This is a genomic window from uncultured Nostoc sp. (assembly GCF_964245445.1).
Lineage (GTDB): Bacteria > Cyanobacteriota > Cyanobacteriia > Cyanobacteriales > Nostocaceae > Nostoc.
Genome location: NZ_CAXTNE010000028.1, coordinates 1 through 44716 on the forward strand (window position 1 = coordinate 1; position 44716 = coordinate 44716).

Consider the following 44716-nt stretch of genomic DNA (forward strand, 5'->3'; position numbering starts at 1 on the left):
GCCCCTCTGCCTCTTCTCGTGCTCAATGCCCCATGCCCAATGCCCTATACTTTATGGAGAAATCGCAATGGTAACTATTAGAAAGAAATTCACAAACGAACCTTTGCCTGAGTTTATTGAACGCCTGCAAACAGGACAGGCATTACTTTCCGATAGTCCAGAAAATGTGGTGGAAGTAGTTGGTATTCTCAAAAGCTATGGCGTAGTTATAGATGCCTATTCAATAAATCTGAATTATATTGCCGAACATCAGTTTTTAGTATTTTTCCCATTTTTTAAATACTTTAATGGAGAAGTATCTTTTCAGAAATTACTTCGTCACTGGTGGCACGATCGCATTAATTTTGAATATGCCGAGTATTGCATGAAAGGCATGATGTGGCACGGTGGCGGCGGTTTAGATACATATTTAGATACAAAAGAATTTCAAGAAAAAGCACAAGCTGTCATCACAGCTAAATTTAAAAATAATCCTTTAATTTTAGGCATTAACCAACTGTTTCCAGACTTTTTGACCGAACAGTTACGCGTTTCTGCTTACTACACTGGTTTAGGTCAATTTTGGCGAGTCATGGCTGATATTTTCCTCAGCTTATCAGACCGCTACGACAAAGGCGAAATCAAATCAATTCCCCAAATTGTAGACCATATTAAAGCAGGGTTAGTGGAAAATGCATCCAAGCCAATTACCTACACTGTCAAAGTTCGGGAAAAACTCTATGAAATCATTCCTAAAGACGTTGGTTTGACTTTCTTAGCAGACACAGCAATACCTTATGTAGAAGCAGTTTTCTTTAGGGGAACACCTTTCCAGGGCACAGTTTCATACAACGCTCAAGCTTATCAAATATCCCCAGATCAAAGTCGATTCCAGTATGGCGCATTATACGCCGATCCTTTACCCATCGGCGGTGCAGGTATTCCTCCTACCTTGTTGATGCAAGATATGCGTCATTATCTTCCAGAGTACTTGCATGAAATTTATCGTCGCAGTCTTCGGGGTGAAGATGATTTGCGAGTGCAAATTTGTATGACTTTCCAAAAATCGATGTTTTGCGTGACCACAGCAGCGATTTTAGGACTAGCGCCTTATCCAATAGATACTAAAGATCCATCCGAGGAAAAAGCGAATCGAGTTTATTTCGCAAAGTGGATGAGTCGCTTAGAAACTTCCCGGTTGCTGGATGTGAATAAATAGGTAAAGATTAGACTTCTGGTTCGATGCCTAGCGATCGCAATTGGGCAGTTAAGCGATCGGCTCTTTGGCGTTCCTGTTCAGATATTTGGCGTTCTTGCTCGGCTCTTTCTTCGCCCGTCAACAACAAATTACCTTGTAAATCCCACCAGCGTAGCCAAGGTAATTCCATATTGTAATATTGTCCCTGCCAAATTCCTAACTCAACCTCTAAAGGATGTATGGGATAATGTCCCCGTTCATTTGCGGTTAATAACTGATATTGTCCACCAATTAATTCATAAACTTCCACGCTGGCTTTATTCACTTCATAAATGCCGTAGAAGGGAGGACGAATCACCTGCTCATAAATCCAAAATTTTCCTTTCCACGGAGTTTTATCTCGCTCCTCACTACCATTGCCAGAGACAAATTCCAAGGCAATCAATGGGGCAATAAACTCTCGCCAGAGTACATAAGACCTGCGCGTTTGTCCATCCAGAGTAGGTGGTACATTCCCTACATAAAACCAGTCTGGTACTTCTGCGCCTTTTTCTGGGGGGTCAGTTATCCGCCAGTAGATACCGCTATCTTGACCAATACAGTATTGCCCATCAGGATGACGTTTTTGCAATATCGGTTTAATCGAGTCCGTTAGGAGAATGCTTTGGGGATGTTCCTGAAAGTTTTTCACGAATGTACCGTCAGATTCAGGAAGCTGTGTATGGTCTGGGAACGGGGTGAGGGCGGTGGATGGATCGGTTGCAGAGGTCATAAAGCTACCTTTGCAGGAGTAAGGGTTGTTTTTTAGTTTAGCAAGCGTAGACGATCGCTTTTTATGATTAGGCTTTAAAATTATTGGATTTTTGGCCCGATGTACCCAATGATGATTTTGCCAAGCCCTAATTCTGTAGAAAAATGAAGCCGCCAAGCCCCTGCACCAGTCATTCTTAGGTGTAAACTGAATATACGATACACATCATCAGGACACTTAAAGGTTAGCTTATCCTCTAAACTTTGAAGCCTAGAGTCACTTTCTGGAGTAACTTTACTGGCAACAAGGTCTAAATCAAAATCTCCATCTCTCCAAGTTTTACAACAGTTTTCTAGTTCAAACAACTTTCTGACAATTTGTCGTAACATAGGGCTACCATTGCCAAGGCTTTGTATTTGTTGACCGACACTTTCACAAAAGCTGAGAGAGGGAAATAAATCTTTTTTACGTTGCCATAAATTGCAACCATCACGAACCCCTGTTTTCAGCCGTTCCTGTATCCAAGAAAGATTTTCCTTTACGTTTTGTATGGTACTAGCATGAGTAACTGTGACTGTCTCTAAATTCAAATTATCATATTCAAGCCAAGTATATTCCAGTGAAATGCTATTAAATTCCCATTTTTGATCTGAGTTTATGCTTAATGCTAACGATTCAAGTAGATAGGCAATTCCCAAGCCTTCGCTTTTTTCTCCTTCATAGAGAAAATCTGAGAGGATATTTTTATTTTCAATATCTGAATCTTGAATATCTTCGAGATAAGGTGTCTTTGCTGCTGTCAGAATAAATCGTATATCGTCTCTATTTACAGTTTTATCTACTAACCAGTTAGATAACGAGTAATTATCTGCTAATACAGTATTGTAAAACTCATGATTAGTGCGAATTATTGGCTTAACACCTAGCTCTGCTGCTTCACGTGCGGTCAGAATTAATTCTGACATTCTTTGTTTAGCCATATTAATATCATTAGCAGCAGATCGCAAAGATAACTCATTCAATACCATTTCCAAGTCCATCTGCTACGCATCCCTTGGCTTAAGTAAAGTTATTAAATCTTTTTCCCATTCATCAAAAAATCCATCAGGCCAATAATCAATTCTGCCATTACGATCAATTTTTGGTGATATTACCTCTGTCAAAGCTTGTCCTTGTTTTTCTTGTTGCTGAAAGTAATGCAACTGGACATAATGTGGGGGAATAATACCGCCATGAACAGCAAGACGAATTCCGTTTAAAACATGATCGCTATGAGTTTCTATCACCACTTGAACACCACAACTAGCAGCCAGTGCTAACAATTCACCCATTTTTGCCTGTCCTCTGGGATGAAGATGAGCCTCTGGGTTTTCAACTAGAATTAGTGTATCAAGAGGAGATGAAAGTATAGCTACAATAATTGATAAAGTGTAAGTAATTCCAAAACCAACATTGGTTGCACGGTAACGATTACTATCTCCATAAAAATATTTTATAGTCACCAAACCCATTGCTGAGTTAGCTTCTATTTTAATACGTATACCAGGACTAACCTCTCTCATCCATGCTTCCACTTGATCTATCAGATTCATTGATTTTGCTTGTGGATAGCTGAGATTGGCGATGGGAATTGATTCATCTCCATAAATATAAAGAAAATGGGCTGTATATTCTCCTTTAGTACCAATTTGTCTAAGTCGTCTGACTTGATAATCAGACATTTCATTAAATGAACGTGGGCCGATACGTTCTGCTTGAAGGTAGTGAAAATATTTACTAAAAATATTTGATTTATAGATTTCATAGTCATTTGGTTCTAAAATCACATTTAATACATCTTCTTGTTTTTTTTCTGGGTTGTAATTAAAATCCCATATAGCTTCATACTTTTCACAAATAATCTCAAAGCTTATATGGTTATCTTTAGCACTCTCATGTAGGGCATCTTGTGCCGTACCAATATTTACTAAGTCACCGTTTAGCGCCAAGCCAGTTTTTGGCAATAAACCCTGTTGATATGATTGACGTAGTAGTAGTAGTGATTGAAGTACAGAAGATTTACCAGTGCTATTGAGACCAGAAATTAATGTTAAAGGTCTAAACTCAAGGAACTGATTATCAAAACGTTTGAAGTTGATCAGGCGAAGAAAACGAATCATTAAAGCACTTCATGAATTATTTTTTCTATAGTACTAAATCTATACTGTACTTTCTCAGCAGCCTGAGATATAGATTCTAAAAAATCTTTATCATTGTCTATATATGTCTTAAATTTATCAATCAATTTTTGTTTTCTCTCTGTTAAAATTTGTATTTTATCATCACTTAATTTACTCAGAAGTACTGACCAAGATTCAAATAGAGCTTTATTTATAGGAAACTGTCTTTTCTGAGAATTAGATATTTTCCGAAATGCATCTTTGCCAAAGATGTTCCAGTTAGCTATAATTGTTTTTTGGAAATTATTTTCAATGTTATTTAGCTCTGTTTCAGAGAGTTTATTTGTCTTAGATAGTGCTTTACTTAAAAAAGTATCTCTGTTGTCGGCATAATCTTTATAAGAAGTCAAAGTAAAGGCTAAGAAACCTAGTATAAATTCCCGATCATCCATACGCATTATCCGCTTATCTCCAAGTTTAACTACCTGTTGAAATTTTGGATATGCAGCAAGTTTAGTTAAAAACTTTGTTCCCTTTCCAGGATTAAGAGCATGGCGTAATTCTTGAGGAGATAAAGCAAGCCCTCCTGTATTAATGCGTTTGAAAATGTTATATTTAATTTCTGGAGGTGTGCCTTTTTCGATCAAATATACTGTTAGTTGAGTTTCTTCAAGGCGGCGTTGGTATCTGCGATCAATTTGATCGTAGGTTTTACCTTCTAAATTTGTAAGATATTCTAATCCAGATAGTTTGAGTTTTTTATCGAGAATAAAACGCTTTAGTGCAAATAGACGCTGTAATCCATCGACTACTAACCATTTATCTTCATTAGTAGCATCTATATAAAATGCTGGTATGGGGATGCGGATAATAATAGATTCTATAAGCCTGCTTTGGGCATCTTCTTTCCATATATCCGCATGACGTTGGAAATCAGGTGCTAAATCAAGGGCTTCTTCATTGATTCTTTTAAGCAATAACTCTATTGTTGGTTCCCTAGTTACAATGTTAATTTTATCAGGGTCATACTGGAAAGTAACTTTTTCCTCTTGTTCTTCTTCTAAAGTTTCTTCATCAGCTAATTCTGCATTGTAGTTACTTAAATCTGTCACAGCGCTTACTCCTTAGTATTAACACTTGTTTGTTCACTCAGTTATTAGTGATGCTTGGTGTTACTACATCACCAAATGGAGCTTTTTAACTGGCATATTTCAATGCTACTATCTTTCAAAATGATAGAGACGCGAAATTTTGCGCCTCTACGTGTCTAGTTTATTACTTGTTTATCTTATCTAAGCAAATAGAAAATTAGCGCGATCGCCTCCGGTAACATCAGAGCGATCGCACCTTAAAGCTAAAAACCTATACTTCTGGTTCAATACCAAGCGATGTCTAACGACAAGCCACTTCGTGTCTACGCAATTGAGCAGTTAAGCGATCGGCTCTTTCTCTTTCCTGTTCAGCTCGTTGAGATTCCTGTTCGGCTCTTTCCTCACCAGTCAACAACAAATTACCCTGCAAATCCCACCAACGCAACCAGGGTAATTGGGCGTTTTGATAAACTCCATGCCATAAACCTAACTCAACTCCCAAGCGCGTAATCGAATAATGTCCGCGCTCATTTGTTGCTAATAACTGATATTGTCCACCAATTAATTTATAAACTTCTACACTGGCTTTATTCACTTCATAAATGCCATAATAAGCCGGATGAATTACTTGCTCATAAATCCAAAATTTGCCCTGCCAAGGGGTTTTATCTCGTTCTTCACTACCATCCCCAGAAACAAATTCCAAGGCAATCATAGGGGCAATAAATTCTCGCCAGAGTACATAAGACCTCCGCGTTTGTCCATTGAGCAAGGGCGGTACATTTCCTACATAAAACCAATCTGGTGCTTCTGCTCCTCGTTCTGGCGGGTCTGTCAAGCGCCAGTAAATACCTAAGTCTTGACCTATACAATATTGGTCTTCAGGATGTAATTGTTTCAGAACAGGTGTAATCGAGTCAGTGAGTAAGATGCTTTGGGGATGCTCTTGCCAATTTTTCACGAAAGTACCGTCAGACTCTGGTAGCTGCGTATGGTCTGGGAACGGGGTGAGGGCGGTGGATGGATCGGTTGCAGAGGTCATAAGCAATTCAAAATTCAAAATTCAGAATGAAAAAAGAGTTTTTTAGAGATAGTGAATTGTTGAGCTATGAGGAGCCTCATTCCCGACTAATCTCAAAGTACACGCAGTAAGCTGGGAATGCTTTCGATCGCTGACAAATTCTGAATTTCTGCCAAAGCTTGCCTAAAATTGCCTTCCCGTACATCATGGGTAACAACCACAATCTCTGCTAGTTCCCCTTGAAAGCCAGTTTGGACAATTGACTCTAAGCTGACGCCATAGTTACCAAAGCAAGTCCCCAATTTTCCGATAACTCCCGGTTGGTCATTCGTGAGGAAACGAGCGTAAAACCGAGTTATCAATTCTGCCATCGGCGCAATTTGGCAATATTCCTGATGTCCACAAGCTAATAATGGATTTGCAACTGCTGTATTGGTTTTGAGGACAGCAACTAGATTTAAAATATCTGATGTCACAGCACTGGCGGTTGCACCAGCACCAGCACCGGGGCCAAAAAACATTACTTGCCCAATGGGTTCTCCTTCCACAAGAATGGCATTGTAAACGCCGTTGATACTAGCCAAAGGGTGGGCTTGGGGCACTAATGTAGGGTGAACTCTCACAGAGAGAGGAGATGAGGGAGTATCACGTTTAGCGATCGCTAACAATTTAATCACAAATCCCAATTTTTCGGCGTAGGCAATATCTGTCTTGCTGATTTGCCGAATCCCTTCGGTATAAACATCTTGTAGGTTGATGCGTCCACTAAAGCCTAATGATGCCAGAATAGCAATTTTATCTGCTGCGTCTAAGCCATCGACATCAGCTGTAGGGTCAGCCTCAGCATAACCCAAGCGTTGGGCATCAGCTAAGACATCATTGAAGTTGCTGCCTTCTGTTTGCATCCGCGTCAGGATGTAGTTAGTTGTACCGTTCACGATCCCAGTTACGGTATGAATACGGTTAACACTTAAAGACTGCTTTAGGGGTTGAATCACCGGAATACCACCACCCACAGCAGCTTCTAACATGACGTATACGCCAGCTTGATTGGCAGTTGTGAAAATTTCTGCCCCAAAGCGGGCGATCGCTGCTTTATTGGCAGTGACTACATGCTTACCATTACTTAAGGCTTTGAGGATTAGCGATCGCGCCGGCTCCAGTCCGCCCATCACCTCGACAACTATATCTACCACCGGATCGTTGACAATTGATTCTAAATCTGTAGTTAAGACTTCCGTAGACAATTCTACTGCACGGGGTTTGTCAAGCGATCGCACTCCCACCCGATAAATTTCTATCTCTTGCAACAATGGGTGACGCCCAGCGCTATCTTGCAACAACTGCACTGTTCCCGTTCCCACGGTGCCTAATCCCAGTATTCCTAGTTTCACACCCATTTTGCACCCAATTTCACCAATAACAATTGTAGGTAGAGCGTTTGCCCTACCTACTGATTATCCTGCTTCCTTCGTCATTTGTCCTTCGCCCTTCGTCCTTTGTCTAAAACTAATACTCCGACTTACCTTGGCTTTGCTCGGCACAAGTCGCTCAGTACAAGTGACTAATGACCAATGACTAATGACTAATTTAGTATGTTTCTACGTGCCAGCGACCGGCTTTTTTGATTTGCTTCTGGTAATCACTCCAGGTCACGCCTTCCTTAGCAGCAGCAGCACTTAAGGCTGCATCGATACCTTCTTCCATACCGCGCAAACCGCAGATGTAGGTGTGAGTTTTTTCATTTTTAATCAACTGCCACAATTCATCAGCATGTTCTGCTACGCGGTCTTGAATATACATTCTACCGCCTTGGGGATTTTTCTGTTCGCGGCTGATAGCAGCAGTGAGGCGGAAGTTATCAGGATATTTTTGTTGAATTTCTTCCAGTTCTTCCTTATATAAGAGGTTTGGAGTTGTTGGTACGCCAAATATTAACCAAGAGAATCCTTTAAATTGGTATTCTGGGTTAGCTGCTCTTTCCCCATCTTTAAACTGACGCCACAGATAAGCCCGCATCGGCGCAATACCTGTTCCGGTTGCCATCATGATGACATTAGCATCAGGGTCATTGGGTAACAACATTTCCTTACCCACAGGCCCTGTAATTTTTACCTCTTCCCCTGGCTTGAGGAAACACAGGTGCGTAGAGCAAACCCCGTAGACTGTTTCGCTAGTTTCTGGGTGCTTGTACTCCAACTGGCGGACACACAGTGATACTGTCTTGTCATCTACATCATCGCCATGACGAGTTGAGGCGATGGAATATAGTCTAAGTTTTTCCGGCTTGCCGTTCTTGTCCAATCCCGGTGGAATAATCCCAATACTTTGACCTTCTATATACTTTAAATCACTACCAGATAGGTCAAATTTAAGGTGTTGAACAATACCAATACCGCTTTCTTTGACTAGCGGTTCATTAGATATTACCTTGCCAATAAACGGAGCATTGGGACGGTAAGTGTTAACAGGAACGTCACCGTGGTCTTTTTTGGCTTTCGCTTGAGTCATGGTGTTGCCTTTCTTGTCCTTGTTCTCTTCAGCACTATGAGCATTCACAGGTGTGGCTTTACCATTCCCTTCACTGTTAGCAGTTTCCCCAGATGTAGCTAACTCGCTGACTTCGCTTGTAGCATTCCCAAGTGAGGCTTTACCATTAACTGGCTGTAGCGCAGTTACAGGTTGGATGCTAACAATTGTGCCGCCTAGACGAGTGATACGTCGCATTTCTTCATTCATCCGGTTGTAAGGCACTCTGATGAACACACTGCCACTTTTCCGAATTGGGTAGTTAGTTTGATCAGTTTCTTCGCTTTGACGCAAACCCACCACTTCATAAAGGAAGATGCGGCTACCTAATTCTGTGTTGGCAGCACCCTCAACAGCACCTTGATTGTACATTCGTTCTACCACTCCGATAATTTACTTAACCGTTTTTCAAAAAAAAACTATTCCCCTACCTTGCCAGCTTTAGTTTACCGGATTTTCGTTTCACAAAACTGGCCATGTAGGAAAAACGGCATCATTAAATTAATGCCTTGCTAAGTACACTCACCAAAGACATGCAGGCATAGCAAAAAACACACCTGTTCACCTTCTAAGGTAAAGGATAAGTCTTGTGGAGAATGTTAATAATGAGTCAATTTAATCTTTTTTTCGTTAACTACCACCCCCATCAGGGAGATAGTTTTTTACTTTATTACCCAACGAGCAACTTAAAAGGGCAGATATTGTAGGAAGCTTGATTCGATTATTAGTGGAAGCTACTGCTGAGTTGACTTCCAAAAATTGCGGTTGCGCTTGCCTACTCCAAGAGTTTAAATCGCAAATGCCAATTTGGGAAGGTTTTCTTCTGATTGGTTTTACTTGTTTAAATCTACTATCTCGGAATATTGTTAGCTATATTCATGACCTGTCTATGGATAATGACATGACTCTGACAACTCAAGCTACAAACATAACGACCATAGAGAACCGTGATTTTAGCAACTGTAATCAGTTTCACTTGATGTGAAAAATCTGTCAACCCGTATCAGTACTTTGCCATAACGTCAACGCTTCTATCTGAGCAATATCTATAAATTTACAGCCAATAATTTGACTAATGCAAGTTCTTTGCTCATTCGTTGGATAGATTTTTGCTTTGAATATATTTAAGTATTGTCGAGCAGGAATTACAATTTAGGAATATCAAAAAATTCGCGGCAATAATAAATTATACCTTCTAATCTTGTTTATAGTCACAAGTGGCAGACTGATAAAGGCGCAACGCTGATGGGCGGTGCTGATCCCCATTTTTAAATTAACAACTAAATCAACAAAAAAATGATTCATGAACTACCCTAATTCTTCTTGACAGCAATCTTGTATGGGATACCCCCTTCTGTTAAAATCAAATATACCACTAGGATTAAATACTTACCGGCACCAAAATTCAGGCTAGTCCGACGAGTAGCAACTTAATTACTTTTGTTGCTTACTTGCTTGGTGTCTTATAGATGTGCTAGGTAGCAAGAACGCAGGATAAACCAAAGGGGTAACTCCTGGCTTCAGAATCTGCTGTGTGAAAAAATATTGAGACAATTTTAGTATTTTAGAGGAGATTTATGACAAATAAGCCGGAACGCGTGGTACTGATTGGAGTAGCCGGAGACTCTGGCTGCGGGAAATCTACGTTTTTGCGTCGTTTGATAGATTTGTTTGGTGAAGATTTAATGACAGTCATTTGCTTGGATGACTATCATTCCCTAGATCGCAAACAGCGTAAAGAAACGGGGATAACGGCACTAGACCCTAGAGCAAACAATTTTGACCTGATGTATGAGCAGATTAAAGCGCTCAAAAGTGGTCAAGCGATTGATAAGCCGATTTATAACCACGAAACTGGCTTGCTCGATCCGCCAGAGCGGATAGAGTCGAATCACATTATAGTTGTTGAAGGGCTGCATCCTTTATATGATGAGCGGGTGCGATCGCTAATCGACTTCAGTGTATATTTTGACATTAGCGATGAAGTTAAAATTGCCTGGAAAATCCAGCGAGATATGGCTGAACGTGGCCATCGCTACGAAGATGTCTTAGCGCAAATCAATTCCCGCAAACCTGACTTTGATAAGTTTATTGAACCACAAAGAGAATTTGCTGATGTGGTTCTCCAAGTATTACCCACCAACTTGATCAAAAACGACACGGAGCGCAGAGTCCTGCGGGTACGTATGCTCCAGCGCGAAGGTAAGGAAGGCTTTGATCCAACCTACCTGTTTGATGAAGGGTCAACAATTAATTGGACTCCTTGTGGACGCAAGCTGACCTGTTCCTACCCTGGTATGCAACTGTACTACGGTTCAGATGTTTACTATGGTCGCTATGTCTCAGTACTAGAGGTCGATGGTCAATTTGACAACTTGGAAGAAGTAATTTATATCGAAACCCATCTCAGCAATACATCCACTAAATATCAGGGTGAATTGACTCACTTGTTACTCCAGCACCGCGAGTATCCAGGTTCCAATAATGGTACTGGTTTCTTCCAAGTGCTTACAGGATTGAAAATGCGTGCTGCTTATGAGCGCTTAACAGCTTCGGAAGCAAAGTTAGCGGTTCAGGTTTAAAAGCAGCAGTGTTTGTGTCAAAGTTTGTGGGGGCGCTTCTGAGTGTCCCCTTTTTTTGTCTTATTAAATACTTTTAACCACAAAATAATTAGCATAAATTGATCTTCTTTACAGATACTTACCTGATAACTAGTGGTTTTTATCGATATTAATAAGATACTAACTACTGAAGTATAAATATTGTTATGATTTCATAAATTAATGTGAGTTCGACTGCTTATATGGTGTTCACCTAACGAGCCGAATCAAAAGACCTTTAAAAGGTTTTACTACCCAAAACCATGTCTCTTTGAGTCAGAGAGAGGCAGACTTGAACTAAAGTTCAAGTTAGGCAGAGGTTAATCTAACTCACGTTAAATTAGGTAGTTGAACTAAATACTACATTTAGTTCAGCTAAAAAGCTCAAGTCAGGAGGAATTTCCTTTGTCTCGTCGATATCTATTTACCTCGGAGTCAGTCACCGAAGGTCATCCAGATAAAATCTGCGATCAGATTTCTGATAGCATTTTGGATGCTTTACTGACACAAGACCCCAGCAGCCGTGTTGCAGCTGAAGTAGTAGTTAATACTGGTTTGGTGCTAATCACTGGTGAAATAACCACCAAAGCCAATGTGAATTTCGTCAATCTCGCCCGTCAGAAAATTGCCGAAATTGGCTATACCAATGCCGATAATGGTTTTTCTGCTAACAGCACCAGCGTTCTGCTGGCTTTAGACGAACAATCACCCGATATCGCCCAAGGCGTTAATACCGCCCAAGAAACCCGCGAACAAGATAGTGATGAACAATTTGACAAAATTGGCGCGGGCGATCAAGGTATAATGTTCGGTTTTGCCAGTAACGAAACACCAGAACTGATGCCCTTACCCATCAGTCTCGCTCACCGTATTGCTCGCCGATTGGCAGCAGTCCGCAAAACAGGTGAATTATCATACCTGCGTCCTGACGGTAAAACCCAAGTAACTGTGGTCTACGAAGATGGACGCCCAGTCGGTATTGATACTATTCTAATTTCCACCCAGCATACAGCCAGTATTGGGGAAATTACGGATGAGACGGCGGTACAAGCCAAAATTAAACAAGACCTCTGGTCAGCAGTGGTCGAACCTGTTTTTGGTGACATTGAAATTAAGCCTAATCAAGAAACACGTTTTTTAGTTAACCCCACTGGCAAATTTGTCGTTGGTGGCCCTCAGGGAGACTCTGGTCTGACAGGACGGAAAATAATTGTTGACACCTACGGTGGTTATTCACGGCATGGTGGCGGCGCTTTTTCTGGTAAAGACCCTACGAAGGTAGACCGCTCTGCTGCTTATGCTGCTCGTTATGTGGCAAAAAATATTGTCGCTGCTGGGTTGGCAGAAAAAGTTGAAATTCAGCTATCCTATGCCATTGGCGTAGCGCGACCAACAAGCATTCTGGTTGATACCTTTGGCACCGGTAAAGTGGATGAAGAAACCTTACTGGAATTAATCAACCAGCACTTTGAACTCCGTCCGGCGGGGATTATTCATGCCTTCAACTTACGTAACTTACCAAGTGAACGAGGCGGACGTTTTTATCAGGACGTCGCGGCTTATGGTCATTTTGGGCGGGCTGATTTAGAGTTGCCTTGGGAACAGACCGATAAAGCCGAATTGTTGAAGCAAGCAGCAAACGAGTTGCTTTCGGCAGTAGTTGCTCAAGCACTAACTTAGACTTAGACGCTACTGCAAAAACTTAGCATATTTATTTGAGGGTATTGGCAAGTTGTTAAGTTGCCTATGCCCTCGTTTTTTAGTAGCCACAAGAATATTAAAAGGGATTGGGGGATCTGTAACGACTAATTGCGCTAACTGATCGCAATTTGCAAACTATAGTAAAAGTTCCTTGAGGGTGTTAAGCTGTCGCGCAGAGATTGATGACAACTATTTTGAGAGGAAATTATACAAGAGTCTGTGATTTATCAAGATATCCTTCAAAAAGAAAGACAGCAGGAAACACTAGCACTGATAAAATGCGAACAATTGTAGAAATTAACGAGAAAATCAGCCGCCAACGTGCGGTAGTGTTGACAACTGAAGAATTAAAAGCACGAGTTGTAGAAATCGGTGTTACTAAAGCTGCTAAAGAAGTTGATGTAATTACCACTGGTACATTTGAGCCAATGGAATCAAGTGGTGCAATTATCAATCTCGGACACACTGACCCCCCGATAAAAATTCGTCGGTGCTGGTTAGATGGCGTTCCAGCATACTCTGGGTTTGGGGCAGTAGATTTATATTTGGGTGCGAGTTCTGCTGTGGAGACGACGGACGGGGAAGAAGTTAGAGAACGTGGCGGCGGTCATGTAATCGAAGATTTGATCGCTGGTAAACCTATACACGTAAAAGCGCAAGGACAAGTAACAGATTGTTATCCCAGAGCAAGTTTTGAAACTACAATTACCAATGAAACGATTAATCAGTTTTATTTATTCAATCCGCGCAATCTTTATCAAAATTTTATTGTTGGGGTAAATGGTGGCGATCGCCCCCTCTTCACCTATCTCGGCCCTTTACAACCGCGTTTAGGGAATGCCGTTTACTCTAACCCCGGTGCTATTTCCCCCTTACTCAACGATCCCGATTTACAACTCGTTGGTATAGGTACTCGAATTTTTTTAGGCGGTGGTATTGGCTATGTCGCTTGGGAAGGCACTCAGCACTTTCCTTTACAAAAGCGTTTAGCTAATCGTACACCGATTGGGCCTTCCGCCACTTTAGCTTTAATTGGTGATGCCAAGCAAATGGATGCTCATTGGGTTCGGGGGTGTTACTTCAAAAGCTATGGCCCCTCATTGATGTTAGGCGTTGGTGTACCACTACCTGTATTAAATGAACAAGTAGTTGAACACTGTGCCGTCCAAGATCAAGACTTAGTAGCCCCAATAGTAGATTTTTCTATTCCCCGGCGCGTCCGTCCCACCTTTGGTTTGGTGAGTTACGCCCAACTCAAATCTGGGCGGATCACCATTGAGGGCAAAGCTGTACGCTCTGCCCCCTTAGCGAGTTTGTTTTTTTCTAGGCAAGTCGCCCTAGAGCTGAAAAAGTGGATCGAAGCAGGTACGTTTACCCTGACAGAACCAGTTTCTCCAATTCCGATGGAGCGATCTTTTCTACCCCAAGACCGTAGGACGGATTTTTAATGTTGGGGAGTGGGGAGTGGGGAGTGGAAAAAATTAGTTGAACCCTAATATTTAATTTAATCCCTAATCCTTAATCCCCAGTACCCAATCCCCAATCCCTAATCCCCTATTCCCTACTCTTGAGTTGGTTTCGGTCGCTTGATGGGCTTAGGAGCGGGCGTTTTTGGTATAGGTTTTGACACCACAGAGGTGTCACCGCCTGCGCCTGTTTTCTTGATAGGACGTGGGATTTCACCACTGCGTCTGGGGGGAAATGGTTTTCTACCACCAGCACCACCACCGCCAGCACGAGGGCCACCTTTGAATGGTGGTTTACGTTTTTTGGGCAAGTCAGCGATCGCCTCAGCTTTTTCTACTATCAAAACGTCAGCTTCTCGCTTGGCTTGGAAGTCCCAGAACTTTCCTACTGCTTTGGTGGTCAGCACGCCCCTCAATTTCAATTTAAAATACTTGGGTTTCTCAGTTGGTTTGCGTGCAGCCTGCCTAATTTTGACTACCAAGCTCTTAGCGTCAAAAGATTGGTATACTACCTCACCACGAACAGAAAAACCACCATCTGCAACTTCTGATGAGGGAATTACGGGAATTGTACTTAGTTCAGAGTTTTCGGATAAGCCATCATCGGGAATCTGTAACTCTTGCAACTCCAAGTCTGACTCGTCTTCATCTGTTGAGTTTTTTGCCAGATTTTCTGGCTCCCAAACTCCGACGATTTGGATGTGCAAGGTATCATTCTCTTGTCTTGTACGTGGATATACTACCCACAAGTGTTCTTTTTCTAAGTCTAGATGATTCTTGACTAAGCTCATAATCCGGCCTAGGAGGACGGCATTAAGTTCTACACCATCTGTGGTCAGCAGCGTACCTTGAGTAAATTGTTCGCTGCTAGCATGATAGCGACCCCTAACTAACCCGATCGCTCGATATTGCATCGGCTCACTGGGAGGCGGAATCGGTTGCTGTCGATTGATTAAGTTCCCATTTGAGTCAGTCTCAATGGGGTTAACAGGCGGATTTTCAGGTTTAGAGGACTTGGCTGCTATATGAACATTAGCAGCTGACCCTATGTTAGTTGGGCCCTGGTTAGAGGCAGAAGAATTGGAAGATTCAGGCAACGGCATCAGGTCGGAATTCATAAAAACTCCTTGCGGCACAGACACATCCCATTGTGGGATTTTACAAAGGCAGCTGGAAAGAGCATTTGTGCGACTGATGAAAGTATATTTGCTTTTCACAAAGTCACACTAGGGTACTCTATAACAATACTAAAGGCGCTAAATTGAGTGTATAAACACTAAATGTGTAATTTAGCGCCTTTACACTAGTTTCGGAAGCATATCATAGCTACAATTCTGACGGCTCCTCCTAAAGTCATCACTTACTTTAGCAGTGTAAATAGTTAATTGTTATAAAATTCACAGGCAATTGGCGGTATTCCGCAAAGTTTTGGAAATTTTTAACTTTAGGATTTGTGTAAATGATAATGTCATTAAAATTTAGGAGAAAGACAAAACTGTGTCTCAACCGCGCAATCGTTGGATAGTTCAAATCGTCTTGGCGCTGGCAATTCTTGCTTTTGTGGGTGTTTCAGTGATTCCCATAATTGGAGCATTTAATAATACGCCACCCTCAAACCAGAATACCGCTAGCACCAGAGGGACTTTGACCTCTGCTGACCAAAAATCAAAACTGGAAGACGAAGTACGGGGTTATGAACTGGTTTTGCAAAGAGAACCAGAAAATCAGACTGCACTCAAGGGATTATTGCAGGCGCGGCTACAATTACTAAGTCAAAAAGAAAAAAGTGAGGTTAAACCAGCTGATATTCAAGTTGTGATTGAACCTTTAGAAAAGTTAGCCAAGCTGAATCCCGAACAGTCAGAATATTCAGTGCTACTGGCTCAAGCCAAACAACAAATTGGCGATCGCGAAGGAGCCGCTCAAGCTTATCGCTCGATTTTGGAGACAAAACCAGGCGATTTGAAGGCTTTGCAAGGAATGGTGGCTTTGTTAATCAGTCAGCAACGCCCGGAAGCAGCCATTGGTTTGCTGCAAGAAACCCTCTCTAAAGCAGCCCAAGCAAATACAATTCAGGCTGGAAGTGTAGATACAGTAGCCGTGCAGGTGCTCTTAGGTTCTGTTCACGCTTCCCAGAAACGCTACGCTCAAGCTAGCTCTGTATATGACCAAGCAATTAAGAAAGATCCCAAGGATTTTCGCCCCGTTGTCGCCAAAGCAATGCTCTTGAAACAACAGGGCAAAGACGCAGATGCAAAACTTTTGTTTGATAGCGCCGCAGCTTTAGCACCTGCTCAGTACAAAGATGAAATTAAGAATGCAGCAACGGCTTCCCCCCTCCCTAATCCTGCTGCATCTCCCGCGCCTCCATTGAAAAATACGCCTAAATAATGGGGAGTAGGGAGTGGGGAATAGGGACAAAGAAGAATTAAGTCTCTTGTTTGTCTTGTCATCCCCTCATGCTCCCTCAATGGCAGCAATAACACCAAACACCAAAAACAGGCATCCGCCAATTAAGGTGAGTTGACGCTCAGAAATTCGTCCGGCAATCATTTTACCGCCGATAACTGCGATCGCAGCACAAATGCCATGTCCTAAAATTGCACCTATTGTGACTCCAATAGGATTATTACCTGCGGCTAGAGCAATGGTGGCAATTTGAGTGCGATCGCCCCACTCTGCCATGAATGTCAACACAAAGGCTTCTATGACAATTGCTAACGAAGTCTTTTGCTTTGGTAGCTCCAAATCTGCTTTTTTCACCGCAGCTTCGGCCTCTTCTATAACTTCTGTATCACAAGCCGCAGGAGACATCTTACTAGCGTCATATAACAGCTTGATACCAAAGGCAATAAATAAAGCTATTTCGGCGTAATGAATATAACTTTTTGGCAACAAAGATACCGCTTGTCCAAATAGCACCGAAAGGATTGTCATCGCGGCTAAAGCTGCTGTCACACCTGTAAACACCAGCCGCCGCGAGTGGTGCATTGCCAAAATTACAGCAATAAAAAACGTTTTATCGCCTAGTTCTGAAACTGTAATTAATAATAAAGCTGCGGTAAAAGCTGTTAACACTCTCTCAAGCTCCTGAAAAATCGTTTACCGATGTGAAGCTTGATGAGAACCAAAAGACCTCACCAAGTTTACACTTTTCGGTGTGAACTTAGTGAAGGTCTCGCTTTCAAATATTGATTACTTGCCATCTGAACCAGGCTCATCGCCAGTATGTTGATTCAGATGTACTGGCTTTTATGTTTTTTGCCAGCAGCTACTCCCCTTCTATGCGCGTCAATTATACATTTGTTACAGGTAGAAGTCAAGAGTAGGGAATGGAGAGGTATAACTGTACAGAGAACGAAGCGCACATAAGCCTAATTCAGTGTTTACTGAGGTAAAAACTCATCATTTGTGACTTCTGGTAGCTGATATGGATACACCAGAGGAAAGGATTCTACTGACAAACCAGTTTCAGCTTGGGAGCAACGCGATTTTGTGAGGTGCTAAAAATTAGGGGTATAAATGACCTGTTTAATAGTGCGATCGCAGCGAAATCCCTGTTTTTATTGAGAATCTAGCTATGTAACTGAGAATTAAACACCGATCTCACTTTTTCGCGTTGCTCCCTTTCAGCTTTTGCTTGCTTAACTGCTTGTGCATAACACTCTACAAAGACGCTCTCAAGATAGGATTTGAGACTAGGCGAATCATCTAGAGCTTCTTTGACACGTCTACGATGTTCAATAATGCTTCCTTCCCAGCTACCGCTTCTCTTTTCAGGCTGAAATTGCCATTTGAGCAAATGCACCAGAATTACAATCAGATTACTCTTGAGGCTCCGACGCTCACTCCTTCCCATGTCGGCAATTTCTTCGATGAGGTTTTCCCAGTCCACGTTCGCGTAGTCGTGACTTTGCAATTTTTTCACAGTCGTTTCTATCCATTGCAAGTAATCCGTGTCATATAGCGTTTGGGAATGCGCTTTTAGGGAAGACATGGCAGTTTCCATCGGAAATGGTTAGATAATTTCTCGCATATCTTTACGATTAACATTGGTGCGTTAACAGAGTGTAACGCACCTTACGGTTTCTAAGAATTGGAAGGTATTACTTTTCTCAGAGGTGTAGTCTCGCGTTCTAGTATGTAAATTTTGCGATGTTCTGTTGGTTCATCAGCATTGAGTTTTATGAAGTAAAAATCAAATTATTGCGTCCTGTTCGGTCATGCCAGTCCAACCAATTTGGCGCTTAGTTCCCACATGCGATCGCCTTTTTCATCATCGCGGGCTTGAGGAGAGACTTTTTGAACAAAGGACTTGCCATCTTTCTTCTGGCGATTTCCCCAACTCCAGTAAGCACCGGATTGATTATATTCAGGATCGGCAACTACCGCAGCAACCCGTTCTCCCGCCAAATCCTGAGACACATATCCCCCAGTAATGTATTTCTGGAATAATGGGAAGATTTTCTGAAATAGGGGATAGTGATTTCTAAATAGTGGCGTTTCTGCAACACATCCCGGATAGAGAGAACTGAAGGCAATACCGGTTGACTCGTGATAGCGCCGATGCAGTTCCCGCATAGTCAGCACGTTGCAAACCTTGCTGTCCTTGTAAGCTTTGACGGGTTCAAACTTCTTGCCATCAATCATCGAGATTGGCTCTTTAAATCCTTGTGCAAAGCCTTGCAAATCGCCCAAGTCAGGACGCGGCGGAATCTTCCCACCCAGTTCGTCTGGATTGTGAGTGACAGTTCCCAAAATCACGAGCCTTGGCTCTGAAGATGACTTCTTTAGATCCTCAAGCATTAGGTTGCACAAAAGGAAATGTCCAAGATGATTCGTGGCAACGCTCAACTCGTAGCCTTCTGGGCTTCGCAGTGGCTCTTTTAACAAAGGCATATAAATTGCGGCGTTGCACACCAAAGCGTCTAGGGAGTGACCGCTTGCTCGGAAGTTATTCACAAATTGTCGAACGCTTTCCATTGAACCGAGATCGATATGCATGATGATGTAGCTGCCTTGGTGGGGGATTCCCAAAGATTGGGCTGCAAGTTGAGCCTTCGCTATATCCCTACATGCCATGACTACGTACCATCCCCTTTCAGCAAGAGCCTTGGCAGCGTACAAACCGACCCCTGAAGAGGCACCTGTGATTATAACCGTTGGCTTGTGATGTTGTTCCATTGTGTTCAGCCTCCATTGACTGTCTCTAGGATCTCACACCAGTGAGCCACCATTGTCACCAGCTTTTTCAATGCTGGATTAGGCTGAACTAACCTGTACTCCAAATAAATACTCTTGATTTTTTGCTCTCGTTTTGAGAGATTATAGAAGTAATTGATTTTTCATTGAAAATATATGGCAAAAAAGCTAGAAAGAAATGCATTTAATTGCAATTCGCAACCTTCGCACTGATACCGCTCAGTATCCCGATGTCAAGAAACAGATTGACAACTGGTATGCAACTGTGAAGAAAACGGAATGGCAGAACCTAGAGGACGTTCGTAAGATTTACAAGGATGCTGAAGCAGTTGGAAACTTCACTGTTTTCAATATCAAAGGTAATGATTATCGCTTAATTGTCGGTATTGATTATGAAGACCTGGTAGTTTATTACAAATACTTTCTTACACATACTGAATACGATAAAGGCAAATGGAAAGATGACTTTTACTTTTGACGAAATTGCTTATGGCAATCTGTTAGCTGAAGTTGCTCCCAAGCTAATTGAGACGGAAGACGAATATGAACGTGTGTTAACGGTGGTAGAGCGTCTAACTTTTGCGAAAAATCGCACTCCAGAGCAGCGAGTTTTACATAAATTGCTGGTGAAGCTGATTGAAGTATATGAAGCACAGAACTACCCGATGGATTTATCTGTGCCTCATGAGATACTTCAACACATCATGGAAGCAAGTGGAACCCGTCAAGCTGACTTGGTAGGTATTATTGGATCGAGCGGTGTGGTGTCTGAGGTTGTTAATGGTAAGCGTTCGATTAGCAAGGCACAAGCCAAAATGCTTGGTGATTACTTTAAGGTTTCACCTAACCTATTTATCTAAGCCTCAATTTAAAATATAGGCGATCGCTTCTCACTCAGTTCGATTGAGTTTCTCTAAGAGGAGAGCTTCTACCTCGCTCTCAGGATTGTCTAGATCAAAAGGATAAGGGTGTTGTGTAACAGAGTCACAACGACTCATCAAAACTTGCAACGCAGCCCGAAACGCTTCTTCCTCATTTCTATGTTCTGAAAGATATCGTTTCAGTTCAGTATTGGTCATCTGGTTTAGGTTCTGCATCATACAACAAGTTTCCAATTCCCATATTGATCAATTATGATTGCAATCTCATCGTTCAAACCAGCTTGAATATAAAGCGTCTTCAACTTTTGGTCGTAGCGGAAAACCTGAATAGACTGATACAGATTAGAAAGTAACTGACAAAGGAATATCGCTGTATCCGATTGCTTCTGTGTTGGCATGATGTGGCTGCTGCCATCTTAATGTATATGCGTTACAACTATAATGTAAAAAAAGCATAATATATACGATGCCAGTTATCAGAATACCCGATCCTATTTACAAGAGGCTCCAAGCGATCGCCGTACCTTTTGAGGATACACCTATCACTGTTATTGAGAAGTTACTGAATGAATATGAGGCACATCACCAGTCTCAGCAAATTTCTGAAACTGAAAACGATAGAGTTATTGAACCTGGGGTAAGCAATTTGCAGCATACCAGAGTGCTTCGAGCCATTATGGGTGGTGAGGAAATTCATCGACCGAACTGGAACAAAATCGTCGATGCAGCACACGAACTTGCTATTCGACAGGGAGTTTCTGTAGACGAACTTATGAAGCTAACCCTTGCTCATGTTGTTAAGGGTGAAAAAATTAACTCTGGTTTTCATTACCTGCCGGAGGTAAACATTTCAATACAAGGTGTAGATTCAAATCTTGCTTGGCGTAACACTTTGCACTTAATGAAGAATTTGAAAATGCCAATTGAAATACACTTCGAGTGGCGCGACAAAGAGGGAGCAGCACATCCCGGTGAGAAAGGTCAGCTAATTTGGAAGTTTAAGTAGCATGTGAGAGTCACAACTGTGAAAAAATTACTATATATATCTATATTATATATATTACATTTATATTTATAAATATTTATGATAAAAAAACTAGCAGATGACGAGCTACAACCAAGAGTAGAACAGCTACAATCCTTATATAGACTTTGCCATCAACTTACAAATGTGATGTTCCAGCCAATTCACATCGTGCGATTAGATGAACGATCGCTCAATATATTTATATTAGCTGGGCAAGATGAAGAAATAGAGCTAGAAATTAAGCCAGATGGTAGTATAGAACTATGAATCAGGTAAACTATACAGCAATGAGCGACCAAGAGCTAAAGAGTTACTTTCTTACCCACAAGGATGATAAGGAAGCCTTTTATGCTTACATGGATAGACGAAAATCTCGTCATCGTGATGCTGCAATACAATTAAATGATCCGGCTTGGGAAGAAAAGATAATAGCTGTGATTCAGAAACAATTAAGTTCTGATTGATAACTTAATCATTTCATATTTTTAATCGAGGTGGACAAAATTTTTGTAGTCCCCTCGATTTCTCACATAAATTTACTTTTGGCTAATACTTACGCTCTTTTGGCTCAAACATAGTAATCGCCACCGGTCGATATTGAATATCAATTCCCGCAGGTGAATAGTAAGCCATTGTATGTTTGAGGAAGTTAGCATCATCTCGCTCGGAATAATCTTCGCGGAAATGAGCGCCACGACTTTCCTGGCGATTTAGCGCTGATGCCAAAATAGTCTGTCCCACTACTATCAAACTTCGCAATTCCAAAGCTTCCACAAGTTCCGTATTCCAGCAACTTCCTTTGTCATCTAAATAAATTTGTGGATATTGCTGTTGAATTTCTTCTAGTTTCTGTAATCCTTCACTCATTAAGGCCTCAGTACGGAAAACGCCGCAGTAATCAGTCATACAATCCTGGAAGGCTTGACGAACTTGGTTAATGCGATACTGTCCTGGTTGGTCTAGCAAAGCTTGGATTTGTTGCTGGGCTTCTGTTACATATCGTTGCTCATCCACAGAGGGCAACTTACGTTTTTGGATAAATTGCGCGATCGCAGCTCCAGTCCGCTTTCCATAAACTACACACTCCAGCAGTGAATTACTCCCCAAGCGATTTGCACCATGTACGGAAACACAGGATGTTTCGCCCGCAGCAAAGAAAGCATCAACCAAACCATCGCCACTACTGCGGACTTGCCCATCAATATTAACTGGGATACCACCCATGCAATAGTGAATTGTCGGACGGACTGGCATAGGTTGAGTTACCGCGTCAACACCTACCAAACGGTGTGCTTCTTCCCAACAGAAGGGGACGCGACTCATAATTTTTTCTTTGCCCAGATGGCGTAAATCCAGATAGACAAAAGGGCCACCAGCACTACCATTAAGATGAACACCACGACCGGCGCGAATCTCGTAAGCGATCGCTCGTGAGGTAATATCACGAGGAGCCAGTTCCATGCGACTGGGTGCATAGTTCGCCATAAAGCGATCGCCTTCGGAGTTGATCAGATACGCCCCTTCTCCCCGTACCGCTTCCGAAATCAGCACGCCTACCGGATATAAGCCAGTGGGATGAAATTGGACAAATTCCATATCTTCGAGGGGCAAACCTGCGATCGCAGTCATTGCCAAACCATCACCCGAAGAAGCGTAATCATTAGAGGTGGTGTTATAAACGCGACCATAGCCTCCTGTGGCAAACATCACCGCTTTGGCTCGCACCACTTCGATATGTCCATCCAAAAGATGGAACATTACCACACCCTTCGCCTCATTTTCTTCCAAAATGAGACGCATCACATACCACTCTTCATAAACTTGCACCCCATAACGCCGCAAGTTATTAACCAATTCGTGCAAAATCGCGTGACCGGTCTTATCAGCAGCGTAGCAAGTGCGGTTGTGGGAATGTCCGCCAAAAGCTCGTTGGGCAATACGTCCATCGGGTAAGCGAGAAAACAAAACGCCCATGTGTTCCAAGTCAATCACCACATCTGGCGCTTCTTGAGCGAGAATTGCCACAGCATCTTGATCTGCCAAGTAATCAGAACCCTTGACAGTATCAAAAGCATGTGCTTCCCAAGTATCTTCTGAATCAACATTTTTCAACGATGCAGCCATACCACCTTGAGCCGCCACCGAGTGTGATCGAATTGGGTGGGTTTTGGCAACCACAGCAATATTTAAATTAGGGTCAGTGCGGGCAATTTCTACAGCAGCCCGACATCCCGCCAATCCACCCCCGACAATAATTACATCATGTTCCAGCATAATTAGCCCCTGATTGCAAACCACTGCTGTTCTATTGTAGAGACGTGATTAATCAGGTAGTGCGTTGCATCTCTACAAAAAAATCCCTGTTTATAAACAGGGATTTTATTACAAATTTTGAAATTAGGAGGGAAAAGTTAAAAATGAAGAGTTAGGTCTTCACTCATAACTCCTGTAGAGACGCGATTAATCGCGTCTCTACTCCTAACTCCTAACTCTTCAGCTAGTCGCTTGTACAGGTTGTTGCTGAGACACATTACCTGGTATGGGTTCCATTTTGGTTTCAGGCCCTACAGGAGTGACTTCAATATGATTTAACAAGGTAGTGACAAACGCAAACAACAAGAAAGGTAGCGATAGCAGAACGACAAGACCAGCTGTTGCTAAAGCGTACACGGGCCGCTTGGCACCCATAAGCGCCAAGGCTGATGCCAAACTTAGGGTAATTGTAATCAACCAAACAATTATTTGACCGTAGATATCACCGAAAGTCAGGGTACAGACAAACCGATATTTTTGAGTATTATTTCCGCTCATCACATTTGCCTCAAGTCTCTCCTAATAGGTTCTACGTTAGAACTATGTTTGCCTTGTAGACAATTTCTAAATATTTTTGCAAGCTTCGTAATATAACTTCACAATCAACTTGTTTTGTTACAAAGCGTAATTTATAGTACAGCATGACGGAAATACACCAACTATACGTTACGGGAAGCCCTTCTTTTGTAGTTGTCACTACCTGAAATACACTACGAAATAATTTAACTGTTAGGTTTGTCACCCGCCTAGAACTAAAGTTCAAGGCTAATAGTTAAAGTCTACTTCAGTAAACTAAAAGTTTTTAGGTATATCTTACTCATAAAGAGATAAATTTTGCTATTAGCAAGTAACTGAAGTGCCTTGCGGGATATGACTTTTAGGTTAAGTTGACACTATGCACTGTGTTGCGCGAGTTTCCCACGTTCTACTCCTTTGGAGAACCCGCAGGGTAGTAGGTGGCGTTGTATTATGCCGTAGCCTAACGCACCTTACCAGATTGAAGCCAATGTGCTTAACAGTTAGCACAAAGACTAAGGAGCTAGGTGTTGATATAGGCTAAGTTTTTTGTTAAAAGTTTTCGCAATCATAATTAACTCCTTAACAAATGGACTCTTTGCCTAAAGCAAAAATAATTTTTGTCATCTGCCAAATTCCAGATATTTAGAATATGATATTTAATTTTTTGATAGTAAATATTAACTAGACAAATCCAGTAAAGTCAGAATGGAAAAACTAATTTTTTGATGTTAAATTTTGAGTATTGCCCGAATTTGTTGACTTTAATCAACAAAACCATTTATTTTTCGTGGCAATATTGTTTTAGGAGTGAACGTGAATACTATTTTTTTTCGTAAAGGTGTTTTTTGGTTACCAAGTATAGCTGCTCTTACAGTCCTGAGTAGTGGCTTATCTGCAAGTGCCCAGACAGTTGACAAGGTGAATAGTCAAACATTAACCGACCCTTCCGCAACCGTAGCGTCTCCTAACGAGTTTAGTACAGAACTAAACACTGTAAGCCAAAATCTCTCTACAGAAACAATTGAAACATTTACAGCAACAAATTTAGCTAAGGTACAGCAGTCCCCAAACCCTGCGCCTGCGATACAGGAAAACGCCAATGTAACGTCTACACCCATTCCAGGCACAGTGGCAACCTCATCTGCAACGCTTACCTCTGAGTTTGTGCAACCGACTTCTCAAACTAGTTCTCAACCATCTGCTACCAAAGTAGCGCAATCAGATATTAATTTAGGTAGAACTACTCGTGGTGGTAGCAGCTATATTGGCGTCGCTGCTAACATTGGTTTAAGTGGTGATGAAACGTCTTTGGGTGACGGTAACTTCGCGGTAGTCAGCAAAATTGGACTGACAAATGCTATATCGGTGCGACCCTCAGCCGTATTTGGGGACAATACTACAATTTTACTTCCTGTCACCTATGATTTTACCTTCAAGTCAGCAGATGCTTTTAGCGAACCGTTAGCGATCGCACCTTACGTTGGAGTGGGTGCAGCTTACAAAACTGGTGATGATTCGCAATTAGCCTTTTTAGTATCTGGTGGCATTGATGTGCCTCTAACTCCTCAATTCACTGCAACGGCTGCTGTAAATGCCGGGTTTTTTGATGAAACTGATATAGGCTTATTATTAGGAGTTGGTTACAACTTTACTGGCTTTTAAAAGTTAGGAGTTAGGGAGTTAGAAGTTATGATTTAGTAATATTTCATTCATAACTCATAACTCCTAACTTTCTATTTGGGGGTAACTTTATCAATTACCTTGATTTGGCCATCGTCTCCTACTGTCCAAACATCGTAAACACCGACGACATCGCCGTTAGCATCAACATCTACGTTGCCACTGGCTCCTTGGTAGTTAATCTTTTTACCATCTTTAAGTAACTTCAATCCCTCGCAGACATCGGTCACTTCCGTGCCAGGCCCATCAGCTACTTCACGGATTTTGCTGGCTATACCAACACCTGTATTTTGTTTAGCAGCTTGTGCAGCCAACGTCAATAAAGCAGCCGCATCCCAAGTTTGAGGAGCGTATTCTCCTGGCGCACCACCCTTTTTATCCTTCCACAGCTTGTTGAAAGCTTCTAGAGCTTTACCATTGGAACCGGGTACTGTACCGATCGCTCCAGTTAAAATAAATTTATTATCATCTTTGCCAACTTGTTCGGGAAAAGTAGGTGATTTAACTCCGTCTGTAAGTAAAATTTGCACTCCTTTTGTCACACCTTGCTGATAGGCAGCTTTCAAGAACAGACTACCAGTTTCCGCATACAGTACAGCCAGGACTGCATCTGGTTTACCAGCAAAAGCAGCAGCCGCTTCTGTATCAAATGTCTGGGCTTTCGGATCGTAGCGGACAGGCTTATCTTTATTAACGATGGTTCCACCCAATTTTTCAAAAGTTTGCACAAATGCCTTTTCAAAGCCAACGCCATAGTCGTTATTAATCACAACTGTAGAAACTCGCTTGAAACCTTTTTTATTGGCAAGTTGGGCTAAAGCTAGTGCTTGGTAGGTATCGGGGGGAGCAGTACGCGCCCAAAAGCCTTTATAGTCGCCTTTTTGGGCCTTTTCAGTAAAGACAGGACTAGTACTACCAGGGGAAACTAGCATGACTTTATTCGGTGTGGCAATGGAGACTGCTGCACTAGAAACGCTACTAGCAAAGGAGCCGACTACACCTGCCACTTTATCTAAAGTTGCTAGTTTGGTCATACCGGCTGCACCCGCTCTGGGGTCGGTTTGGTCGTCTACTTGCACTAAGGTAACTGGTTCACCATTCACCCCACCGCAGGCGTTGACGGTATCGACGAGTAAAGGGACGGAACCTAGCATCTGCTGTCCAACAGAAGCTAAGTCGCCTGTTGTCGGTAGTAGGGAACCAATTTTTAGCCCTTGAGCAGTGCTTGTAGTAGTTGAGTTTGCTGCTGGGGTAGCGGTACTTCTGGTGTTAGCTGTGCCGTTGGGGGTACTATTATCACTACAAGCCCCAACTAGGAACCCAATTGCTAGGGTAGCTATACTGAAGGTTAAGGCGGCGCTAATTTTTCTCATAAGTAACTTTGACTCCTCAGATATTTAGGAGCCTAAAAGTAAGATTCAAACTAGATTTTTAAATTAGCTGTATCTTATCAGGACTCCAAAAGATAAATCATATCATCCATCTTTGGGAGTAGAAATATTTACACTAGATTAGTATTATTGTTCCACACAGAAAATACTCTGTGTATCAAAGGCTGGAAAACGGAGAGGGAGGGATTCGAACCCTCGGTACGGAGTTGCCTGCCGTACAACAGATTAGCAATCTGCCGCTTTCGACCACTCAGCCACCTCTCCATGACTCACGAATATCAATGTTATCAGATTTGTTTGGGGGAGTCAATAGTCATTTGTCATTGGTCATTGGTCATTAGTCATTAGTCATTGGTTATTTATAAAACACTAAGGACTAAGGACTAATTTTTTAAAGGACTTGTGAGCGCATCCAAGCTAAGGGCAAAGTGCGTAACTTTTTCCACTGGGGAACGTAAGCCCGCTGACTGAACACATCATAATCGTTGCGTTCAATCACCTCCAAAATCTGACCATATAACATTGATGCTGACCACACAGGCCAACGGGCATCGGATGCTAAATAAGTAATTCCCTGGTCGGATGTGCTATAGAATTGGCGGGCCCGGTCAATTTGAAAGCGCATCAGCGCCCGCCAACGATCGTCTACCACACCTTTAAAGAAGTCTTGCTCAGTGTAGTTGAATTTTGCCAAGTCTTCAAGAGGAATGTAGATTCGTCCCCGTTTGGCATCTTCTCCCACATCCCGCAGGATGTTGGTGAGTTGATTGGCAATTCCCAGAGCGATCGCTTCTTCTATGGGAACATAAGGTTGTTTGTTCTGCTGCCACGGAGCGGTGTATATGGTGCTATCTACACCCATAACTGCTGTTGACATTAAGCCAACAGTGCCAGCAACGCGGTAACAGTAGAGGTATAAGTCCTCAAAGGTTTCATAACGGCTGCGATATAAGTCCATGCGCTGACCGGCAATCATATCCCGAAAGGGCTGAATGTCCATCGGAAAGCGCTGGAGGGTATCAACTAAAGCGACATCGTAATTTTCTAATGGCTGTCCCGCAAAAATCGATTCCAGCTGCTGTTCCCATAGGTCTAGGGTTTCTGGCGTGGTAATAGCAGATGCGGGGCCATCTACCAATTCATCTGTACGGCGACACCAAGCGTAAATTGACCAAATAGATTGACGTTTTACCGGACTCATGAGCAAAGTACCCAGGTAAAAAGTCTTGGCATACTTTGCTGTGAGATGCCGACAAAGTTTGTATGACTCGTCTACAGAGACCAGCGTTTTCATGCGCGGGGGGGAATCAGGCAGTTGCAGCATTCGTTGCGGGCGGTCGGGTGAGCGTTTGCAGGTTTGAGGAATTTGCTACCGGGAGAGCCTCAGAAATGGCCTGCGCTGTCAGCTTACCAGAAAGTACGCCACCTTCCATACTGCCTAAGTAGCGTTGCATGGTATAACTTCCGGCGAGATAGAAGTTGGCAATGGGCGTAACTTGTGCGGGGCGGTACTGTTGACGACCAGGGGTCGCTTTGTAAACTGAACGCGGCGTTTTCACCACATGAGATTTCAGCAATGTTGCTGGATTGTCTCCCCCAAAGTGGTCGGGGAAAAGTTTTTCCAACTCAGCAATCGTTGCAGCCACAATCTCCTCATCAGATTTGGCAATCCAATCTTTTGCCGGAGCTAGAACTAATTCCAGCATTGAGCGATTGGGGTTGGCGTATTCACGGCAGGTATTGCTCATATCAGCATAAACGCTTAGGAGGGGCGATCGCGAAAAAAGCAAGTGATCAATTTCTGTAAGTTTCCGGTCAAACCACAGATGCAGGTTAATCACTGGTACTCCTTCCAAACCGTCTAGCTTCTTGAAAAACTCCATAAGTTTCCAAGGTTTAGGCAACATGACCTTTAAAGGATCAACCGACATGGCAGATACATACGAATCTGCTGTGATAACTTCATCTTCTGCCCCATTTAAGCCTCGAATCAAGTATCCTTTCACCGTGCCATCGGCATTGAGTAAAATCTCTTTCAATGGGGCATTCAACCGCACTTCTCCACCGCGTTCTGTGATGTAATCCACAATCGGGCTACATAAACGTTCTGTGGGAGAACCATCCAAAAATGCAATCTTGGAGCCATATCGTTCTTGCAAAAAGCGATTCAGTGCAGTTAACAGAATCGTTGCCGAAACTTCGTCAGGATTGATAAAGGTGAGTGCTTTACATGCGGCGATAAAAACGTCACTAGTTACCCGCTCGTCAACACCTTGCCTTTTCAACCACTCTAAGAAGCTATACTTGTCCATCTCTTCAACATACTTCTGACCCCTAACTACTGCTGGAAGTAAGCCAACTGCAAACCGAATCTTCTGCTCCCAAGTCAACATGTCTTTGTTGCGAAGAATCGATGCAATCACATTGAAAGGAGATGGAATATCTGGAACATCAAAACGTGAGAGTGTCCCAGGCTTATCTGGTTGATTGAAAATCAACGTATGATCTTTCCACTGGAGTCTGTCTTCAATGCCCAACTCCTTGAGCAATTGGAGCATATTCGGATATGCCCCAAAGAAGGCGTGTAACCCGGTTTCGTACCAGTCGCCGTCAGAGTCTTTCCACGCCGCAACAAGACCACCCAATACGTCCCGGCTTTCCAAGACAATGGGAGTGTGACCTGCGTCCGTGAGATATTTCGCGCAGGAAAGTCCTGCTAGACCAGCACCCGCGATCGCTACTCGCATTTAACCCTAATGCCCTTCAATATTTCTTAATGGTTTTGTCGATTCTCATTATACGTTGCAAACCGTAACATTTGGCAGTTATTGTGCGATCGCTTTCCCAAAAAACTTTTGCCAAAGGGAATTTTACCTACACTTACCTGTCCAACAAAATTGCCAATACCATTGTTGGTAATAGGTTTTAGCAAGCATTTAATCTAGATTTACACACAGTAAATTTGGTGAAACAAAAGTAATTTTTTTGAATGAAAATAAGTAGTCTAAAACGTGGTCTTAAACTAGTTGATTTCTTTGGGAATCTGTGTATCTGCTCTGATAAAATATCTCGGACAGTGGTGAAAGACTACCAGTTGATTTCTAGGATACTTTTGCTCGGCAAACACCCAATTTGTGTAAAATTAAAGACTAAATATATATCTCATTAAGTATTTTTGCTGTGACCTAGAAATCGTATTTGATTTTTGAAATTATTTACGTGGTGCGCGTTCGCCAACGCGAACGCGAGTAGCGTGTCGCAGACAAGCCTCTCTGCAAAGAGAAGCGTCTCGCACAGAAGCGTAGCGCAAGCGCGATAGGCGGGAATTAGGCTTTTCGAGTTGTACCGAGCTTTTTCAGAAATCAAATATTAGTCCTACACCAAAGTTAAAATTGTAGAAACTAAAGAGTAAACTCATTACCACATAAGTTACCTAAATGCATTTCAGTAGAGAAGATGCTCGGAAGTCGTGCTGCATTCCATAGTCAGTTCGGGCAAATTCTATTTGTAATATTAAACGGTCTTTGTGAGTAGGAGTAATTCCTTTATGAAAACAAAGCGGATCTTCCACAAATCCAAAACCTGTATTGCCACAAATCTTTACTAAAAATTCAGAACCATAATAATCGATTATTTCTTCATCTGTCTCTCGTTTGCGTAGCCAAAGATGTGACAGCTTTTTCTTATTGTGACTACCACGAACACAGATATGAGGGCCGCTTTGATCATCTACATCAGTTAAATAAAAGAAAAACTTTAGAAACTGATAATCGTCTATATCGTAATGAAACAATTGAGCAGCTTGACTTTTTTCATAATACGTTGTTTTGGCTGAAAAACTCCACCACATCATATTTCCTTGATGTACTGCTTGAGTATTTAAATATCTAGCAGCTATTGCCAATAACTTTGGATCATTTTGAAGTTTTCTTATAGCAGGGCAAAGCCCAGATGTATTAAAATAACTAGCGATGATAATATTTTTTCCTGACTTGATTTGAGCTTGTTCCTTTTGATGATAAAAGAAACCCATATTTGTTTTTCGATTGCCATAACAAACTGTTGAATGAGCAAATTCGACTATTTCTTTAACAATATCTTGGGGTAAATTAATTCCCAAATATAATCCGTCAGTTTTGAGGGTGTTCACAACGTCGTCAACATTCACATCTGGAAAACAACTATTGCTTTCATTGATAATTGATGAATATAGTTTATTTGAGTGGGGAAAAAGAAATATCATTATAGCTCGCCCAGTTTTAAATCGGGCAATTTTACGCATTAAAAGCCATCTCGGATTTTTAGTCAATCCTTTATAATTTTCATAACAAATATTATAAAATTTGGAAAAAATTTTATCTAGAAAGTTATTGAATAAACTTATAGACATAAGTCTCCTAAGATTCAGATGGTAGGATGCATTCACAGAGCGACTCCAAAGGAGTACCGCAAAAATCCTTTTGCGGAAAAACTAATCTATACTTACGTAAGTAATATCATGTAATTTGGCTCTAAATTGTGAAATAATGAATAATATTTGCGGAGATAATATTTACTGTTTCTTTTGATAAGTCAGTCTTTTTTAAAGAGTTACTGAGAGGTTCAAAGGTATTGAACATAAAGTATTGTTCAACAAGTAGGAAAGCAAACAGAAAATTCTTTACCTTCTGCTTATTAAAAGTTCCTACTCCCCATAAAGGTGTAGAATCAGGGCTTATGTCTTCATAGGTTGAATATCCTAGTTGTTTGCTATACAAGTATAGGTAAAAGATTATGCCAATATCGCAGGAGCTAAAGTGCTTTGGACATCACCTGATTCTAGGTATTTCTGGCACGAGATTAAGCGATGATGATAAACGTGCCCTCAATGAATTGAGACCGATTGGGGTAATCTTTTTCGCCAAGAACTTTTTGGATGCCACCTCATATCAGATTTGGCTAGAAAGCTTCAAAGATTTAAACAATCAGATACGAGAATATACTGAACGTGATTCGATGTTTATGACTCTGGATCATGAAGGAGGTCGTGTGATTCGTACACCACTGCCGATTACGCGGTTTCCTCATGCGTTGTTGCTGCGATCGCACGCCCACGAAGTAGCAAAAGCCACAGCAGTAGAACTAAAATCACTAGGAATAAATTTATCCTGGGCACCTGTAGCAGATGTTTTTTCCCATCCCCACAACCCCGTCATTGGATCTCGTGCCTTTGGTAACACTCCCGAAATTGCTGCAAAAAATGCTCGTGAGTACTACCTTGGACTTCAAGAGTCAGGAATTTTGGGATGCGCCAAACACTTCCCTGGACATGGAGATACCAGCAAAGACTCTCACATTGAGCTACCAATACTGAATTTAACTTTAGAAGACCTGCGACTTCGAGAACTTATACCTTTTAGAGCTTTAATCGAAGTACAGATTCCTTTAATCATGACTGCCCACATTTTATTTCCTAAGATAGATGCTGATGTACCAGCAACGCTTTCCCAGGCTATTCTCAAAACCATACTTAGAGAAGAACTTGCCTTTGAGGGAGTAGTTGTATCTGACGACCTAGATATGAAAGCCATCTCAGATATGTTTATTAAAGCTGGTACTGTAGCGCGGTCATTTCATGCAGGCTGCGACTTGTTTATTGTCTCGCGTAATATTAATTCATCATCTATTGAAAGAACTTATCAGATTGCTGAAGATTTCGTCGATTCCCTCAGTAAGGGTAGCTTGGATGAATCAGTAGTGGAAGCAGCCAAAGAAAGAATCGATAAACTACTGGCAGTAACACCGCAATATCCCGTAAATGCTCTGGACAAAGATATATTATTGCAACATGCTCAACTAGCGATCGCTAGTTCCTATTCATAATGGGTGGTATAGGAGTCGAACCTATTTCTGCGGGTTAAAAGCTCGCTGCACAGCCGTTATGCCAACCACCCTAGTTAATTTAAATAAGAAATGAGCAAGTGCGATCGTATTACATCGCAAATGTTGTAATACCAACGCTACATATAAATCCACCGGGGAGGTACTGCCCCTCCTATTTCTGTGTTATCAGCACAGCGCCTCGCTTTTCGGCTTCAGGTGGTAAAAGAGGAAGATGGAGGAATCGAACCCCTACAGTTGCCCGTACTCCAAGGTTCAAGCTTGGTTGCCGACCATTCAGCAGCATCTTCCATTGAGGGGTATCTGACGGGACTTGAACCCGCTATGACTGGTTCCACAAACCAGCGCCTCGACCACTTTTGCCTCAGACACCATCAGTGGAATCAATGGGAATTGAACCCATAACCTCCTGCTTGCAAAGCAGGCGCTCTATCCATTTGAGCTATGACCCCATCAAATAAGTAAAAAGAGCAAAGTAAAAACTAAAAAGAAAGAGAAATAATTAAATTCGTTCTTTTGACTTTTGACTTGTTTAGGCGGGAGTGGTAGGATTTGAACCCACAACTTTCGAGGTAGAAGCTCGAAGCTCTATTCCATTGAGCTACACTCCCAATACTTGGTAGTCCTGGCAGGAATTGAACCTGCAACCCTTTGCTTGTAGGACAACTGCTCTACCGTTGAGCTACAGGACTACGCAAGCGAGTGGAGGGACTTGAACCCACGCACTGAGTATGGCGCACTCAGATGCTACCGATTACATCACACCCGCATCAAGCTGGTAACAGGAATTGAACCTGCAACCTACTGATTACAAATCAGTTGCTCTGCCAATTGAGCTACACCAGCACTAATTTTGGTGACGGGGGCAGGAATTGCACCTGCTGATATGAGGCTTATGAGACCTCCAAGCCACTCTTGCTTCATCCCCGCATAATCACCGATACCCCTGACAGGATTTGAACCTGCAAAATCTGGACTCTGATTCCAGCACGTATGCCAGTTCCGTCACAGGGGCATATCGGGATGGCAGGACTCGAACCTGCGACTCCATGCTCCCAAAGCATGGCTTCTCGCCACTGAATTACATCCCGTTGGTACTCCTGGTGGGAGTCGAACCCACAACGAAACAGATTTTAAGTCTGCCACCTCTTCCAATTGGGCTACAGGAGCAAATTTTGGTACTCTTGGTGGGAATCGAACCCACAACATACCGTTTTTGAGACGGCAGCCTCTTCCAATTGGGCTACAAGAGCAAAGTTTGGCAGCCCCACCAGGACTTGAACCTGGAATCTTCGCCTTCAAAGGGCGCTATGTTGCCAATTACACCACAGGGCTTTATTGCCAGGGCAGGGTTTGAACCTGCAACCTCATCGTTCAGAGCGATGCGACTTACCAATTCGTCCACCCGGCAATGAATGGCTGCCTCAGTAGGACTCGAACCTACAACCGCGCGGTTAACAGCCGCTTGCTCTACCATTGAGCTATAAGGCAACGAAGCCCCCCAAATCGGAATCGAACCGACGACCTCCTGTTTTTCAAACAGGCGCTAACTACCAACTGAGCTACCGGGGGATAGGAGAAAAGATCGTGTAACGAGAGCGGAGGGATTTGAACCCTCAAGTCCTCAGTTTCGTAGACTGAGATGTTATCCGATTACACCACACTCTCAAAGCGGAGAGAACAGGATTTGAACCTGCGACGGGTAAACTACCCGTTTCCTCTTAGCAGGAGGACGCTTTGGGCCACTCAGCCACCTCTCCATAGTGGGTCGAGCAGGATTTGTAGCTTGGTTCCCGTTCGCGGAGCGTCCCGTTGGCGCAGCCTCTCGTAGAGAAGGGAAGGGTACCTGCGTGCAAAAAAGAACAGTTTTACAGACTATCGCCTTCAGCTAGACTCGGCCACCGACCCATAATCATTCCCTCGACGAGAATTGAACTCGCATCTGTGCTTTGAAAGAGCACTGACTTAACCATTCGTCCACGAGGGCATAAATTACCGAATTTTAGATTTTAGATTTTGGATTAAATTTTTTAATCTAAAATTGTCTGACACAGGGACTAGGATTTGAACCTAGAACATCGGATTTGGAGTCACGAGGTGTTGCCGTTACACCATCCCTGCATTTGGTGGCAGCGGCGGGATTTGCACCCGCATATAACAGGGTATGAACCTGGGGCTTTGCTGATTAAGCTACGCTGCGATCGCACCAGAGGCTGAGGTGAGATTTGAACTCACGATATCGGTTTTGCAGACCGACGCCTTCGACCACTTGGCTACTCAGCCATTTGGGAGCCTCGACAGAAGTTGCACCAGCTTGAGATGCACAGCGACTTATCTAGTCGTCCACAAGGCTAGACGGGAGCAACGAGAATTGAACTCGTAACCTATCGCTCGACAGGCGATCGCTCTAGCCATTTGAGCTATACTCCCATATTTGATATCTGTGCCTAGTATTTAGGCTTATAGACACAGATTTTTAGTGAACTTGCCCATTTATTATTTAGTTTTCAAGGTTCAGAAAAATTACTTTGAACTGTTAGAAGCTGTTAGGAAAACAACCGAAACTCTAGGTAGCAAGCCTGTTGTGTATTACGGATGTATTCTGTGGTTTTGCTGAGTGCAAACTTAAAACTTTTTTGGTTGATTGCTTCTACTTCCAATGGTTTGCAAGTAGGAACAGCTTTGTTGACTGGGGACTTTGGTTTATTCCAACGCCTGTCCTTTAGTTGTATGTAGAACATGACTTTGACCTTTGAGAAGCTTTGTCTTTCGCTTCACTACATTTATACTACAAAACACTACAAGAGGTGTCAAGGGGTTTCAGAAAAAATTTTTTAAATTGTCTAGAAAAGCTTCTGTATTTAGGTTTGAACTTAATTAACGCTTCTGAAATGTCAAACTACAGTTATGCTTGGGTAAATCTTTAAAAGCCTGACGTGACAGAGAACTCCTTCAAGCGACAACAGATAATTAGTTTTGTCGCGATCGCCTCTACGATTACAGCTTGTAGTATCTCCCCACAATTGGGGTTGAACAAGCCTTTAAGCAAAATCCGTATTGCACAAGTTCAAGCTCATCCAGCAAAGGGCCAAATTAATGCCCAATTACCGCCAGCCAAAGTAGAAAACCCTACCTTTACAGTCCCAGTTAAATTTCAGGGAAAAACAGTTTATCAGGTGCATCCTAGGAATAACGAGAAGGTTATTGCTCTAGGGATTGATGATGGGCCCTGGCCGAAGACAACCCTAGAAATGCTGGATATCCTGAAGCAAAATGATGTTAAGGTGACATTCTTTTGGGTAGGACAAGCTTTGCAAGCAAATCCTGACCTAGCAAAGCAAGAGGTAGCCCAGAGACATGCCATTGGCAACCATACTTGGCATCATTGGTATCGGCGAATGGATGAAGCCACAGCCAAGAGTGAAATTGATCGCACAGCTGACCTGATATACAAAACTACAGGAGTGAAAACTGCCCTGTTTCGTCCCCCTGGAGGCTTTTTAAACAACGGACTAGCCGCTTACGCTAAAAGCCAGAAAGATGCTGTCATTATGTGGTCGCTAACTTCAGCCGATACTGATCCTCACGCCAAACCGCAAGCATTTGTAAATAATGTCTTGAAAGGCGCGAAACCAGGTTCTATTGTTTTGATGCATGACGGTGGTGGCGATCGCCAAAGAACTGTAGAAGCTTTACCACAAATCATTAGTGGACTCAAACAGCAAGGTTACCGATTTGTGACAATTCCCGAATTGTTACAAATGGCGCAATAAATGGGGAGAAATTTTCCTCCCCGAATTTTAGATTTTAAATTTTGGATTTTAGATTGAATAATCCAAAATCCAAAATTGAGTCACCCTACTATTTTGTTTATTCGCTCATGACAGAAGCACAAGCTTGAGCTTCCTGCCAAAGTTTATGCAAAAAGAACTCAGCGCGATCGCTCATAGTGGTGAAAAACACACCTACAGCATCCTTAGAACTATCTAATAGCCAAGAACCCCGCAGAGTGACTTCCATATATTCGGCATCGCAGGCACAGAGGGCAATGATTTCTCTGTCATCTCTTTTTACCTCAGCCTTAAGCACTTCTACTCCTGGCAAATCAACAGGAAGCAAAAAGGAAGCGGTACTCGGTTCAATACATAAACTTTGCCCAACTCGCAGGGCTAAAATCACTCGCTGCGCTACCCATTCTTCTAACGACAGAGTGAGACATTCCAAATAAAAGCTGCTTTCAGTGTAAGTTAATTTCAGCATTCCTTATGCTCTCCTGTTATTCCAGGCTTCCTTGCATATCTATCCAAAACTGTTCGGCAAAAGAAATCGCGGGGTGGATTGGCGCTTTTGGTTTGGTACACAGTTGCATACCAGCCTCAAACAGGGTGCGATCGCCTTTACGGGAGTTACATCTCTCACAAGCTGTGACTACGTTATCCCAAGTGTGAGAACCGCCTCTTGATCGCGGCATCACATGATCTAGCGTTAGATGTTTGCCGCCACCGCAGTATTGGCAAGTGTGATGATCTCGTCGCAACACTTCCCGCCGATTCACTGGCGGAACTTTCCACATCCGCTCATTAGAAGTAATTGTTAAGCGAATGTGTTTTGGCACATCAATTACCAAGTTAGGTGAGTGAACTCGCCATCCGCCTTCTGTGGTAAAACCTAGCGGTTGAGCTTTGTCTGTTAGTAACAGCACAATCGCCCGCTTGATATTGATCCGACACAGTGGCAAGTAATTTTGAGAAAACACCACCACAGATTGCTCTAACACTTGCATTGCGTTCGCGCCGCGCATTGAAGATATCGTCACAGCTTAACTCCTTATAAAAAAACCCCCGCTTCAAGTTTTCGGTGAAGCGGGGGTTAGAATTGACCGGAAAATTTTCTGGTCTCATATTGGTACAGTATTCCTTTGTCTGTACCCCCCCGTTTCTTCATCTAGTTCTGGTTTTGCAATCAGCGCACTAATGCTGAGATGTCTAAAATCATAATTACCCTCTGTGATTTGCCCATGATTTCGGCTACCATCGCCCATTAATAAATACTCCACTTCCATAGCAGCCGATTCCCAACCAGTTCGGCAATTGGTGGCGCAAAAAATTGAAGTAGAGATGGGGTAAATGGATTTCACAGAAAATTTCACCTATTGAATATCGCTTTAAACATACTACACTTGTATTACTATCTTGTCTATACCTTTAAGGAGAAATAGTGATGCATACGATCGCTCGCACCCCAACCACCGATATGGAAGTTACCAGCATCCGCCTAGAGCGGGAACTGAAAGATAAGCTTAAAGAAATAGCTGGCAATCAAGGATATCAAGCTTTGATCCGAGATATCCTTTGGAATTATGTCCAGCAAAAATCAGGTGAATGGAAGCCTCGATTTTCGCGAACCGACATTCGAGCTAGCATCGCTGCCACAGCTCAACAAGAAGAACGCTGTGTACTCACAGGTCAACTAATTCAACCCCAAGAACCAATGTTGTTAGGGCTGACCAGGAATGGGGATATGGTTCCTCTGAGTGTCGAGAGTTTGGCTGGATAGTCTTATATTCAGGCAATGCAGCTCAGTTATTTTTACTAAGTAATTGAGCTGCATTCAACTTAGCTTTATTTTCTCCTATTAGTAAAGCTTATTGTTAAGAATTTTAACTTATGTACTCCATTGCTGCTACAAGGTAACTCTGTTTGATGCTCTGGCTTATTTATATTTTGATTGAGAGCAACATAAGATCAAAGCCTAGCTAGTTAAATGGACTAAAATAAAAACAAAATTTTACAAAATTATTAAAATAAATTCAGTGTTATTACGGGCGTTTTTGGGAGATTTTCCCAGAGATTCCAGAGAAATTACGGTTTATGTATACTTATAGACAGGATATTCTAAGTCAAAGTTAGTTAATTATCTCAATATAAATAAGATAAAGCAGCCAAAAATAATCAGGCTGGGACATTTTAGAATATCCTAAGTATCTCACTACCTATGTAGCAATTTGCTTAATATAACGCGAACTTGGCCATCTCGCATAGAAAAGGGCTATAACAGGTGAGAGAAAGTATTCATACAAGAATTGTCAATTATCAAGGTGGAGCAACACAACTAACGGTGAAGAATATGCCAATCGGTTGGGTGCAAAAACAATGGAGTTATTATCCGAGGGCGTGCCAAGAATGAAAAAGCCTTTATCGTCGCCGCCACATTATGTAGATGATATAGATCGACTACAACCTTACCAAGTCAAGCTGATGCAGCATCAGGAAGAACCTGCCCACAAGTTGGTAGAAAAGATTAACCAAATCATTGCCAATAGCTCCGCTATGGCCTTGATGCTGCAAGATATTGCCAAATTGCTAGGAGTTGTTTTTCAAGTAGATTGCTGCTGCTTGGTTTCAATAACGGGTGAGGCATCCGACGTAGCGACTACTAGTAATTGGTGTGCTGATGAGTATCTAGCGTTACCACACCCAGAAGAAATGTTTTCGATGGAACAGTTGCTTATGCACTCGCCAGTGCTGCAATGTGCTGCTGAACCATTGACTATTGAAGATATTTCCATCATTCAGAACAGTCTGGTAATTGGGTGTCAATATTTGCCACTACCGATAAAAGCAGTTTTGGCAATTCCCACCCGGTTTGGTGGTAATAATAATGGCGTGATTAGTCTAATTAAATTCCAACCTTATGATTGGAGTGAATCAGAAAAACAACTGCTAAAACAGGTGGAGTCGGCTTGCGCGATCGCTTTTTCTCGCGTAGCACAAACCCAGCTAATTGCTCATCAACAACAGTATCTGCAAAAGAACAATCAGTATCAAAGCTTGATCAAGCAATTAACCATACTGAATCGTAGCAATTTGGAGCTTAATCAAATGCTCCAGTTAGTTATTGCCTCCACTGCCGAATCTCTACAGGCAGATCGGGGTTTGCTTATACTACTAAAATATACAGACCCATTATTTAGGACTCAAGCTAAAAAACAAGTTCCTAAAGCAAAAGCTAGAGTAGTTGGTGAATGGGCTAAGGAAACACAAATTTCCCGGATTACTAAACCAGATATTTTAGAAGATCAGTCTTTCTTGCTATCGGAGTGTGGTTTATGCCAGCGTACTTTCATAGATTCTGCCAAACCAGTAATCTTTGATAATTACACAGAGCAAAATGATACTTCGTTAGCTGCTCCATTATTTGCAATAGAGCAATTGCCTGCGGTCTTATTAGTGCCATTAGAGAGTCAAGGTAAAATCTTAGGATTCTTAGTGCTACAGCAAGCTGTCACTCGGAGTTGGCAAGCAGCAGAATTAAATCTTGTGGAACTAGTTTGTGCTCAAGTAAGTAACGCCATAATTCAGTCACAGACATTGCGTCAAGTGCAAACTTTGGTAGATGAGCGGACGGCGAAACTACAGAGTAGTCTTGAACTTCAGGCAAAGTTGCATGAAAGAACCCGGCAGTATGTTGAGCAACTGCGGAAACTCAATGAACTCAAAGATGAATTTTTGAGCAACATGAGCGATCGCTTGCGTTATCCTTTGACAAACATGCTGATGTCAATTCGGAACTTACGTTTGCCAGGAATCGCGCCAGAGCGTCAGGTTCGATACATGGATATTCTAGAGCAGGAATGTACAAAAGAAATCAACTTGATTAATGACTTGTTGACACTCCAGAAACTAGAGTCGCCTCACGAAGCCCCGCAATTAGAATCTATAGATTTAAATACTAGAATTCAGGATATAGCAGCATCTTATGAGAATAAACTCGCAGAGAAAGGATTAAAGATTTCTGTAGATTTACCAGAGGAATCGCTAAAACTGCAAACTGAACTAGAGAGTTTTGACCGCATCCTGCAAGAGTTGTTAACCAATGCCTGTAAATACTCACAGCATGATAGCACCGTCCACTTGGAAGCTTTTCACCAAGTTGATCAACAAATTGATCAAGTTATCATAAAGGTGAGGAATACAGGACGTGGCATCTCCGAAGAAGAAGCGACCTACATCTTTGACAAGTTCCGTCGCGGAAAAGGGCGCTGGAGTCCAGGAACTGGCTTGGGACTTGCTTTAGTCAAGTCTTTAGTGCAGCATTTGAATGGAGCGATCGCAGTTGAAAGTCTCCCAATTTCGGATTCTGAACAGAGCGAAATTTGCTTCACCCTGACTCTGCCCCAATTTTCTGACGAAAGCAAACCATAATTCTGAAAGTGACTAAACAACAGAACACAACAGAGAACCTTGATTTCCAGTCTCCTAGTGATGACATCAACCTCGAAGGGGATTTGACTGCTGATGCAGTCGTGGCAGCTAAGGTAGAAGTTCAAATTGAGAAAATAGCAGAGCGACAGCGACAAATCACCGCCAAAGTCCAAATTCCCCAACCAGTAGAACAAATCTGGAAGGTTCTGACAGATTATGAAGCCTTACCTGACTTTCTCCCTAACCTCGCCAAAAGTCGTTTAATCGAGCATCCCAATGGTGGAATTAGACTGGAGCAAGTAGGCTCCCAACGCTTACTGAATTTCAACTTTAGTGCGCGGGTAGTTCTAGATTTGGAAGAAGACTTCCCCAAAAAAATTAACTTCCGCATGGTAGAGGGAGATTTTAAAGGCTTTTCTGGTAGCTGGTGCTTAGAGCCTTATTCTCTTGGTGAGTATGTAGGAACAAATCTTTGCTACACAATTCAAGTTTGGCCTAAACTGACTATGCCAGTGGGAATCATTGAAAACCGCCTTAGTAAAGATTTGCGGTCAAATCTCCTGGCTATTCACCAACGTGTAGAAGAGTTAGGCAGCAAAGAACCTTATCTATAGTTAAATTACCATCCAGTCTTTTCCCTGGATGGTAATTTAATTTCCTTAATTTTTAGCAAAAAATATTTTTGCTTTTTGATTGTTTTTAAGTACCCCCAGGGGAATTCGAATCCCCGTTACCTCCGTGAAAGGGAGGTGTCCTAGGCCTCTAGACGATGGGGGCATCGGACTCAGACCTTTTATAAGGTAACCAATTTCCTGGTCTTTGTCAACAGCTTTTGCCAAAAAAAGTTTGTGGCGGCTAAACTGGGTGGAGGCAAAAGCTTGAAGAGGATATAAAGATATGGAAACACCAAAACAATTCCGTAGATGCTTTTGCGGCAAGCCGCAGGGTTTATCAGCGTCCGGCGTTGGGGATTTAAAGGGACGCTCAGATAGAAAAAACGCTAAATTCAATAATGGACAAAGGGTATGATGTTGTACCGTGTAAAGTTAATGTCTACGGTTTTTTACAAAAGATTTTGAAATAAATCGCTCAAAATCTACAACATGGAAGCATCTTTTGAAATCACCCTACAGATGGCGATCGCCGTCCTTGCAGGCATTAGCGCCCAAGTGCTGGCTGCATACTTTCGGATACCCAGCATCGTTTTGTTATTGCTGTTGGGTATCTTCTTTGGCTCTGATGGCATCGGGCTGTTGCATCCCCATTTACTAGGCACTGGATTGGAAGTTATTGTCGCTCTAGCAACGGCAATCATTCTGTTTGAAGGCGGACTGAACTTGGATCTGCGCGAGTTAGGTAGAGTTTCAGTCAGCTTACAATTGCTCGTCACTCTAGGAACGCTGATCACATTGCTTGGTGGGAGTATGGCTGCTCACTGGCTGGGTGAATTCCCCTGGAAGATAGCTTTTCTGTATGCTTCCATCGTTGTGGTTACCGGCCCAACCGTCGTTGGGCCTTTGCTCAAACAAATCAATGTAGATCGGCAAGTAGCAACACTCTTGGAAGGAGAAGGGGTAATAATAGACCCTGTAGGCGCTATCCTCGCCTTCGTCGTTCTTGACACGATTTTAAATGGCGATGCTGACCCCATTAATGCGATCGTCGGTTTGCTGATGCGCCTAGGTGTTGGTGCGGCAATTGGTGGTGCTGGCGGTTATCTGATGAGTTTGATTTTCAAACGCGCCAGTTTTCTGTCATTCGAGCTAAAAAACTTAGTGGTATTGGCGATACTTTGGAGCCTGTTTACCTTATCGCAAATGATCCGCAGTGAATCGGGAGTAATGACAACAGTAGTTGCAGGAGCAGTTTTTGCTAACTCGTCAGTCCCAGAAGAACGCCTGTTAAGGAGCTTTAAGGGTCAGCTGACAATTCTCAGCGTCTCGGTGCTGTTCATCTTATTAGCTGCTGATTTATCTATTGCCAGTGTGTTTGCTTTGGGTTGGGGTAGTTTATTTACTGTTTTGGTCTTAATGTTTGTCGTTCGCCCAATTAATATCCTGTTGTGTACCTGGAACAGTGACTTAAACTGGCGACAAAAACTGTTTCTAAGCTGGGTTGCTCCTAGAGGAATTGTTGCTGCCTCTGTCGCTTCTTTTTTTGCGATTTCACTGACACAGCGTGGTATTAACGGCGGTGATTCTATCAAAGCTTTAGTTTTCCTCACAATTATCATGACTGTTGTCTGCCAAGGGCTAACAGCTGGCTGGATTGCTAAATGGCTGCAAATCACTTCCAAAGACGTAACTGGGGCAGTAATTGTAGGTTGTAATCCGTTAAGTCTTTTGATTGCCCGCTTCTTTCAAGAACGGGGAGAAAACGTGGTCATGATTGATACTGACCCCGAATGTCTTGTGCAAGCCGAGGCTCAAAATCTGCGGGTGATTGCTAGCAGTGGGCTAGATGCTGCTGTTTTGGAAGAGGCGGGACTTGGCTCTATAGGTACTTTTTTGGCTATGACTAGTAATGGCGAGGTGAATTTTGTTTTGGCTCAAAGGGCAGCTGAGGAATTTAAGCCGCCGCGTGTCTTAGCTGTTTTCCCCCGTGATCCGCAAGCGAATATTTCGGTTAGTAATAAAGTTAATCAAGCTTTTATCCCAGACTTAGCGATTAAAACTTGGAATGAATATTTGAATGATGGGCGTGTCAAGCTAGGGACAACTACGTTAGATGAGTTAGAGTTTTCTATTCAATGCGATCGCATCCAAGAAAAGATTCGGGCTGGGGTATTGATACCGCTATTGTTAGAACGAGAAGAACGCTTACAGGTAATACCAGCTAACCAAGAATGGGAAATTGGCGATCGCATTATTTACCTGTTGCATGACCCCAGACCTAGCCTTTTAAAACGTTTATCTGGTGCTACCCAATCCACTCCTCTCTCTCTAGAAAAGCTACCAGAGGTTGAAGACCTATCCCTCGCCCAATTGCCTCAATTTTCAGCTAGTGAGGCTCCTGGGGGATGAGGCAGAGGGGCAGGGGGCAGGGGAGAAGATGCTGTAATTTCCCAGCAATAGAAGGTTTGAGAGCAAACAAATTTATTTATGCTTAATGTTAAATATTTATT

The 44716-nt window shown here is 42.5% G+C and carries 41 protein-coding genes and 27 tRNA genes; 17 read left to right on the plus strand and 51 right to left on the minus strand.

The window, feature by feature from the left end; all coding sequences use genetic code 11:
- The first annotated feature begins 67 nt into the window (after positions 1-67).
- Positions 68-1198 carry a CO2 hydration protein gene (locus tag ACFE90_RS07350; protein WP_375499149.1) on the plus strand — a complete coding sequence of 377 codons (1131 nt, stop codon included), beginning with the start codon at positions 68-70 and terminating at the stop codon, positions 1196-1198.
- Positions 1199-1205: 7 nt separating this feature from the next.
- On the opposite strand, the gene ACFE90_RS07355 is transcribed toward ACFE90_RS07350, so the two are convergent.
- The 8 genes from ACFE90_RS07355 to ACFE90_RS07390 all read right to left on the minus strand — a co-directional run bounded on the left by ACFE90_RS07355 (position 1206) and on the right by ACFE90_RS07390 (position 9880).
- Positions 1206-1949: a Uma2 family endonuclease gene (locus tag ACFE90_RS07355; RefSeq protein WP_375499151.1), complete on the minus strand. Its 744-nt coding sequence runs from the start codon at positions 1947-1949 to the stop codon at positions 1206-1208.
- Between the two features lie 80 nt (positions 1950-2029).
- The gene (locus ACFE90_RS07360) at positions 2030-2968 is read right to left on the minus strand and encodes a hypothetical protein (protein ID WP_375499153.1); all 939 of its coding nucleotides are present in this window, start codon (positions 2966-2968) and stop codon (positions 2030-2032) included.
- 3 nt (positions 2969-2971) lie between these two features.
- Complete coding sequence (locus ACFE90_RS07365) at positions 2972-4087, minus strand: DUF3696 domain-containing protein (RefSeq protein ID WP_375499155.1); 1116 nt, start codon at positions 4085-4087, stop codon at positions 2972-2974.
- Complete coding sequence (locus ACFE90_RS07370; RefSeq protein WP_375499157.1) at positions 4087-5199, minus strand: DUF262 domain-containing protein; 1113 nt, start codon at positions 5197-5199, stop codon at positions 4087-4089. Before ACFE90_RS07370 ends, ACFE90_RS07365 begins: the two co-directional genes overlap by 1 nt.
- Before the next feature lie 280 nt (positions 5200-5479).
- A complete protein-coding gene (locus ACFE90_RS07375; RefSeq protein WP_375499159.1) occupies positions 5480-6220 on the minus strand; it encodes a Uma2 family endonuclease in 741 nt (246 codons plus the stop codon).
- A 92-nt stretch (positions 6221-6312) separates the two neighbouring features.
- Positions 6313-7599 (minus strand): homoserine dehydrogenase, encoded by a 1287-nt coding sequence (locus ACFE90_RS07380; protein WP_375499161.1) that lies wholly within the window; start codon positions 7597-7599, stop codon positions 6313-6315.
- Between the two features lie 190 nt (positions 7600-7789).
- Positions 7790-9100: a ferredoxin--NADP reductase gene (gene petH / locus ACFE90_RS07385; protein ID WP_375499221.1), complete on the minus strand. Its 1311-nt coding sequence runs from the start codon at positions 9098-9100 to the stop codon at positions 7790-7792.
- A gap of 621 nt (positions 9101-9721) precedes the next feature.
- Positions 9722-9880, minus strand: a complete 159-nt coding sequence (locus tag ACFE90_RS07390; protein ID WP_375499223.1) for a helix-turn-helix domain-containing protein — start codon at positions 9878-9880, stop codon at positions 9722-9724.
- Between the two features lie 425 nt (positions 9881-10305).
- Between ACFE90_RS07390 and ACFE90_RS07395 the strand changes: the two genes are divergently transcribed.
- From ACFE90_RS07395 to ACFE90_RS07405, 3 genes are all read left to right on the plus strand, one after another.
- Positions 10306-11310: a phosphoribulokinase gene (locus ACFE90_RS07395; protein ID WP_375499163.1), complete on the plus strand. Its 1005-nt coding sequence runs from the start codon at positions 10306-10308 to the stop codon at positions 11308-11310.
- 423 nt (positions 11311-11733) lie between these two features.
- On the plus strand, positions 11734-13008 hold the full coding sequence (gene metK, locus ACFE90_RS07400; RefSeq protein ID WP_375499165.1) for a methionine adenosyltransferase: 1275 nt from the start codon (positions 11734-11736) through the stop codon (positions 13006-13008).
- 299 nt (positions 13009-13307) lie between these two features.
- A complete protein-coding gene (locus ACFE90_RS07405; RefSeq protein WP_375499167.1) occupies positions 13308-14477 on the plus strand; it encodes a homocysteine biosynthesis protein in 1170 nt (389 codons plus the stop codon).
- Between the two features lie 113 nt (positions 14478-14590).
- On the opposite strand, the gene ACFE90_RS07410 is transcribed toward ACFE90_RS07405, so the two are convergent.
- Positions 14591-15613, minus strand: coding sequence for a hypothetical protein (locus ACFE90_RS07410; protein WP_375499169.1), 1023 nt, complete (start codon positions 15611-15613; stop codon positions 14591-14593).
- 379 nt (positions 15614-15992) lie between these two features.
- Here ACFE90_RS07410 and ACFE90_RS07415 point away from each other — a divergent pair, with 379 nt between their 5' ends.
- On the plus strand, positions 15993-16886 hold the full coding sequence (locus ACFE90_RS07415) for a tetratricopeptide repeat protein (RefSeq protein ID WP_375499171.1): 894 nt from the start codon (positions 15993-15995) through the stop codon (positions 16884-16886).
- Positions 16887-16952: 66 nt separating this feature from the next.
- Here ACFE90_RS07415 and ACFE90_RS07420 read toward each other — a convergent pair whose 3' ends face one another.
- From ACFE90_RS07420 to ACFE90_RS07430, 3 genes are all read right to left on the minus strand, one after another.
- Entirely contained in the window at positions 16953-17573 is a 621-nt protein-coding gene (locus ACFE90_RS07420) for a TMEM165/GDT1 family protein (RefSeq protein ID WP_375499173.1), read from the minus strand.
- 496 nt (positions 17574-18069) lie between these two features.
- A complete protein-coding gene (locus tag ACFE90_RS07425) occupies positions 18070-18492 on the minus strand; it encodes a DUF29 domain-containing protein (protein WP_375499175.1) in 423 nt (140 codons plus the stop codon).
- A gap of 224 nt (positions 18493-18716) precedes the next feature.
- On the minus strand, positions 18717-19679 hold the full coding sequence (locus tag ACFE90_RS07430) for a protochlorophyllide reductase (protein ID WP_375499177.1): 963 nt from the start codon (positions 19677-19679) through the stop codon (positions 18717-18719).
- 196 nt (positions 19680-19875) lie between these two features.
- On the opposite strand from ACFE90_RS07430, the gene ACFE90_RS07435 reads away from it, so the two are divergent.
- Positions 19876-20175: a type II toxin-antitoxin system HigB family toxin gene (locus ACFE90_RS07435; protein ID WP_375499179.1), complete on the plus strand. Its 300-nt coding sequence runs from the start codon at positions 19876-19878 to the stop codon at positions 20173-20175.
- On the plus strand, positions 20159-20557 hold the full coding sequence (locus ACFE90_RS07440; RefSeq protein ID WP_375499181.1) for a type II toxin-antitoxin system HigA family antitoxin: 399 nt from the start codon (positions 20159-20161) through the stop codon (positions 20555-20557). The genes ACFE90_RS07435 and ACFE90_RS07440 overlap by 17 nt, the downstream gene beginning before the upstream one ends.
- Before the next feature lie 30 nt (positions 20558-20587).
- Here the strand turns inward: ACFE90_RS07440 and ACFE90_RS07445 are convergent, their stop codons facing one another.
- Both ACFE90_RS07445 and ACFE90_RS07450 read right to left on the minus strand, forming a co-directional pair.
- Positions 20588-20797, minus strand: coding sequence for a DUF6887 family protein (locus ACFE90_RS07445; RefSeq protein ID WP_375499183.1), 210 nt, complete (start codon positions 20795-20797; stop codon positions 20588-20590).
- Positions 20794-20976 carry a DUF6888 family protein gene (locus ACFE90_RS07450; RefSeq protein ID WP_375499185.1) on the minus strand — a complete coding sequence of 61 codons (183 nt, stop codon included), beginning with the start codon at positions 20974-20976 and terminating at the stop codon, positions 20794-20796. The genes ACFE90_RS07445 and ACFE90_RS07450 overlap by 4 nt, the downstream gene beginning before the upstream one ends.
- A gap of 68 nt (positions 20977-21044) precedes the next feature.
- On the opposite strand from ACFE90_RS07450, the gene ACFE90_RS07455 reads away from it, so the two are divergent.
- The 3 genes from ACFE90_RS07455 (at position 21045) to ACFE90_RS07465 (ending at position 22069) form a co-directional block, all read left to right on the plus strand.
- Positions 21045-21584 carry a T4SS efffector SepA family protein gene (locus ACFE90_RS07455; RefSeq protein ID WP_375499187.1) on the plus strand — a complete coding sequence of 180 codons (540 nt, stop codon included), beginning with the start codon at positions 21045-21047 and terminating at the stop codon, positions 21582-21584.
- Between the two features lie 78 nt (positions 21585-21662).
- On the plus strand, positions 21663-21872 hold the full coding sequence (locus ACFE90_RS07460) for a DUF6888 family protein (protein WP_375499189.1): 210 nt from the start codon (positions 21663-21665) through the stop codon (positions 21870-21872).
- Positions 21869-22069 carry a DUF6887 family protein gene (locus tag ACFE90_RS07465; protein ID WP_375499191.1) on the plus strand — a complete coding sequence of 67 codons (201 nt, stop codon included), beginning with the start codon at positions 21869-21871 and terminating at the stop codon, positions 22067-22069. The genes ACFE90_RS07460 and ACFE90_RS07465 overlap by 4 nt, the downstream gene beginning before the upstream one ends.
- Before the next feature lie 82 nt (positions 22070-22151).
- Here ACFE90_RS07465 and ACFE90_RS07470 read toward each other — a convergent pair whose 3' ends face one another.
- The gene (locus ACFE90_RS07470; protein ID WP_375499193.1) at positions 22152-23879 is read right to left on the minus strand and encodes a succinate dehydrogenase/fumarate reductase flavoprotein subunit; all 1728 of its coding nucleotides are present in this window, start codon (positions 23877-23879) and stop codon (positions 22152-22154) included.
- Between the two features lie 219 nt (positions 23880-24098).
- A complete protein-coding gene (locus ACFE90_RS07475; RefSeq protein ID WP_109011795.1) occupies positions 24099-24416 on the minus strand; it encodes a hypothetical protein in 318 nt (105 codons plus the stop codon).
- Between the two features lie 834 nt (positions 24417-25250).
- Here ACFE90_RS07475 and ACFE90_RS07480 point away from each other — a divergent pair.
- A complete protein-coding gene (locus ACFE90_RS07480; RefSeq protein WP_375499195.1) occupies positions 25251-26099 on the plus strand; it encodes a hypothetical protein in 849 nt (282 codons plus the stop codon).
- A gap of 71 nt (positions 26100-26170) precedes the next feature.
- Here the strand turns inward: ACFE90_RS07480 and ACFE90_RS07485 are convergent, their stop codons facing one another.
- The 6 genes from ACFE90_RS07485 to ACFE90_RS07510 all read right to left on the minus strand — a co-directional run bounded on the left by ACFE90_RS07485 (position 26171) and on the right by ACFE90_RS07510 (position 31898).
- Complete coding sequence (locus tag ACFE90_RS07485; protein ID WP_375499197.1) at positions 26171-27490, minus strand: ABC transporter substrate-binding protein; 1320 nt, start codon at positions 27488-27490, stop codon at positions 26171-26173.
- 190 nt (positions 27491-27680) lie between these two features.
- Positions 27681-27772, minus strand: a tRNA-Ser gene (locus ACFE90_RS07490).
- A 127-nt stretch (positions 27773-27899) separates the two neighbouring features.
- On the minus strand, positions 27900-28832 hold the full coding sequence (crtB, locus tag ACFE90_RS07495) for a 15-cis-phytoene synthase CrtB (protein ID WP_375499199.1): 933 nt from the start codon (positions 28830-28832) through the stop codon (positions 27900-27902).
- Positions 28816-30255, minus strand: a complete 1440-nt coding sequence (gene pds / locus ACFE90_RS07500) for a 15-cis-phytoene desaturase (RefSeq protein ID WP_375499201.1) — start codon at positions 30253-30255, stop codon at positions 28816-28818. Before pds ends, crtB begins: the two co-directional genes overlap by 17 nt.
- Before the next feature lie 26 nt (positions 30256-30281).
- The gene (locus ACFE90_RS07505; RefSeq protein WP_375499203.1) at positions 30282-30440 is read right to left on the minus strand and encodes a hypothetical protein; all 159 of its coding nucleotides are present in this window, start codon (positions 30438-30440) and stop codon (positions 30282-30284) included.
- Between the two features lie 501 nt (positions 30441-30941).
- The gene (locus tag ACFE90_RS07510; protein WP_375499205.1) at positions 30942-31898 is read right to left on the minus strand and encodes a hypothetical protein; all 957 of its coding nucleotides are present in this window, start codon (positions 31896-31898) and stop codon (positions 30942-30944) included.
- Between the two features lie 383 nt (positions 31899-32281).
- Here ACFE90_RS07510 and nagZ point away from each other — a divergent pair, with 383 nt between their 5' ends.
- Positions 32282-33370 carry a beta-N-acetylhexosaminidase gene (gene nagZ, locus ACFE90_RS07515; RefSeq protein ID WP_375499207.1) on the plus strand — a complete coding sequence of 363 codons (1089 nt, stop codon included), beginning with the start codon at positions 32282-32284 and terminating at the stop codon, positions 33368-33370.
- On the opposite strand, the gene ACFE90_RS07520 is transcribed toward nagZ, so the two are convergent.
- The 25 genes from ACFE90_RS07520 to ACFE90_RS07640 form a co-directional block, all read right to left on the minus strand.
- Positions 33371-33441 (minus strand) — tRNA-Lys (locus ACFE90_RS07520).
- A gap of 155 nt (positions 33442-33596) precedes the next feature.
- Positions 33597-33679: transfer RNA gene (locus tag ACFE90_RS07525), tRNA-Ser, on the minus strand.
- A 7-nt stretch (positions 33680-33686) separates the two neighbouring features.
- A tRNA-His gene (locus tag ACFE90_RS07530) sits at positions 33687-33760 on the minus strand.
- A 6-nt stretch (positions 33761-33766) separates the two neighbouring features.
- Positions 33767-33840 (minus strand) — tRNA-Ala (locus ACFE90_RS07535).
- A gap of 85 nt (positions 33841-33925) precedes the next feature.
- A tRNA-Arg gene (locus ACFE90_RS07540) sits at positions 33926-33999 on the minus strand.
- A 6-nt stretch (positions 34000-34005) separates the two neighbouring features.
- Positions 34006-34080: transfer RNA gene (locus tag ACFE90_RS07545), tRNA-Val, on the minus strand.
- Positions 34081-34085: 5 nt separating this feature from the next.
- A tRNA-Gly gene (locus ACFE90_RS07550) sits at positions 34086-34157 on the minus strand.
- Between the two features lie 4 nt (positions 34158-34161).
- Positions 34162-34234 (minus strand) — tRNA-Thr (locus tag ACFE90_RS07555).
- 8 nt (positions 34235-34242) lie between these two features.
- Positions 34243-34318, minus strand: a tRNA-Met gene (locus ACFE90_RS07560).
- Positions 34319-34329: 11 nt separating this feature from the next.
- Positions 34330-34403 (minus strand) — tRNA-Leu (locus tag ACFE90_RS07565).
- A 3-nt stretch (positions 34404-34406) separates the two neighbouring features.
- Positions 34407-34479 (minus strand) — tRNA-Pro (locus ACFE90_RS07570).
- Position 34480: 1 nt separating this feature from the next.
- A tRNA-Leu gene (locus ACFE90_RS07575) sits at positions 34481-34558 on the minus strand.
- A gap of 6 nt (positions 34559-34564) precedes the next feature.
- Positions 34565-34641 (minus strand) — tRNA-Leu (locus tag ACFE90_RS07580).
- Positions 34642-34647: 6 nt separating this feature from the next.
- Positions 34648-34723, minus strand: a tRNA-Gln gene (locus tag ACFE90_RS07585).
- Between the two features lie 3 nt (positions 34724-34726).
- Positions 34727-34799: transfer RNA gene (locus ACFE90_RS07590), tRNA-Gln, on the minus strand.
- A 5-nt stretch (positions 34800-34804) separates the two neighbouring features.
- A tRNA-Asn gene (locus ACFE90_RS07595) sits at positions 34805-34879 on the minus strand.
- A 6-nt stretch (positions 34880-34885) separates the two neighbouring features.
- Positions 34886-34960 (minus strand) — tRNA-Phe (locus ACFE90_RS07600).
- A gap of 21 nt (positions 34961-34981) precedes the next feature.
- Positions 34982-35056 (minus strand) — tRNA-Arg (locus ACFE90_RS07605).
- A 4-nt stretch (positions 35057-35060) separates the two neighbouring features.
- Positions 35061-35148: transfer RNA gene (locus ACFE90_RS07610), tRNA-Ser, on the minus strand.
- 4 nt (positions 35149-35152) lie between these two features.
- Positions 35153-35296, minus strand: a tRNA-Tyr gene (locus ACFE90_RS07615).
- A 7-nt stretch (positions 35297-35303) separates the two neighbouring features.
- Positions 35304-35374 (minus strand) — tRNA-Glu (locus ACFE90_RS07620).
- Positions 35375-35437: 63 nt separating this feature from the next.
- Positions 35438-35509, minus strand: a tRNA-Trp gene (locus ACFE90_RS07625).
- Between the two features lie 3 nt (positions 35510-35512).
- Positions 35513-35588: transfer RNA gene (locus ACFE90_RS07630), tRNA-Met, on the minus strand.
- A 10-nt stretch (positions 35589-35598) separates the two neighbouring features.
- Positions 35599-35671, minus strand: a tRNA-Cys gene (locus tag ACFE90_RS07635).
- A 73-nt stretch (positions 35672-35744) separates the two neighbouring features.
- A tRNA-Asp gene (locus ACFE90_RS07640) sits at positions 35745-35818 on the minus strand.
- 506 nt (positions 35819-36324) lie between these two features.
- On the opposite strand from ACFE90_RS07640, the gene ACFE90_RS07645 reads away from it, so the two are divergent.
- Positions 36325-37161 carry a polysaccharide deacetylase family protein gene (locus ACFE90_RS07645; RefSeq protein ID WP_375499209.1) on the plus strand — a complete coding sequence of 279 codons (837 nt, stop codon included), beginning with the start codon at positions 36325-36327 and terminating at the stop codon, positions 37159-37161.
- A gap of 97 nt (positions 37162-37258) precedes the next feature.
- On the opposite strand, the gene ACFE90_RS07650 is transcribed toward ACFE90_RS07645, so the two are convergent.
- The 3 genes from ACFE90_RS07650 to ACFE90_RS07660 all read right to left on the minus strand — a co-directional run bounded on the left by ACFE90_RS07650 (position 37259) and on the right by ACFE90_RS07660 (position 38537).
- A complete protein-coding gene (locus tag ACFE90_RS07650; protein WP_375499211.1) occupies positions 37259-37648 on the minus strand; it encodes an alr0857 family protein in 390 nt (129 codons plus the stop codon).
- 16 nt (positions 37649-37664) lie between these two features.
- Positions 37665-38171 carry an HNH endonuclease gene (locus ACFE90_RS07655; RefSeq protein ID WP_375499225.1) on the minus strand — a complete coding sequence of 169 codons (507 nt, stop codon included), beginning with the start codon at positions 38169-38171 and terminating at the stop codon, positions 37665-37667.
- 114 nt (positions 38172-38285) lie between these two features.
- A complete protein-coding gene (locus ACFE90_RS07660; protein WP_375499213.1) occupies positions 38286-38537 on the minus strand; it encodes a hypothetical protein in 252 nt (83 codons plus the stop codon).
- Positions 38538-38608: 71 nt separating this feature from the next.
- Between ACFE90_RS07660 and ACFE90_RS07665 the strand changes: the two genes are divergently transcribed.
- From ACFE90_RS07665 to ACFE90_RS07675, 3 genes are all read left to right on the plus strand, one after another.
- A complete protein-coding gene (locus ACFE90_RS07665; protein ID WP_109011785.1) occupies positions 38609-38944 on the plus strand; it encodes a hypothetical protein in 336 nt (111 codons plus the stop codon).
- 626 nt (positions 38945-39570) lie between these two features.
- Positions 39571-41592, plus strand: a complete 2022-nt coding sequence (locus ACFE90_RS07670) for a GAF domain-containing protein (protein ID WP_375499215.1) — start codon at positions 39571-39573, stop codon at positions 41590-41592.
- Positions 41593-41600: 8 nt separating this feature from the next.
- A complete protein-coding gene (locus ACFE90_RS07675; RefSeq protein WP_375499217.1) occupies positions 41601-42206 on the plus strand; it encodes an SRPBCC family protein in 606 nt (201 codons plus the stop codon).
- Between the two features lie 90 nt (positions 42207-42296).
- Here ACFE90_RS07675 and ACFE90_RS07680 read toward each other — a convergent pair.
- A tRNA-Glu gene (locus ACFE90_RS07680) sits at positions 42297-42369 on the minus strand.
- 326 nt (positions 42370-42695) lie between these two features.
- On the opposite strand from ACFE90_RS07680, the gene ACFE90_RS07685 reads away from it, so the two are divergent.
- The gene (locus tag ACFE90_RS07685) at positions 42696-44615 is read left to right on the plus strand and encodes a cation:proton antiporter (RefSeq protein WP_375499219.1); all 1920 of its coding nucleotides are present in this window, start codon (positions 42696-42698) and stop codon (positions 44613-44615) included.
- Positions 44616-44716 lie beyond the last annotated feature (101 nt).

Coding starts and splice junctions, on each gene's coding strand:
- ACFE90_RS07350 (WP_375499149.1), top strand. CDS start 68: ATGGTAACTATTAGAAAGAAATTCACAAACGAACCTTTGCCTGAGTTT.
- ACFE90_RS07355 (WP_375499151.1), bottom strand. CDS start 1,949: ATGACCTCTGCAACCGATCCATCCACCGCCCTCACCCCGTTCCCAGAC.
- ACFE90_RS07360 (WP_375499153.1), bottom strand. CDS start 2,968: ATGGACTTGGAAATGGTATTGAATGAGTTATCTTTGCGATCTGCTGCT.
- ACFE90_RS07365 (WP_375499155.1), bottom strand. CDS start 4,087: ATGATTCGTTTTCTTCGCCTGATCAACTTCAAACGTTTTGATAATCAG.
- ACFE90_RS07375 (WP_375499159.1), bottom strand. CDS start 6,220: ATGACCTCTGCAACCGATCCATCCACCGCCCTCACCCCGTTCCCAGAC.
- ACFE90_RS07380 (WP_375499161.1), bottom strand. CDS start 7,599: ATGGGTGTGAAACTAGGAATACTGGGATTAGGCACCGTGGGAACGGGA.
- petH (WP_375499221.1), bottom strand. CDS start 9,100: ATGTACAATCAAGGTGCTGTTGAGGGTGCTGCCAACACAGAATTAGGT.
- ACFE90_RS07395 (WP_375499163.1), top strand. CDS start 10,306: ATGACAAATAAGCCGGAACGCGTGGTACTGATTGGAGTAGCCGGAGAC.
- ACFE90_RS07405 (WP_375499167.1), top strand. CDS start 13,308: ATGCGAACAATTGTAGAAATTAACGAGAAAATCAGCCGCCAACGTGCG.
- ACFE90_RS07410 (WP_375499169.1), bottom strand. CDS start 15,613: ATGAATTCCGACCTGATGCCGTTGCCTGAATCTTCCAATTCTTCTGCC.
- ACFE90_RS07425 (WP_375499175.1), bottom strand. CDS start 18,492: ATGTCTTCCCTAAAAGCGCATTCCCAAACGCTATATGACACGGATTAC.
- ACFE90_RS07430 (WP_375499177.1), bottom strand. CDS start 19,679: ATGGAACAACATCACAAGCCAACGGTTATAATCACAGGTGCCTCTTCA.
- ACFE90_RS07435 (WP_375499179.1), top strand. CDS start 19,876: ATGCATTTAATTGCAATTCGCAACCTTCGCACTGATACCGCTCAGTAT.
- ACFE90_RS07440 (WP_375499181.1), top strand. CDS start 20,159: ATGACTTTTACTTTTGACGAAATTGCTTATGGCAATCTGTTAGCTGAA.
- ACFE90_RS07445 (WP_375499183.1), bottom strand. CDS start 20,797: ATGATGCAGAACCTAAACCAGATGACCAATACTGAACTGAAACGATAT.
- ACFE90_RS07450 (WP_375499185.1), bottom strand. CDS start 20,976: ATGCCAACACAGAAGCAATCGGATACAGCGATATTCCTTTGTCAGTTA.
- ACFE90_RS07455 (WP_375499187.1), top strand. CDS start 21,045: ATGCCAGTTATCAGAATACCCGATCCTATTTACAAGAGGCTCCAAGCG.
- ACFE90_RS07460 (WP_375499189.1), top strand. CDS start 21,663: ATGATAAAAAAACTAGCAGATGACGAGCTACAACCAAGAGTAGAACAG.
- ACFE90_RS07465 (WP_375499191.1), top strand. CDS start 21,869: ATGAATCAGGTAAACTATACAGCAATGAGCGACCAAGAGCTAAAGAGT.
- ACFE90_RS07470 (WP_375499193.1), bottom strand. CDS start 23,879: ATGCTGGAACATGATGTAATTATTGTCGGGGGTGGATTGGCGGGATGT.
- ACFE90_RS07475 (WP_109011795.1), bottom strand. CDS start 24,416: ATGAGCGGAAATAATACTCAAAAATATCGGTTTGTCTGTACCCTGACT.
- ACFE90_RS07485 (WP_375499197.1), bottom strand. CDS start 27,490: ATGAGAAAAATTAGCGCCGCCTTAACCTTCAGTATAGCTACCCTAGCA.
- crtB (WP_375499199.1), bottom strand. CDS start 28,832: ATGCTGCAACTGCCTGATTCCCCCCCGCGCATGAAAACGCTGGTCTCT.
- pds (WP_375499201.1), bottom strand. CDS start 30,255: ATGCGAGTAGCGATCGCGGGTGCTGGTCTAGCAGGACTTTCCTGCGCG.
- ACFE90_RS07510 (WP_375499205.1), bottom strand. CDS start 31,898: ATGTCTATAAGTTTATTCAATAACTTTCTAGATAAAATTTTTTCCAAA.
- nagZ (WP_375499207.1), top strand. CDS start 32,282: ATGCCAATATCGCAGGAGCTAAAGTGCTTTGGACATCACCTGATTCTA.
- ACFE90_RS07650 (WP_375499211.1), bottom strand. CDS start 37,648: ATGCTGAAATTAACTTACACTGAAAGCAGCTTTTATTTGGAATGTCTC.
- ACFE90_RS07655 (WP_375499225.1), bottom strand. CDS start 38,171: ATGCAAGTGTTAGAGCAATCTGTGGTGGTGTTTTCTCAAAATTACTTG.
- ACFE90_RS07665 (WP_109011785.1), top strand. CDS start 38,609: ATGCATACGATCGCTCGCACCCCAACCACCGATATGGAAGTTACCAGC.
- ACFE90_RS07670 (WP_375499215.1), top strand. CDS start 39,571: ATGAAAAAGCCTTTATCGTCGCCGCCACATTATGTAGATGATATAGAT.
- ACFE90_RS07685 (WP_375499219.1), top strand. CDS start 42,696: ATGGAAGCATCTTTTGAAATCACCCTACAGATGGCGATCGCCGTCCTT.